Genomic DNA, 57,671 nt, shown 5'->3' on the forward strand with positions numbered 1-57,671 from the left:
GGGGGGGGGGGGGCCCCCCGGCCCCCCCCCGGGGGGCGGGGGCCGCCGCGGTTTTTTGCGGCCCACCCCCCCGGGGGGGGGGGGGGGGCGGGGGGCGGGGGGGGGCGGCCCCCCCCGCACGACGGTCAGGTCAGCCGGTCACCGTGAAGGTGTAGCTGCCCGACCCGAGCGAATAACTGCCGGCCCCCTGCGGCACAGCCTCCGGCGGTGCGCTGATGGCCGACTCCGGGGACGACGGCACCCGCACCAGCGCCGTGGCGTTCGGGGGCACGACGACCTTCAGGGTCAACGTGCTGCCGCTTCGGGTCCAGGACGAGGCTGTCACCCCGTACGGGGAACGCAGCGACGACGATGCGGCCGTGAGGGAACCGTCGGGTTGAGGCGCGATCAGCGCCTGGCGATAGCCGGGGGACGCGGGCGCGACGCCGCCGACCGAGCGGTAGAGCCAGTCGCCGACCGAGCCCAGACCGTAGTGGTTGAAGGAGTTCATGCCGGGGTCCTGCAGCGAACCGTCGACGCGGATGCCGTCCCAGCGCTCCCAGATCGTGGTGGCGCCGCGGGAGTTCATGTAGCCCCAGCCGGGATAGCCGGGCTGCTGCAGGATCCGGTACGCGGTGTCGGCGTGCCCGTGGTCGGCCAGCGCGGGCAGCAGGTTCTCCACGCCCATGAAGCCGACGGACAGGTGGCCGTCGCGCGCGTCAACCTTGGCGGCGAGTTTGTCCGCCACGGACTGGGCGCGGTCGGCGGGCACCAAGCCGAAGGCCAGCGCGAGCACGTAGCCGGTCTGGCTGTTGTTGCCCACGGTGCCGTCGGCGGCGACGAAACGGCTCGTGAAGGCGGCGGCGATCCGGTCGGCCAGGGCGCCGTACGAGGTCGCCTCGGCGGTGCGGCCGGTGGCCGCGGCCATCCTCGAGACCAGGCGGGCCGACCAGCCGAAGAACGCCGTACTGGAAACGTCGTTGGGGGTGTTGTCGTCGACGTTGAGCCAGTCGCCGAACGTCTCGTGGTCGCGGATCAGGTCGGCGCCGGCGGTGGAGCGCAGGTAGTCGACGTATTTCGCCATCGCCGCGAAGTGCCGGTCGGCCGGAGCCAGGTCGCCGTAGCGTTGCCAGATCGTGTAAGGCACGATCACGCCCGCGTCGGCCCAGCCGGCCTTGCCCGCGCCGTCGATCACCGCGGGGGCCACGTCGGTGAATGCTCCGTCGGCGCGCTGCGCGTCCACCATGTCGCCGGCGAACTTGGTGAGCAGCCCGTGCGTGTCGAAGCCGAACGTCGAGGTGGCCGCGAACGAGGCGATGTCCCCGGTCCAGCCGAGCCGCTCGTCGCGTTGCGGGCAGTCGGTCGGGATGGACAGCAGGTTCGAGCGTGCACCCCACAGGATGTTGTGCTGCACCTGGTTCACCATCGCGTCGCTGGTCGTGAAGGTGCCGGTCTCGTCGCCGTCGGTCCACGCGGCCCGCCCGGTCAGGTTGTCCGCGGTCAACGTGCCGGGATATCCGGTGACCTCGACGTACCGGTAACCGTGGACCGTGAAGTGCGGCTCGAAGACCTCCGCCGCGCCCGTGCCGGCCAGCGTGAACGTGTCCGTGGCCTGGGCTGCCCGCAAGTTCGTGGTGTAGAGGGTGCCGTCGGCGTTCAGGATCTCGCCGTGCCGCAGCGTCACCCGGGTGCCGGCCGGTCCGGTCGCGCTCAGCCGGTTCCACCCCGCGAAGTTCTGACCCAGGTCGACGATCCAGGTTCCGGGCCGGGGCTGGGTGATCGCCCGGGGCCGGAACTCCTGCTGCACGGTGACGCCCGGGTCCACCTGGGCGACGAGGTTGGGGAGGGCGCCCGGACGAACCGTCACCGGGGTGCCGCCCGAGCCGGTGATCCGCGCGTCCTGGTCCTCGCCGTGGTACAGGTCGTCCGCCACGATCGTGCTGGCCGCGGCCGTCCAGGAACCGTCGGTGCGGACATCGGAGCGTGTCCCGTCGGCGTATTCGATGCTCAGCCGGGCCGAATACCAGGGCTGCGTGCCGTACCGCTGACTGCCCGCGAACCCGAGACTGCCCGAGTACCACCCGTTGCCGACCAGGGCCCCGAGCGTGTTGCCGCCCGGACGCAGTTTGGCGGTCACGTCGTAGACCCGGTACTGCAGGCGCTTGCCGTAGTCGGTCCACCCCGGCGCCAGCCGTTCGTCGGTGACCCGCTGACCGTTGAGGATGGTCTCGTGCAGGCCGAGCGCGGTGGCGAACAGCCGGGCCCGGGCTACCGGTTTGCCCAGGTCAAAACCCTTGCTGACGTACGGGGTGAAGTTCGTGACCGAGACCTGCGAGCCCCACGGTCCACCTCCGAGCGCGGCACTGACCCGCGCGGCAACCCAGGACCCGTCGTCGAATCCGGGCTGCTCCCAGCCGGACGGCCCGCTCTGGCTCGTTCTCCACGTGCCGTCGGTGACGAGTGTGCCGAGTTTGGCGATGACGCTCGCCGGGCTCGCGGTGGTGTTGGTGGCGGCGACGGCGATCGTGTTGCTCCCGGCCCGCAGCTGCGCGGTCACGTCCACCGTAGTGGCGCGTTTCCACGAGTCGGCGACCCGGCGCGAGGAGCTGACCCGGGCGCCGTTGACCCAGACGTCGGCGGTGTCGTCACCGGTCACGACCAGCGTCGCCGGTGTGCCGGCCGCGCCGCGGTCGAACGTACGGCGGAAGTAACGCGTGCCCGCGGGCGCCGAGCTGACGGGATCGCCCTCGGGGTACCAGATCCAGCTCGCACCGGTGAGGTTGGCGGTGGCCGGGGCCCCGACGAATTCGGCCTGCCATTCGGCCGCCGGGTCGAACAGCCCGGTGTCGAAACGGGCCGGCGCGCTCCACGGGCTGGGCCGTCCCTGGGTGTCCCAGACACGCACCCGCCAGTGATAGGTGCGGTCACTGACCAGGTCCGGGCCCCCGTACGTCACGTCGACGCTCTGCTGCGAGGCCACCTGTCCCGAGTCCCAGACGTCGGCCGCGTTCGCCGAGGTGCCGACAGTGACCTGGTAGCGGCCCTGGATCTGGCCGTTCGCGCCGGAGACCAGCCGCCAGCCGAAGCGCGGCCGCCGGTCGATGCCGATCGGGCCGGTCTGCCGTTGCGTGGTCAGCCCGGCCACGGTGACCGGCGAGGCGGCGTCGGCCGGCGGGGCGACCTTGCGAGTCCACGGCCCGATCCCGTACGCGCCCAGGTCCTTGGCCTGCACCCAGGTCTCGGGCACGGAGCTGGCGGCCTGCCAGGCGGCGTCGGTGACCAGGTCGACGGTGCCCGCCGCGGAGGCGACCCGCAGGTGACCGAGCAGACCGGCCGGCCCGGCGCTGCTGTTGCGTACGGCGATCCGCAGGGTGTTGGAACCGGGTCGCAGGGCGGCGGCGAGGTCGAGGTATCGGGCCTGCCGCCACGCGTCGGTGGTGCGCGGGGAGCCGGCCAGGTAGGTGTCGTTGAGCCAGACGTCGGTGGTGTCGTCGCCGGTCAGCACGAGCTGGGCGTCGGTGTAGGGGGCGGCTGGGGCGGTGAAGGCGCGGCGCAGGTAGCGGGTGGCGGCGGGGGCGCTCTGGGCGGGGTTGCCCTCGGGGAACCAGATCCAGCGGGCCGAGTCGAGGCCGGCCGCCGCAGCAGCCGGCCGGGGAGCGAGGGCGGCGGCGGGCGGGGCCGTGCGGGCAGCCTCGGTCAGTGCCGCGCCGGTGGTGAACCGGGCCGGGCGAGCGGTGCCGATGGGGGCGGCGCCGGCGGGGATGGCGGGGACGGTGGTGAGGGCGACAGCGACAGCGCTGATCAGCACTAACGCATGCCGGGGACGGATTCGGGTCATCGGGTCTCCTCGGGTAGGGGAGTGCTCCGCAAGGGGATCGACACATTTGAACGTTTCAATGTGTGCTGCGTTTTACGTTATGGTCAAAACGGTGATCCACACAAGACACCGGAGCCGAAGTTGCCCGGACGTCACCGCGAACGCCTGACCGCGGCTGGGTGGGTGCGCCACACCCTGAACGGCGAGCGCGAGCGAACCTAGCTTGGGGGCATGCGCAAATTTCTGATCACGTCGATGCTGCTCGTGGCGACCGGCGTGCTGGCCGCCTGCAAGACCGCACCCGCCGGGGAGTCCGGTGCGAGCGGCGACCCCCACCCGTACGTGGGAATGTGGGTCACCGCCGACAGCCACATCCGGCAGGAGCTGCTGGCCGGCAACCGATACGACGAGGCCCGGGGCACGCGATCCAGCGCGTACACCGGGCGCTACGAGGTCAAGGGCAACCACATCGACTACTGGGACGACAGCGGCTTCACTGCCGACGGCCGGTTCGAGGGCGACGTCCTCCACCACGGCGGCTACCTGTTCTATCGCGAGGGAAGCGAAGCCCACCGGCAGGCCGTCGCCGCTCGCTGAGGTCAGCGGGCCGGGCGGAAGTCCAGATACGGCGCCAGCAGCGTCATCGTGGTCGCCGCGTTGCGGGCGGCCCGCTCATGGTGATCATGGCCCTTGTGACGGTCGGCGGTGTCGGAGATGCCGCGGATGGCCAGCCAGCCGGTCGGCCGGACGGCGCGGGCGGTCGTCTCGTGGAAGGCCTGCGCCACGCCGGCGGCCTCGGTCTCGACGGCCATGACCTTCTCGTTGACGTCCCGCAACCAGTGCCGGATCTCGGACTGCGCGTCGGTCACCACCGCGTTGCCGGAACCGATCGGGCCGCGGTGGATGCCGAAGGGCCGGTCGGCCGGGAACGTCGCGGTGCCGAAGAACTCGTTGACCCGGAACTGCAGCGCCGCGGGGATCACCTGGGTCTGTCCGCGACGCCGGGTTCCCTCCGGCGTTTCCCGGCGGGCGTCATAGAAGATGATGCTGTCGCCCAGAACCACATCGCCCAGGCCGACCTTGGGATTGACTCCGCCGGCGATGCCGACCAGCAGCACGGTGGCGGGCCGGTACGCCTCGATCAGCCCGTGGCAGGCCAGCGCGGCCGAGTCGGTTCCCCGGGTCAGCGTCTGCACCGCGGCGATGCGCAGCGGACGGCCGTCCCCGCCCGCGAGCACCGCCTCGTGGGCGCTTGGGCCGTGGTCCAGGCGCCGGGTGCGGTAGTCGTCCAGGCTCTTCAGGACGTCCACCACCGCGCGGATCTCCTCGTCGATGACGGTCAGGACGCCGATATCGGCGCCCGAGGGCGTGGCCGGGCCGGGGAGGGCGGTGCCGGTGACCGGGCCGTGGAAGACGTTCTGGCCGCCGAAGTTGTTGACGCCGCCGCTGATTCTGATCATGAGCGACCGGCCGGCGCGGTCGTCTGACTGCCGTTGACCTGACCGTGGTAGGTGTTGGTGCCGCCGAAGTTGTTGACGCCCCCGCTGATGTTGAGGATCGACGCCGCCCGGGCCCGATACTCGGCGGTGTCGACCCCGCTGTCCTCCAGGAAGTCGAGCACGGCCGCGAGCACCCGGCGTTCGATGAGCCGGCGATACCGGTCGACATCCTGCAGCTGGGTGAAGTTGCGCACGCGGTCGGCCAGATAGTCGCCGCTGGGGAAGACCGGCTCGGCGCCCAGTTCCCGTACGGAGTACTGCGCGCCGTAGTCGTATCCCCGCGACAGCGCGGCCCCGGCGGCGTTACCCGAGCCGATGATCAGGTCGATCAGGCCACGGCCGACGGTGAGCGGCGCCCGCCCGACGATCCTCGGCGTCTCGAGCAGGCTGTGCCCGAGGGCCCTCAGCCAGGCCGGCGGCTCGGTGCCCTCGGCCGTGTCCATGATCCGGTAACGCTCCGCGCACGGCGGGAGGGCCGTGGTCGTCATCTCCAGATAAAGCGACCTTCCCTGTACGGCGAGGTGGACGTACACGGTGGTGACGAGCTGACCGCCCCACCCGAACACCTGGCAGGTCAGGTAGTGCCGGGCCGGGGTCGTCGGGTGTTGCACCACCGCCGCCATGATCTGTGGCTCCGTGTGCGGGCTGATCTCGGTGACCTCGGTGCCGGCCAGGCAGACCCGGTCCTCGACGCTCAGCCCGGCGATCTCCTCCTCGGCGCGGTGGCCCGGCAGCACGTCGGTCAGGTGACTCCGCACGTACGAAATGATCTCGTGGGCCTGGAACGGCGGCTCGGCGAATTCGCGCTCCTGCTCGGTCAGCTCGGCGTCGGCCAGGCCGGGGATCGAGGCCTCGGGACGCACCAGCCGCAGCGCGATTCCCTCGGTGCCGACGACCTGGCCCGACCCGACGAACGGGCGGAAGTCGCTGTAGACGGTGGTGTTTCCGCGCTGCTGGCGCCCGATCTCGTCGAGGCGCTCGTTGCGGCGCGGTGATCGCACGGGCGCACCCGGAACGAGCCGGGAAAGCTCGTTCTGCCGCCAGATCGCGTGCGCGACGGGCGCCAGGAACACCAGCAGAACCAGGACGGCCGCGCCGGCCAGCATGCCGGAGTCGTCGGTGGGGGCGCCGTAGGGATCGTCGTAGTAGCCGGTCGGAGACCCGTTTCCCTGGTTCAGGGAGGCCATGGCGGCGAGGCCGGCGAACGTGGAGACCGTCCAGCCGATGACCAGCAGGATCGCCCGCGGGAGGAAGGAGCCCTGGTTGATCGGCGCCCCGGCCCGCAGGTCGCGCACGATGTCGCGGACAAGGCGGCCGGTCGAGATCGTGATCTGCAGGCTGACCAGCGCCGACAGGGCAAAGATCAGGGCGGGCCACGAGACGAGGGCGGCCGTCACCAGGGTCAGCACGAGAACCAGGTCACGGGCGAGCGCGCCGTTGCGGGCGTGCAGGCAGTGCGAGAGCACCGGCACCACGTCGAAGCCGAACGACGGCGCGACCAGGCGTTTGGCCCGGTAGTAGACGCCGCGCAGGCTCGTGGTGCGGAACGAGTCGTCGAGATAGGCGGCGGCGCACAAGTGCCGCGTGGCAGTGGTGGGATCCTGTGGATAGGGATTGGGCAGATCGTATGGCCGGCGCGAACGGGATCGCTGAGTGGGCATGGTCATGGCGGAACTCCGATGGGAATGGACGGAGGAGGGAGGTCAGGCGGGCCGCAGCCGCCGGGCGGTGCACTGATTGGTCAGCGCGTCGCCCGACAATTCGGGAAAGTGAAGTGAGCACCAGCGGGTGACGTCGCTTCCGGACCGGAAACCGGCGAGCGCGAAGGTGACGTAAAGAGGCGCGCCGTTGTACAGCTGCCGCTTTCCGTAGTCGGTGCTCTTGAGAAGAATGATTTGCGCGTCGGCGAACCGGGGGTCGGCGCGCAACTGGCGGTGCTCGGCCAGGATGTCCGTGGCCCGGAAGGTGTGCGTGCCGTCGGCCGCGACCTGAAGAGGATCGGTGATGCCCGGCGTCTTCGAGGCGAGCTGGGCGGCGTGCTGGCCGCTGAGGCTCAGTCCGGCAAGGTCACGCCGGCTTGTGCGGCCGAGCTCGTAGAGCGCCACCTGGTCGGCGTCCGGCTCGGGATAAGCGCGCTCGGAACTCGGCGCGAGCGGTGACTCCACCTCGGGCGCCGACGCGGTCCCGCTCGACGGCGCGGTTTGAAACGAGGGCGGGGAAGGCTCGTTGCGCGACGCGTAGGCGACGGCACTGACACCGGCCACCGCGGTCACGGCCACCATGGCGACGGCGACGAGAACGGTTCGCCGCCCCGGCGCCGCTCGAACACGCGGCGGCGGCGTCTCGGACACGATCCACGGCGGCGGATCGGAGGGTTGGCGGAATTCATCAACCGGATCAGATTCGATCATTTCTGCGGTTCCGATCCACAAAGAAAGGACGCTGTGTCCGGAAAGCCTAAAGCGGCAATTCGCGGAGCACAGCGTCCGTTTCGGAGAAACCGTTACAGATGATCGTTGCGGGAGTGACAGCCGAAAAGCGCGGCATTCCGGCTGTCACCGCGAGCGGTCAGCCGGTCGGTGGCGCGGTGGTGTGGACGGCCGGGTCGCCCTGCTTGAGCCAGATCTGCGGGTTGTCGATCGGGGTGAAGGCGCGGTCGCCGCCCGGTTCCCGGGTGGTGGGGACGGCGTCGCCGCTGGGCAGGTGCATGATGAAGTTGATCGGCTTGGTGTCGTCGGCCAGCGGGATCTCGTACGTGGCCCAGCCGCCCTCGACGCGGGTCGCGGGCCACGGCTTGTCCCAGGCGATCTGGGTCAGCACCGCCGGGTCGACGGCGTCGCCCCACAGGTGCAGGCCCCAGCCGGTGTAGTCGCCGGCCGGCCGGTAGTAGTGCACGGTGGCCGTGGTCAGCGGCGGGCCGGCGTAGCGAACCGTGCGGATCGGGCTCACCACGTGCGGGTCGCTGAGCACGGCCCGATAGCGGATCTGGGTGCCGGCGGCCAGGTTGAGCGTGCTCAGGTCGTCGAAGACGGTGTACGCCGGGGACGAGTCGTCGCGGCCCACCGTCGTCCAGGCGCCCCCGGCGATGCTGCGCTCGAACCGCACCACGTGGGTGGCGCGCTCCGGATCGGCGACCGCCCGCACCTCGAGCTTGCCGCGCACGTTGGCGTTCTCGGCCGGGGCTTCGATGGTCAGCGCGGGCGCCGGCACCCGGGCCGAGCGGGCCCGGGTGGCCGAGGTGTGCCCGGCGTTGTCGAGGACCACGGCCCGGTATTCCACCGGCGTTCCCGCGCGCAGGCCGGACACGTCGTGGAACACCCGGTAGGGCGCGTTGTCGTCGGTGCCGATCGGCGTCCAGCCGCCACGGCCCGTACGGGCATAGAAGGTGACCTCGACCGGCGAGGAACCGGACACCGAGGCGGACACCTGCATGCGCCCGCGGGACTCCGACGACGGGGCGGGCGCGGCCGGCGAGATCGCCGGGGCCGCCTTGGACGCGGGGATCCGGCCGGTGGAGGCGTACACGACCGTCGACAACGGCGGCACGGTCACCGCGAGCGTGCGGTCGGCGGCCGACGTGGCCGTGGCCGGGCCGGTGCCGTACACCCGCTCGAACCGGCCCCCGGACAAGTAGGTCGGGATGGCCGCCGTCTGCGCGGACGTGCTGTTGTTCAGCGCCACCACGTACTCGCGCTGCTGAGTGCGCGAGGTGCGGGAGAACGCGTAGATGCCGGCCCCGGAGGACGCGTACCGGTGCTGGTGCACGCCGTCCCGCAACGCCGGATGCCGGGCGGTCAGCGCGGCCAGCCCGGCGATCCCCGCGTACAGGGGATGGGTCGTGACGAAGTTGTCCTGGGCGTGTGTGGCCGGGGTGCCGAGCAGGTCGTCGTCGAGGTATTCGGGCACCCGGCTGGCGAACATGGTCTGCCGGGCGTCCTGGTCGCCGCCGGGCCCGGTGAAGCCCTGCTCGTCGCCGTAGTAGATGACCGGGTTGCCGCGCGAGAAGTACATCAGCTCGTGCGCGAGCCGGTCCCGGGCCAGCCACACGGCGTCGCCGGCGCCCGGGTTGTCGGCCTGCACGAAGCTGCCGATCCGGCCCATGTCGTGGTTACCGAGGAACGTGGGCAGCTGGTAGACGTTGGAGTCGGCGTCGGTGTACCAGTCGTCGCCGGCGAAGAACTGCTCGAGGGCGGCGGCCGGCTGCCCGCGTGAGGCGTAGTTGCGGGCCGCGTCCTGGAACGGGAAGTCGAGCACCGCCTGCATGCGGTCGCGGGTGGTGAACTGCGAGGTGAAACTCTTCGAGGTGTCGAAGACCTCGCCGAACATGAAGAACTCGGACTTGCCGTGCTTGCGGGCGTACGACAGCACCTCGGGCCCGAACTTCTGCCAGAACTCGTCGTTGACGTGCTTCATGGTGTCGATCCGGAAGCCGTCGACGCCGAAGTCGCCGATCCACTTCTCGTAGACGTCGATCATGCCGTTGACCACGCGCGGGTGCTCGGTGAAGAGGTCGTCGAGGCCGAAGAAATCGCCGTACAGCGAGTTCTCGCCGGCGAAGGTCGTGTCGCCCCGGTTGTGATAAAGCGTGGTGTCGTTGAGCCAGGCCGGAACCTTGAGATCCCGCTCGGCCGGATCGAGCACCGGCTTGTACGGGAACGACACCGCCGGGTCGAGCTTCGGGAAGTTCGGCTTGCCGGCGTAGTCGCGGTCGTCGAACGGGCGTCCGGCGGCGGTCTTGTACGGCGCGACGTCCTTGGAGACGTACGGCTGCCGGGCGCCCGACTCGTAGCCGATCACGTCGGCGGTGTGGTTGGTGATGATGTCGAAGTAGACCTTCATGCCGCGCCGGTGTGCCGCGTCGATCAAGGACTTGAGCTCGGCGTTGGTGCCCAGGTGAGGGTCGATCTGGGTGAAGTCGGTGATCCAGTAGCCGTGGTAGCCGGCCGACGGCCCGTCCTCCAGCTGCACGGCCTTGTTCTTGAAGCTGGGCGTCAGCCAGATCGAGGTGGTGCCCAGCCCCTTGATGTAGTCGATGCGGCGCAGCAGCCCGGCCAGATCGCCGCCGTTGTAGAAGCCCTTCTTGGCCGGGTCGAACCCCGACACCAGCGGGTCGGCGCCGAGGCCGCCCTGGTCGTTGGCCGTGCTGCCGTTGTCGAACCGGTCGGCCATGACGAAGTAGAAGTTCTCGTCCGTGACCGGGGCGCGCAGCGAGTGACGGCCGGGCAGGCCGTCCCCCGAGGCGGCGGCCGGGGCGCTCATCACCCCGCCGGCCAGCACCGCGGACAGGACCACGGCGAGTCTTCGGCGTACAGAAAACATCAGATCTCCTGCGCTAGAAGGATTTCCCCGATGGCGGTTTGCAGGCTGTCGTCCAGGTTGAAGGACTGCAGAACCGTCAGCGGCCGGGCCGACTCGACAGCCTCGAGCACCCGGGTTTTCAGCGAGATGGCGATCTGCGCCCGGTCGAGCAGCGCGAAGATCAATCCGGTCACGTCGTTACGGCGCAGGCGGGGATGGGCGCCGACGCCGATCCGTAACGTGGCCGTGACAGGCACGTCTCGGACTGTAATGGATGTTCGAGTTTCACCACGGTGAATCTCCGCCGGGACTGGCAGGTCGTCCACCGTTGCCACCGGATCGACGCCGGTGAGTGCCGGAAAGGTGGTTGTCCAGGTGCGGGCGATCGGCCCGGGGCCGGCCACGAACTCGCCGGAGTCCTGGCGCCAGCGCAGCGGCGTCCGGCCCGAGTCCTCGACCAGGTCGAACGAGCCGTCGGCGCCCGCCACCACGAGCACCTCCAGATGCGAGGGCTCGACCGGATCGTTGCCGGGCACGGCCCGGCCGTCCAGGGGGACGATCGCGCCCGCGGCGGCCAGGACCGGGATGGTGGTCAGGTCCCGGTGCAGGTAGAGCGTGCGGCCGCCGTCGTAGACCAGGTCGGTGAGCACGTCGACCCAGGTGCCCTCGGGCAGCCAGGCCTTGACCCGCCCCAGGCCCGTACGGGGGTCGGCCTTCGACGTGATCGCGGCGACCAGCAGCTCCGAGCCGAACTGGTACTGGTCCGGCACCTCGTACGCCGCGTCGGAAGCGGGGGAGCGGTAGTACATCGGCAGCACCAGGGGCAGCCGGCCGCGCGAGTTCATGGTGTGCAGGTACGGCACGAGCCGGTGCCGCAACCGCAGGAACGCCGTCATCACCTCGCGGGCCGGGGACGGGAACGACCACGGCTCCTTGTGGATGAACGGGTTCTTGGCCGAGTGCAGCCGCAGGATCGGCGAGAAGCAGCCGAACTGCACCCACCTGGTGGCCAGCTCGTCGTCGCGTACGCCGAAGAAGTGCCCGCCGATGTCGTGGCTCCACCAGCCGTACCCGATGTTGGCCGCGGTCGCCGTGAAGTAGGGCTGGAACGCCAGCGAGGCCCACGAGATGACGGTGTCGCCGGAGAACCCCACGGGGTAGCGGTGGCTGCCCGGCCCGGCGTACCGGGAGAAGGTGAGGGAACCGTTGTCGACGAAGTGGAAGTGGTTGAGCATCCACAACGGGTCGATGCCGGCCACCCGGGAGTGCGGGCCGGACTGCCAGTCGAGCCACCAGAAGTCGACCCCGCCGGCCTCGAGACCGCGGTGCAGCACCTCGAAGTAGGCGGTGAGGAACCGGCGGTCGGTGACGTCGAAGGCGATCGGTTCCCCGGCCGACGGGTCCCGGCCGAGCGCGGCCGCCATCGCCGGATAGGCGTCCTCGTACGCCCGGACACCGTCGGCCGGGTGGACGTTGAGCGTGACCCGCAGCCCGTTGTCGTGCACCCGCCGCACGAAACCGGCCGGGTCGGGGAAGAGCTCGCGGTTCCAGGTGTAGCCCGTCCAGCCGCTGCCGTGCCGGGGGTCGACGTCGGTCAGGTGCCAGTCCATGTCGATCACGCCGACCGAGAACGGCAGTCCCTCCTCGCGGAACCGGTCGAGCAGCGCCAGGTAGGACTCGTCGGTGTACGCGTGGTAGCGGCTCCACCAGTTGCCCAGCGCGAACCGGGGCACCACCGGCTGGGGCCCGGAGACGGCGTAGAGCGCCTCGAGCGCTTCGGCGTAGTCGTGGCCGTACGCGAACACGTACAGGTCGACGCGGTTGACGTTGTCGGCGCTGACCCAGCCCTCGTCGTCGAACAGGAACGAGTGCGAGTCGTCGATGACGGCATAGCCGGTACGCGAGACGACCCCCGGTTCGAGCGGGACCGGCCCGTCGGCGTTGTCGAGGGTGCGAGCGGTTCCGCCGAGGTCCTGCGGCGCCTGCCCGTAGCGCCAGACCGAGTGGTAGGTGCTGATTCCGCCGCCCACCGCGAGGCTCAGGCCGCTGGTGGTGAACGGCCCCCGGTCGTACGTGAGCCGGAAGCGGGACGTGACCACCTCGAGCTCGTGCTCGCCCTCGAGCACCCGGAACTCGGGCACGGGCAGGTGGCGGTGGACGGCGAAGGTGGACGCGCGGTCCTCGAAGACGCCGTCCGCGGCATACTCCAGCCGGACCAGGCCGTCGGTGAGCACCGTGATGCGGTAGTGCTCGCCGGCGACCACGGCCGCGGGATCGGCCACCGGGCCCATCAGTCCTTCACCGACCCGGCCGTGAGCCCGCCGACGATGTAGCGCTGCAGATATTGGAAGAGCAGCACCACCGGCAGGGCCGTCATCAGCGCCCCGGCCGCGAACACGCCCAGGTTGTTCGACCGGTCCGACTCGATGATCCCGTACAGGCCGACCGCCAGGGTCTTGGAGCGGGTGTCGGTGAGGAAGATCGAGGCGAGCAGGAACTCGCCGATCACCCCGACGAACGCGAGCAGGCCGGTGACCGCCAGGATCGGCCGGGCCAGCGGCAGCAGGATGCGGAAGAACACGGTGGCGTGGCTCGCGCCGTCCACCACGGCCGCCTCGTCGAGCTGGCGCGGGATGGTGTCGAAGTAGCCCTTGATCAGCCACACCTGGGCCAGCGCGCCGCCCATCAGCACCAGGCTGTAGCCGGCGATCGTGTTGAGCCCCAGCGCGGGCACCGCCTGGCCCAGCCCGGTGATCATGGTGAACAGCGCGATCACGGCCAGGAACTGCGGGAACATCTGGATCAGGAGCAGGGTCAGCAGGCCGCCGCGACGGCCCCGGAACCTCAGGCGGGAGAACGCGTACGCGGCCAGGGCGCTGCAGAGGACCTGCACGACGGTCACCGCGGCGCAGACGATCACGGTGTTGAGCAGCCAGCGCGGGAACGGCCGGGCCGGATCCTCGAACAGCGACCGGAAGTGCACGAGGCTGAACCGGGTGGGGATCACCTCGGTCGAGACGACGGTGCCCAGCGGGTTGAACGCCGCCGAGACGACGTAGAGCACCGGGACGACGGCGAAGACCACGGCCACGAGACCGCCGGCATGACGCCAACCGACCTCGCGCCACCAACGGATTGTCACGTCAGTGCACCTCCTCGAGACCGCGGGTGGCCCGGAACTGCGCCGCCGCCAGCACGCCGGTGATGACGAACAGCAGGGTGGCGATGGCGGCGGCGAACCCGAACTGGGCGCCGCCGGCACCGAACGCGAGCCGCACGGTGTAGCTGATCAGGATGTCGGTCGCGCCCGCCTCCGGGTTGTCCGGTGTGAACGGGCCGCCGTGGGTGAGCAGCTCGATCACGTTGAAGTTGTTGAAGTTGAACGCGAACGATGCCACCAGGATCGGCGCTACGGCGACCAGCAGCAACGGGAAGGTGATTCTGCGGAAGGCGGTGAACCCGCCGGCGCCGTCGATGGTGGCGGCCTCCTTGAGCTCGCCCGGGATGGCTTGCAGGGCCCCGGTGGCAACCAGGAACATGTACGGGAAACCGAGCCAGAGGTTGAGCAGCAGCAGGGCGGCCTTGGCCCACAGCGGGTCGCCCAGCCAGTCGACGTTCAGCCCGGTCAGGTCGTTGATCAGCCCGAACTCCTGGTTGAAGAAGCCGGACCAGACCAGGATGCTGATGAAACCGGGGATCGCGTACGGGAGCAGCAGCACCGAGCGGTACACCTTCTGCCCCCGGACGCGGGGATCGTTGAGCATCACGGCCAGGCCCAGCCCCACGACGAAGGTGAGGGCGACCGAGCCCGCCGCGAACGCCACCGTCCAGCCGAAGATGCGCAGGAAACCGCCGAGGATGCGCTGATCGGTGAACGCGCGCCGGTAGTTGTCGAGGCCTACCCCGGCCCGCCACGACTGCTCCGACAGCCGTACGCCCGAGCTGTCTGCGAAGTACTCGCGGTCGCCCTGCCGCTGGACCGTGTACCGCACGCCGGAGTCCGTGTCGGTGATGGCGCCGCTCGCTTCGTCGTAGCGCAGCCGTGCCCGCCCCTCGTAAGCCTCGCGCAGCCCGCGCTGCCGGATCGCGCCGCCCTCGGTGGGCACGGCGAACTCCCTCAACTGGGCCGCCGCGTCGTTGACCTGTTTCGGCGTCAGGACGGTGTAGCCGGGGGCGGCGGTGACGAACCCGTCGGTGACGGTCGGGCTCAAAGCCTTCAGCCCGTCGCGGTTTCCGGCGTACGCCCGCCCGGTCGCCCGGTCGACCAGCAGGAACGCGAACTCGCCGGCGTCGGTGGTGGCCACGGTGAGGTTGAACTGCGGCGAGCCGGGCGCCGGCGCCACCGAGTTGGCCAGGATCCGCTCGACCGTCTGCTCCCTGGTCGTACGGGTGCCGTCGCCGTAGTTGGTGGTGGACATCTGCACGGTCGCCATCGCCGGCGCGACGGTGAACACGACGAGCAGAAGCGTGCCGGGCACCAGATATTTGGCCGGCAGCGCCCGTCCGGTGGCATAGATGGCCAGCAGCACCGCGACGACGGCCCAGGCGACGGCGAGCACGACGTGGTGGCCGCCGCCCGCCAGGCTGGGAGTGAGGGCCGCCGCGGTGCCGGCCGCGATCCCCAGGCAGAGGATCCGGATCACTTGGCGCGGACCGCACTCTCGATCGTCTTGCCGGTCTTGCGCATCGTGTCCGCCGGGTCGGCGCCGCCCACGATGGTGGCGTAGGCCTGGCCCAGCGGCGGCCACACGCCCGCCATGAACGGGAAGTCCGGCAGCAGCGTCGCGTTCTTCGCCCCGGCGGCCAGCTTGCCCATGTCGGCGTCCCGGGCCGAGACCGCGGCCAGCACGTCGGTGCGCACGGGCGGGCGCGGATCCTGCTCGTACATGGCCGTCATGGCCTCGGGCGTGTTCATGGTCCGGGTGACGAACTCCTCGGCGAAGGCCGGGTTCTTGGCGTTGGACATCATCCAGAAGGCCTGGACGCCCAGGAACGGCGCGGCCGGCTTGCCGCCCTGGAACGGCGGGATCGGCGTGATGTCGTACGGGACCTTGGATTCGCGGATGTCGGCCAGCGCCCACGGTCCGGAGATCAGGTAGGCGGCGTTGCCCGCGGTGAACTGGGCGATTGCGTTCGAGCCGTCGATCGAGCGGGACAGCACCTTCGACCCCTTCTCGCCCAGCGCCGCGATCTTGCCGGCCGCCGCGATCGAGGCCGGGGTGCCGATGCCGATCTTCGTGGTGTCGTACTGGCCGTTCGCGTCCATGGCGAACAGCGAGCCACCGGCCGAGGTGAAGAACGGGTGCATGTGGTACGCGTCGCCCTCCTGACCGACCGGCAGCGAGAGCGCGCGTTTGACCGTGCCCTTCTTGACCGCCGCCTGCCCGGTGCTGACCAGCTCCTCGACGGTCGCGGGCGCCCCGGGAGCCGCCTTGGTGTTGCGATAGAGGACGAGATTCTCCATCCCGTACGGCAACGCCCAGACCTGCCCGTTGCGGCTCACCGAGGCCACGGCGCTTTTCTCGTACGCGGTCAGATCGCCGGCGCCCAGCGAGAGCGGCTTGATCGTGCCGTTCTGCAGCGCGCCGCCGAGGAAGTCGTTGGGCAGGGTCAGGACGTCGGGGCCGTTGCCGGCCTCGTTGGCCGTGATCGCGTTGGCGGCCAGGTCGGCCGCGATCACCTGCACGGCGACCGTGATGCCGTTCTCCTGGCCGAACTTGCGGGCGATCGGGGTGACCGCGCGGCTCGCCGCCTCGGAAGTCCAGATCACCAGGTCGGCGTCCTCGCGGGCCGGGCCGCCGGCCGACGCGCTCGGGGCCGGGGCCGGGGCCGCGGTCTTTTTCGTGCCACCGTCCCCGCCGTCGCTGCAGGCGGCCGCCGGCAACAGGGCGGTCGCGGCTATGAGGACCAGCAAGCGGGATCTCATCGGGACTCCTCTGGGGGTGTGGTCACCGGCGTGCCGCTACGTAAGCGTTTACGAAATGAGAGTGAAACAAGTCACCTCTTCTGTCAACCATCAATGTCTACGGCCCATTTTCGTGGGACTTTCGCGCGACGTGGCCGGACGTAAACGCTTACGTCATCTAGGGTGATGGCCGTGGCGAAGCGTGCGGTGGCGTTGAACATGGCGGATCTGGCCGAGCGCGCCGGTGTCTCCATCGCGACGGTGTCGCGAGCCCTGAGCGGCGCACCCGGCGTCTCCGACGAGACCCGGCGCAAGATCAGGATGCTGGCCGACGACCTCTCGTACGCGGTCTCGCCCGACGCCGCCCGCCTGGCCCGCGGCTCCAGCGGCCGGGTCGCGGTGGTGACGCCGGACGTGTCGCACTGGTTCTACGCGTCCATGCTCGACGGCATCGTCACCGGCCTGCGCGGCACCGACCTCGACGTGCTGCTCTACGAGGTCAAGGAGGAGCGCGAACGCCGGCGCTTCTTCGAGGAGCTGCCGGCCCGCCGCCAGGTCGACGCCCTGATCCTGGTCGCCCTGCCGATCAGCGACGACGAGCGGCGGCGTCTCGACCTGATGGGCGTCACCGTGGTCATGGCCGGCGGCACCCTCGGCGACCACCCGCACGTGCGCATCGACGACGTCGAGGCCGGGCGCCAGGCCACCGCCCAGCTCGTCCGGGCCGGCCACACCCGGATCGCCATGATCAATTCAACCGGCACGTGGAGCCTCGAGTACGCCGCCCCCAGCGCCCGCCTGCGCGGCTTCACCACGGTGCTCGAAGAGGCCGGCCTCGACGCGTCGATGGTGGTGAACCGCCACTGGGGCAGTCACGGCGGCGTCGAGGGCATGAGCGAGCTGCTGAGCCGGTCCGGCCCGCCGACCGGGGTGGTCGCCTTCTCCGACGAGGTGGCCTTCGGCGCCCTGCGAACCTTGCGCCGGGCCGGGGTCGCGGTCCCGTACACGATTTCGGTCGTCGGCATCGACGACCACCACCTGTCCGACATGTTCGACCTCACCACGGTCCGCCAGCCCGTCACCGAGCAGGGACTGGTCGCCGGGCAGCTGGTCCACCAGATCCTGCAGGAGGGCGAGCCGGCCGCCGCCCACGTCACCCTGCCGACCCAGTTGATCGCGCGGGGCACCACCGCGCCGCCGGCCGAAGCGCGATAAAGGATCTCGTTCGCAAATACAGATCATCCGGAATGCGGGGCCCGTTCGGCTGATCGGTCCGACGTATCAGGCGATCCGGTGCGTCCTTTCATGCCATTACCCGACGGTCAATCATGGCGGAAGTTTGTTGTGGGAAAACGACTGTCGTCCTATCGTCCGACCAGTGAGCTTTTCGGACGATGAGGCGCGGCGACGTCGTCGGTAAGGTCAATCCTATTCGGATCTCGAAATCTCGATGATCGTAATTCGGCAAGATTCAGAAACTCTTCTTGATCCTTTCTCGCCTTGACGAATGGACGCGATTTCGATGATCACCATGAATCGGCGTGGCCGGCGTCCCCGGCCGGCGATCACCGCGCTGATCGCGATGGCCGGGGCGGCGCTGGTCACGGGAGCCCTTCCCGCTCAGGCCCGTGAGGACACCGAGACCTTGCCGTCCATGCAGGTCGTCGTGCTGGTCGACGAGTCCGGCAGCCTCGGCGACCCCGATGTGGTCCGCGAGCGGGAGGCCGCGCGCACGATCATCTTCAGCGTCCTGGGGCCGAAGTCGGAAGTGTCCGTGGTCGGCTTCGGCAGCTCCAACGGCTCCGGCCAGAGCGCCGTCGACGTGGTCTGCAAACCCACCGTTCTCGATGGCGAGCAGGACCGCGACTCGCTGGCCACCTGCATCTCGGGCCTGCATCGGCGCCCGCCCGCCGAGGGCGCCGACACCGACCACGCCGCCGCGCTCCAGCAGGCCCTGTCGTTCGTCCAGGCCGGTAAGCCGGAGCAGAAAAAGGTTGTCTTCTTGTTGACAGACGGCGTGCTGGACGTCGCGAAGAGCCCGTCGTACGGCGACACGCCCGAGCGCCGCAACGCGGCCGCCCGGGCCACCGCGACCCGCACGCTCGATCAGCTCGACGCGGCCAAGGCTCAGGTGTGGCCGCTCGGCTTCGGGTCCGTCGACCAGGCCGCGCTGAGCGGTTTCGCCCGCGGGCAGAGTTGCACCCCGGCCGCCGGTGACCCGCGTGAACGCGTCGTCTCCGATTCGTCGAAGCTGACCAAAGCGGTGGCCGAGGCGTTCAGTTCGGCCGGATGCATGAAATACAACGAGAGCGATGTCGGCGATGTCAGCAAGGGCGGCCGCACGGATCTGCACGGCACGATCCCGGCCATCGCCAGCGAGGCATCGATCATTGTCTACAAGCGCAACAAGAGTGTGCAGGTGGAATACATCGCGCCCGGAGCGGTCAAGCCGGCGCCGGATGCGGGCGGATCGAAATTCGAGTTCGCCGGTCAGTCCACCGACATGGAGACCGTCAAGATTTCCGATCCGCAGCCGGGTGAGTGGACCATTCGGCTGTCGTCGGCCGATGTGGCGGCCAAGAACGTCATGGCCACCGTCGTCTATCAGGCGGCCGTGCGCGCCTCCGTCACCGTGAACCCGCCCCAGCCCAAGCCCGGCCAGCAGGTCGACGTCGAGATGCAGGTGATGGCCCGCAACCGGGCCATCACCGACACCAAGGCGCTGAGCGGACTGAGTTTCGCCGCGGCGATGACCGGGGCCGGCGTGCCCGCCCAGAACATCGCGCTGGCCGACCCGGACAAGGACGGCACCTACAGCGGCAAGGTGACGGTGCCGTCCTCCGCGACCGGCGCGCTGGCCTTCACCGGCCAGGTCAGCGGCATCGGCATCGGCGGTGACACCCGGACCCGCGACACCCGCATCCAGAAAGCGGGCGAGATGGTCCAGGGCTCGATCCTGTTCGACGTCAACCGGTCCGCGGCCAACCCGGGTTCGGTCATCCCCGGCCGGTTCACCGTCCGCAACGACTCCGGCCGGCCGGCGCAGCTGCGGCTGCTCGTCGCCGACCCGTCACCGGGCACGGTCCTCACCGCCGAGCCGTCGGCGATCGAGGTCGCCGCCGGGTCGAGCACCACACCGTTCACCCTCAAGGTCGGCGACGACAACGCCGAGGGCGTCAGCCGCGCCACCCTGCGGCTGGTCAGCGCGGCGGACCCGTCGGTCGTGGTGGCCGAGCGTCTGATCAGCGCCGACATCAGCCCGGTGCCGTCGATCTGGTACCGCTACCGGTGGCTGCTGCTCGCCGCGGCCGTGCTGCTGGCCGGCGCCCTGGCCGTGGTGCTGATCCGGCTGCGCGCGCTCAACGAGGCCAGGAAGGTTCGCGGGCTGACCGTACGGCTGTACTCGGCCGGAACGCTGAGCGACGAACTCCCGGCCCCCGACCCGAACAGCAAGGTTCTGCGCTTCACGGTCAACCAGGACCACAGCGGCCTGCACCTGCAGCCGGCCGGGCCGCGGGAGCCGGAGGTCTACGAGGTGCGGCGGGCGGGCGCGGGTCTGGCCCTCACCGCGCCGGACACCGCGCGCACGCAACTGGGCATCGGCGTGCAGCGGCGGATCGGCAAGGACCGCGCCATCGCGGTCTTCGACGCCGGCCCGGGCGCGACGTCCGACCCGGAACCGTTCGGCGCGACCTCCTACGACCCGTTCGGCGGGGCGCCGCCGACCCGGTCCGAGCCGTACGCGACGGTGCCGGGCCAGCGATCCGACCCGGACACCTATTCCTATCCGCCGCCCCAGGATCCGTATCTCAGCGCCCCGTCCGACCCCTTCGGATCGGGCCCCCAGTTCGGCGATCCCTTCGACGAACCGGACCGGACCCGCCCGTCGCCGCCCAAGCCCGCGCCCGGTTCCGGACCCGGGTCCGGGTCCGGGTCCGGCGGCAGCTTCGACCCCAACAACCCTTTCTAGCCGGCCGGGAGCACTCTCATGAAGAAGATCCACCAGCCGATGCTGTTCCTGGGCCTCGGGGGCACCGGCTGCAAGGTCGGCGCCGAACTCGAGAAGAGGCTGCGGGAAGGGCTGTGCGGCCCCGACGGCACCGCCTTGCAGCAGGCGATGCCCGACCGGAACCTGCTGCCCTATCAGCTGCCCGCCTTCACCCAGTTCGTCTACGCCGACCTGAGCACGGCCGAGCTGCAGCGGGTACGCAACGAGGTGGTGCCCGGCCGCGAGCACGACCAGGCCGCCCAGAAGACGATGCGCCTGATCACCGACCTGGTGCCGGCCGGGCTGGGCAACTCGGCCGAGGTGGCGCAGAGCCTGCGCATCAACCTCGACGAGGAGACCATCGGGTGGCTGCCGTCGCGTGAGACCGACCCGCGCGTGGGCCCGCTGATCCGGGGCGCGGGTCAGCTTCCGACGGTCGGCCGGGCCGTGCTGTTCGAGACGCTGCGCCGCAACCGGGACACCGCCCTGGCCGGGCTGCGTGACGCGCTCACCGACATCAACAAGGCGGGCGGCGACCTGAGGGCGCTCAGCGAGGGGAACCGTCAGCTCAACACCGTGCTGGTGTTCGTCGTGTTCTCCGTCGCGGGCGGCACCGGCAGCGGCCTGTTCCTCGACTACCTGCACCTGCTGGGCGACATGATGGTGAGGGGCAAGAAGCGGGCCGAGATTTTCCCGCTGGTGCTCATGCCGTCGGCGTTCGACGGCGTGCAGGGCGGGGGCCGGGCGGCCGAGCTGAACGCCGGCTCCGCGCTCATCGAGCTGTTCCGGCTGATCGACGATCAGAACGCCCAGGGCTCGGAAGACCTTTACACGGCCAGCAGCACCCACCGTACGGTCTCCGTGCGCTACCCCGGCGCCGGCGCGCGCGCCGAGGTCGTGCAGCTGCCGCCCAGCATGATTCAGACGGCTTTCCTGTTCGGCCGTCCGATCGGCGGCGTGCACCGCGACGACCTGCACCGGTCGATGGTGTCGCTGATGGACTCGCTGCTCAGCACCGAGCCACCGGAGCAGGAAGTACAAGCGGGCACGAACGCCAACTACCCCACCTTCGCCGACGACTTCATCAACCGCACTGTCGAGCGCAACCCGATGTCCGACACCGGGGTCGGCCGGCGCGGCGTGACCACGAGCGCGGTCGCGGCGCTGACCACGCCGCTGGGCGAGATCACCGACATCGTGTCGAGCCACCTGCTGGCCCGCGCGGTCGACGAGCTGATGGAGCCGCCGGGCGCGGCCGAGACGAACAAGCCGTTCATCCGTAACTTCATCTCGGCCGCCGGCCTCGACACGATGCTCGAGGCCAAGCCGACCAAGCTGCCCCCGCATCAGAACCCGTCCGGCTTCCAGGCCGTGCTCAACGCGCTGACCGAGCGGGCCAACGCGATGACGGCCAACGTGGAGCGCAGCCAGGAGCGGCTGCCCGGGCGGATCGCGGCCGAGGCCCAGGACATCCAGCCGGTGACGGCCACCCAGACCCTGTTGCGGGAGCTCGACCTGTTCCGGGCCCGCCGCGTGGTCTTCGGCGACCCCAAGCTGGCCGACCCGACCGACCGCGGCGGCTTCCGGGCACTGCTCGAGGGGTGGACCCAGCCCCCGTCGGCGCCCGACGGCCTCAACGCGGCGGCGCCGCCGATGCCGGAGAACCTGCGCCGCCGGCTCATGCAGAAACTGCACGTCACCGATCCGGCCGTGCAGCAGGTGATCCGCAAGCAGGACGTCTGGTACGCCTGGCAGAACCGCCGGCTCTACAACGCGGCCTGGAACGACAGCCGCCGCCTGTGGGACCGGCCCTGGCAGGGATACGTCGACGAGCTGAACGCGGTGCACGAACAGTTCCTCACCCATGCCCGCGAGGACCGGCAGCTGTTCGACGCCCGTTCCAAGGACCTCTACAAGCCCCGGGTCGGGGTGTCCTATCTGCTGCCCCGCAACGACGGCGGGCTGACGGGCTTCTACACCACGGTGCTCGACCGGATGAAGCTGCAGCTGGCCGACCGGCTGCCGCCCAACCCGCACGAGGGTCATCTGCTCAACGTGCTGCTCGGCCCGGACGGCTGGCTCGCCGCGTACGAGGCCGGCCGCCGGGACCCGCTGGCCGCCGTCGGACTCGTGCGCCAGCGCATCAAGCAGGCCGTCAAGGAGCAACTGCAGCCGTCGGGCGGCGAGCGCCCCGCCCTGATCCCGCGAATGGAGGACCTGCTGGCCAGCGCCGCCACCGGACGCTCGCGCTCGGTCACCGACGAGGACCTCAACCGGTTCCGCCAGAAGCTGGCCGAACTGGTGCCGGGCGGATTTGCCCCGGACGGCTCGGCCCCGATCAAGACGCTGTTCACCTATCCCGCCCAGCACGAGAATAAGGACATCGAACGGTTCCTGACCCAGGAGGTGGCGCTGCCGGACGACATGCAGGCGACGCCGGAGTTCCGCGCCGTCCCGGGCGAGTCCATGATGGTCGTTCTGCTGCGCAGCGCGATGGGCGTCACCGAGGTGCGCGAGGTGCGCGGGGTCATCAAACTCTGGTCCGACGCCCAGCGTGAACCGCATCCGCACGACTACCTGACCTGGCGGCGGCGCCAGAAGCCGGACCCGGGATACCGGCTGCTGAGCCGGGAGGACCGCCGTTTCGTCCTGCACCACCTGCTGTGTGCCGCCTGGGACGGGCGCGTCAAGGCCCGGGGCGACGACATCAGCAGCCCGGATCGTCTCGTGCTGCACGTCGGAGCCACGGACGCGGCCCAGATGGCCCTGGACCTGTCGGCCCTGGGCGCGCTCTCCTCCTGGGCGAGCATGCTGCAGGCGTACGAGCAATGGGTGCTCGGCGACGACGACCAGGGCCGCCGTGACCTGGCCGCCCGGCTGATGTCGCTCAGCCCGCAGAACGTGGACCGCGCGGTGCGGCGGCCCGCGCCGGAGTTCGCGGCGATCGTCGACCTGGCCAAGCACGAGATCAAGAAGTTGCAGGAGGCGGCGCAGCACCGGGTGCTCAGCCGGGACCCGCAGCTCGCCGTGATCCGCGAGTTCTGGGAGGAGTCCCTGCCGGCGGCGCTGGACTTCCCGGTCGGCACGACCAACCGGAGCCTGGCCGACCTGCGGGAGCAGGTCGAGGCCGCGCACGGGCTGGGGCAGCCATGACCGTCCAGGTGATCGACCTGCGCCGGCGGGACGCCGAGCCGCCGGCACGACCGGACGGCAAGGTCCTCGTCCTCGACGACGCCGACACGCTCATCAAACACGGTGACGTCTATCAGGAACTGATCGGCCAGCCGACCGTGGCCGGGTTGATCTGCATCGCCGTCGGCGACGCCGGGCCGGAGGCGCTGGTCGACGGGGTGGCCCTCACCGTTCCGGGCGCCCTGCGGCCGGACGGCGAGCGTCGCAGCGCCGTCCTCTGGGCCGGTGACTCGCAGGGCCTTCGCTGGGCGCCGCATTCCGCGCCCAGCTTCCCGGAGGCCGGCGAAGCAGCCCTCGACGATCTGATCGTCGCGCTGCGCGACGACGAGGTCTTCCAGGCGGTGCTTCTCGCGGCGGCCGGGATGCCGGGCGCCGTGGCCGGCCCCGCCGTCCGGCTCGCCCACGGCCCGGCCGGCGCGACGGCGATCGCCGAGGCGGCCACGGCTGCCGCGCGATCCCTCTGCGCGACCGGTGACGGCGTGTCCCGGACCTTCCCCGCGGCCGTCCGGCAGCTGGACGCCGGCCACGATCCGGCCGGACCCGTTCTCGGGCCGCCGATCGAGGCGCGGGCCGGCGAGGCCAAGCGGCACCTTGCCCGGGCCGCCGGCCAGGTGGGCCGGCTCAGTTCCGGCTGGGACCTGTTCGGACCGGATCGGGCCACGCTCCTGGTGGGCGGCACGATGCAGGCCGCGGTCCGGTCCGCCGCGGCGTACGGGTCGGACCTCGATCAGCTGCTCAACGACATGGACGGCCACCTCGAGGAGGGCCGGCCGCCGATGGCCGAGGTGGCCGCCCGGGGCGTTTCCGAACCGCGGCCGGCGCGGAGCCGGGAAATTGTCGAGGAACTGCGACGGCTGGTCGGCGAGCGGCTGAGCGGCGGCGCCACCCTGCCCGACCTGGCCCACGAACTGAGGGCGGCCTCGGCGTTCAGCGCCCCGCAAGGCGTCAGCGCCCTGCACGAACGGGTACGCCGGCTCCGCGTGCCCGCGGGCGAGCTGCCGCCGTTCCCCCTCCGTCCGCTCGGCCTCTGGACGCTTCCGGTAATCGCGCTCAGCTGCCTCGCAACCGTGCTGCTGGCCGGTCCCGGCTCCGACGGGCCGGCGATGGGCCTGCTGCTCGGGCTGGTCTGGACCCTCGCGGGCTGGCTGCTGCTGGCCCGCCGGCCCACGTCGCACGGCGAGACCGGCTTCGGGCGCTCCGCCGCGGCGGCCCTGGGCCTGTACGCGACGTCCTCGCTGGCCGGCGCCGCGGCGGGTTACGCCCTGCGCCGGGGCCTCGACGACCCGCCCGAGATCGCGTACCCGATGGTCCTGTTCGGCGCCTTCGTCGTGCTCGCGCTGGTGCTCGCCCTCGCCGGCTGGCGGGCCGCGGCCCGCGAATGGAGCCGCACGCTGCCGCTCGCCGAGGTGAACACCGCCGTCACCACGCTCGACAGCAGCCTGGCCGAGGCCTGCGTCACGGAGTGGCAGCCGATGCGCCGCCGCCGGGTGATCGCCGGGGTCGCGGGCGCGGCCGCCGGTGGTCTGGACGTCATCCGGCAGACGCTGGAGGACGCGGGCGCCGGCCTGCTCCCCCCGGATCGTCGCCGGCCGGCCGAAAGCGCGGGAGCGGGACCGGCGGTCGCCGTGCCGGAACTGCTCGACGTCGTCCGCGGCGACCTGGTCGGCCTGTGCCGCACCGCGCTGGGCCCGGTGTGGTCGACGGCCGAGACACCGCACGGATCCACCGAGGTCGACGTCGCCCGGGAATTCGGCCGGGTGCTCGCCGAATACCGCCTCCACCTCGCCCGCAACGGCCTGATGAGCCCGTTCACCGCCGACGCCGGCCCCTCGGCCCGCGACGCGCTGCTGACCCGGGTCTGGACCGGATCGTCCTCGGCGCGCGAGGTGCTGCTGACCCGGCCCGGCGACCACATGATCCAGCTGTGCGACGCGCGTCAGCTCAGATTCTTCAGCGGCGCCGCCGATCCCGTCCTGATCCGGATCGCCCCGCAGGGACTCGCGCAGGTGCTGCGGCACGACCCGACCGATCAGCGGATCGCCGACGACCCGCAGATCTCCTGGATCCACCGGGGCGAACTGGTCGCCGCCATCCGGCTGCAGCCGCTGCGGGCCGAGTCGATCAGGTCGGGCTGGGACGGCGGGTTGTCGTGACCGGCGACGAGGAGGTGATGTGCCGCGACCTGTCCGGTCGGCTGCACCGGGTGCGCCTGACCGACCGCGGCGCCTTCGGCTCACCCGGCTCGACGCTGAACCAGCGGCTGGTCACCGGCCCGCACGAGGCCCCGTTCGTGCACAAGTCGGTGCCCGCCGAGGCCGGCCGGCGCGATCCGCGGCTGTACGACCGGCTGGACAACGAGATCCGGGTCGTCGCCCACCTGATGCGGGTGCTCGGCGGCCGGGTCGGCGAGGTGCCGGTCCTGGTGGGCTACAACGTCGACGTTGAGCAGCCGTTCGTGCTGCTCCGCCCGTACGTGGGGGAGCCGCTGGCCGACGTCGCGCGCACCTTCGACGACAACCGCCGCCGGCAGGTCCAGATCGGGCTGCTGCGGGCGCTCGACCTCATCGGCGAGGTCGGCGTCGTGCACGGCGCGCTGAGCCCGGAAGTGTTGCGCTGGAACGGATCGATCGTCCAGCTGGTCGACTTCGAGCAGGCGCAGTACGCCGGGGAGCCACGCCGGCGCGGCGCCGGCCCCTACCAATCGCCGGAACGGCTGCACGGTGTGGGCCCGGCCGACCCCCGCGACGATGTGTGGTCGGCGGGCGTGCTGATCCGCGAACTGGTGCTGGGCCCGCAGGCGATCGCCGCGCCGACCGACCAGACCGGCGACCCGGAACGACTGCGGCAGCGGCTGCACGACGTCTTCGTCCCCGTCGAGGTCCGGCCCCCGGCGGCGGAGCTGCTGCGCCGGACGATGCGAGCGGCCGTGCCGCAGGTGGCGCTGACCGATCCCTATGCCGGTCTGGCCGAGGGCTACCGGATGTTCGAGGACGCGTGCCGTCGCAAGGGCGGGGGCCCGCCGCCGCAGCCTCCGGTCGCAGCCGAGCCGCCGCCGAACGGCCGCCGCCGTGGCCTGATGCGCTTGTTCTCCGCCAAGGCCGACCCCCGATGACGGCCGACCTGCAGGGGACCACCCGGCTCGTACGCTGCCCGGCGTGCGCCGACGAGTTCCTGTGGCCGGACACCACCACGGTGCTGGTCTTCGACGAGGGCTCGGCCAAGTACGAGAAGCTCGACGTCGCCCGGCTCTCCGAGGCCAAGCGGGCCGGGGCACGGCGGGGCGGCTACATCAAGTGCCCCAACCCCGCGGGCGACATGGCGCCTCACTACCTGCCGGCCACCTACGCCCAATACGACAACCCGCTGATCGTGGGGCTGGTCGGGCCGCCCATGGCGGGCAAGACCCACCTGCTCACCGCGATGATCCGCGAGGCGTACCGGGGTGGCCTGGACCGGTACGGCATCAGCACGTCGGCCCTCGACTTCCGGCGGCACAACAACTTCCACCAGGAGTTCGTCCAGCCCTTCGAACGGGGGACCGCCCTGGCCGGCACCAACCCCGGCGTGATCGAGGCGGCCGACATCCTGCTGCTCCGCGGCCCGGCCGGGGGCCGCCCGGTGACCTTCTTCGACGTGGCGGGGGAAGACCTGCAGAGCACCGAGACCATGAACCGGTCCACCCGCTTCCTGCTCGGGGCCAACGCCGTCATCTTCGTGCACGCGCTGGAGGACGCGGACGATGAGCAGGCGACGGGCGCGGTCGACCCGGCGTGGTCGTTCGAGCTGGCGGTCGAGCGCCTGCTCGGCGTGCCCGGCAACGCGGCCCGGATCCCGGCGGCGATCGCGGTCACCAAGGCCGACCGGATGCGCTACGTGCCGCCGGTGGACCGGTGGCTCCGCGGCCCCGGAGCGGGTGTGAACGCGGCCCGCGTCCGCGCCGAGAGCCGCGACGTCTACGCCTTCCTCCACCGGCAGGGCGCGGTCGGCTCACTGCGCCCGTTCGAGGCTTTCCGCCGGTGCACCCTGCATTTCGTCTCGGCCAGCGGGGGCGACGCCGAACCGGCCGGCTCCGACGGCCACCCGGGCCCGCCGCGGTTCGTCCGTGGCGTCCGGCCCGCCAACGTCCTGGCCCCGCTGGTGGCGATCCTGGCGATGAGCGGCGTCATTCCCGGTCCGGAAGCAGGAAGGGTGGGTCTGCCGTGACTGCACCGAACAACGGACGACTCGACCAGATCTTCTTCGGCTGGTCGCAGCACCACGGCAAACAGTGGGTGCTGGACGATTCCTTCGACGGGCCGGACGAACACAGCCGCTGGCAGCACCGGCTCCAGTCGCACATCCGGCTGCTGCCGCTGGCCGACGCGGAGCTGCCGGGCCACGCGCTGTCCTACTTCACCTTTCCGGAGGGCAAGGCGGTCGTGCTGCGCCGGGCCGGCGCCGGGGTGGGCCCCGGGCGCAACAACTCGCACGCGCTCGTCGGCCCGGCCGACCTGCTCAGCCCGCGTGTCGCGCTGGGGCTGGCGTACTGGCCGAACTGGCTCGACGAACGGCCTTCGACGCCGCTGACCGCGGTTCCGGGCGCGCGGCTGGCCGCGGACGCCATGCGGGTGGCCGACCACCGCCTGTTCCCGGTGGCGGCGGAGGCTCCGGCCACGCTCGTGCCGATCCTGGCCGGGATGCTGGACGACCCGGACGCCCCGATCAGCGTCGTCGGCTGCCCGGAGGAGCAGAAGCTGGCGATGATCTGGGCGCTGACCGAGATCGCCGAGCGGACCGGGACGGTGCCGCCCGACCGCAGCTTCTCGACGTACGAGAACCAGCACGATGCGGGGGTGGAACGGCCGGCGCACATCATGTTCCTGCCCGCGCGGCCGTACGAACGGGCCGAGGTCCAGCGCACCATCGTCGATCTGGCCCGGCCGGTCGCCGCGGGGGCCGGGGTCGAGGCGGCCCGGAAGCTGTGCCGGCAGTTGACTGAGGGCGAGATCGTGCCCTCCGAGGCGCCTTCGCCCCCGCCTCCGCCCCCGCCTTCGCCCCCGATCGAGGCGCCGCCGGTCCTGGTTGCGCCTACCCCTCGCCGGGTGCCGGCTTCGGTCCCGACGTCGGCGTCGGCGTCGGCTTCGGCTGAGGATGACCTCGTGGCCGCGCTGTGTGACTCGCCGACCATGCAGGAGTTCGACCGGGTGCTTCACGACCTGCGGCGGCGCCATCCCGAGGACCGCCGGCTGGTGCGGTCGGCGCTCGGCGCCGCGGCCATGGACAACGCCGCGCTGCGCGTCGAGGTCACCTATCGCGAGCAGATGCTGCGGCGGCTGCTGGAAACGGCGTACGGGCCCGATTGCCAGGATCTCGCCGGTCCCGAGGCGCAGAAGCACGCCGTCGAGGTGATCCGAGGTGGCGGCTCCGAACAACTCGCCATGATGATCGGAACCGCGGACGCCGCGGCCCGCAGCTCCGTCCCCTCGGCCGCCTACCGGCGCTGGAGCGCGGAGGCTCGCGGCTCCCGTTCCGAGCCGGGCCCCCGGTTCCTGCGACGCCTCCGGGCCGGCCGACGCGCCCGCTATCTGCCGGTGGCGCTGGCCGTCGCGGTGCTCGCCGTGCTGGCCACGACGTTCCTCGGCGGCCTCCTGCTGGGCCGCGGCGGGGACGACCCGGCCGCGGCCGCACCGCCGGTTCCGGACGCGTCGGCCTCCACCCAAGCGGTCCCGGCCCGGGTCGAGGGTGGCTTGACCTCCGTCCCGGCGGCGAACCCGGCCCAGGCCACGGTGGTGGCCTTCGTCCGGTCCGGCGACTCGGTGCTGCGGCCGCAGGGTCCCTGCCTGCCCGTCTCGGGTGGCCTGTGGTTCTGCCCGGCCCGCGGCGCTCTGCCCGCGGCCCCGGACGCCGGTCTGGTGGCGTACGCCGTGCCCAGGCAACAGGTGGAGCAGGTGCTGAGACAGGAAATCGTCACCGCGACCCCCGACTGGGGTGAGGGACACGAGGTCCGGTGATCAGCGGGCGCGGACCAGCCAGCAGGCGGCGGTGAAGCGGACGTCGGGGCCGTCGATGTAGGGGGCGAAAGCGGGGAGGACGGCGTCGATGACCTCGGCCCGTGTCTCGTCGCCGACGGCCGGCAGGGCCAAGCCGACCGGGCCCAGGCGCGTGAAGTAACCGACCAGCTCGGACTCGGGGAAAGTGCACGGGACGTCGACGGGCTCGACGGTGACGCCGTCCCAGCCGGCCTCGGCCAGGATGCGGCGGACCTTGCCGGCGTCGGCGAAGGCGAACTGGCCGGGAGCGTCGGGCCGGCGGGGCGGCAGGTCGGGCAGCAAGGGCGCGGCGGCCCGCTCGGCCGTGGTCATGAACGGGTTCTCGGCGATGTCTCGCCACGCCACGAAGTGCAGGGTGGCGTCGTCGGTCGCGGCCCGTCGGAGGTTGCCGAAGGCGCGAACGGGATCGTCGAAGAACATGACGCCGAACCGCGACATGACGGCGTCGAACGTGCCGGGCGCCCACTCGTGGTCCTGGGCGTCGGCGCGGAGGAACGTCGCCGCTCCGCCCCGGGCGCGTGCCGCCTCGATCATCGGCTCGGAGATGTCGACACCGAGGCATCGGGCGGCGGAACCCAGGCGTGACGCCACGGCCACGGTGGTGCCGCCCGTGCCGCAGCCGACGTCCAGCACGCTCCGGGGCTGCCGCGCGCTCACGGCGTCGACGAGCAGGTCCTCGAGTGGCCGGTACATGCCGTCCATCAGCGCTTGGGTCTGCACCCAGGCCTGCCCGGACGGCCCGTTCCAGCGTGCGGCGCCGCCGTAGCCGGGCGCTTTGGTGCCGCTCATGTTTGTGCCCCCTGCGATCGTCCGGTGATCGGCTCACTCTCGCACTTCGAGTGACCTTCCGGCTCGCCGGACGGGCGTGGGGCTCAGGTCGTGCGACGCCGCGCGGTAGTCAGGGCGTCTGGCTCAGGCTGTGACGCCGCGCGGCGGCAGGGGCGGCCGGCTCAGGCTGTGACGCCGCGCGGCGTCACGGGCGGGTGGCTCAGGCTGTCTGACGCTCGCGGTGGCCCGGGCGGTGCGTTTCCGCGGTGACGGCGAACGGGTCACGCAGCTGCTGCATGGCGGTTTCGCCACGGTCGGCGGCGTGCGGGGCGGGCTGGTCCTCGGCGGCGACGGGCGGCGCGAGGAACTGGGCCGGAACAACGGTCATGTGGTGCCTTTCTCGAACGGTGCGTCGCGGCAGGCGAGGCTCGCGGGTCGCGGAAAACGCGCATACCCGAACCAAAGCGGTTGAATCGCCTCTGCGTGTGCTGGCGCGGCACAAAAGAATGGGTGGTTGTGTCGTCGTGAGTCGGAACGACATGCACGCTGATCCATCAGCTCGTCGTTTCCTGAACTCGACATCTTTCAACCGTCGGAGAATCCACGGGAAGAAAGAGGCAACCGCAGGAAACGTAGCACAGAATCCGTCGCCGGCCCTCGGGCGAACGGCCGCAGTGCACAGGGTCACTCGGCCCGGGGGAGCCGAGGTCGGCGAAGCTGGCGGGGCCCGCGTAGGCTTACGTCGATCGGTCCGCCCTCAGCGGCGGCGGACCACCTGCCCACCGGGCATGCTGCGCAGGATTCGGCAGTCTTACCGGACCACCCCCCGACCGGCCTCCCCCGATTCCGCCTGCGCTCGGCCGTCACTTCGTCGGCCGCGAAACCCGTTGTTCCCTGATGGGGCTGTCAGCGCCGGCCTCACCGAGCACCAGCGAACCCCCAGGAGAACCACATGACCTCCATGTCCACCACGTCCAAGGTTGCCCCCCGAGTGATGCGTGAACCCGTCAAGACGCTTCGCGAGAAGAGTGCCGACAACTTTCACGCCGCGCTCGCGGCCATCCTGTTCGCGGGGCTGGAGGACGCCCTCGAGGCGGGCGACCACGCCAAGGCGGTCGCTTTCATCAACCGTGGGTTCGCCGAGGGCCGCCCCGAACTGGGCCGCGACCTTCTGTGCCGGGCCATGGCCGTGGTCGGCGGGGCCCGGACGTGGACCGTCCAGCTGGCCCCCGAGACTCGCCGCTGAGCCTCGGAGCGTTCAGCCGAGCAGCTCCCACTCGGCCATCTGGGTCGCCGTCGCGCCGTGGTTGGCCGTGATCTGCAGGCGGTAACGCGAGAAGGCCGCGGGGCCGGAAACGACGAAGGCCCGGGTCTGGCGGCGGTCGGCGAAGTCGAGATTCGTTCGCGTGTCCACCGTCGTCCAGGTCGTGCCGTCGTTGGAGCCCTGCAGGGTCCAGCTGCGCGGGTCGCGTTCGGGGGCGTCCTCGGCCGACGTCAGGGTGTACTGCCTGACGGCCTGAGCGGCGGGCAGGCGGTATTCCAGGGTGGCCGTGTTCGCGAAGGTCAGCCACTTCGTCAGGGACGTGTCGTCGACCAGCTTGGCCGCGGACTCGTTGGGGGCGTTCTCGCCGCTGACCGTGAGCGTGCCGCCGGTGGCCCGGTCGGCCAGCGGGCGCGGGGCGGCGCTGCCGGTGGTGATCGAGGGTGCGATGTCGCCCGCGCCCGTGCCCCACGCCGAGGGCGTGGAGCCCATCGTGAAGCTGAGCGTGCCCCCGGCCAGCAGGTCGGCGTGGGTCAGATAGTTCTTCGTGTACGGGACCCCGTTCAGCGTGGCGCTCTGGATGTAGCGGTTCGTGTCGCTGACGCCGGGCGCCGAGACGGTGAAGGTGCGGCCGTTCTCCAGCGAGATCGTGGCCGACGGGTGCAGGGGAGCGCCGATCGTATAGTCGGTGCTGCCCATCCGTGCCGGATAGAAGCCGAGGGCGCTGAAGACGTACCAGGCCGACATCTGACCGTTGTCCTCATCGCCGAGGTAGCCGCCGCCGTTGCCCGCGCCGGACCCGTACAACTTGGTCAGCACATCGCGCACCCGGGTCTGCGTCTTCGCCGGGGTGCCGGCGTAGTTGTACATGTAGAGCATGTGGTGGATCGGTTCGTTGGGATGCGCGTACTGACCCATGTTGGTGTCGTAGGCCTCGCGCATCTCGTGAATGACACCCCCGTACGAGCCGGGCAGATAATCGCGGGACGCGGCGAACACCGAGTCGATTTTCGCCGCCAGTTGCGCGCGTCCGCCGTACAGGTTGGCCATGCCCTGCGGATCCTGCGGCGCGGGCGTGGCGTAATGCCAGGGCGCGCCCTCGGTGAATTCGTATCCCCACTCGTTGGGCTTGAAGGCCGAATCCGCCGTACGCCAGGCGCCGTTGGCCTGCTTGCCCCGGAAGAACCCGGTCGAGGCCGAATACAGGTTCGCGTAGTCGAGCGCGCGGTTCTCGAAGTAGGCGGCGTCCTCGGTGAATCCGAGCGCCCGTCCCAGCTGCGCGATCCCGAAATTGTTGTTCGCATCCTCGAGGGTCCAAGAAGCCGCTTCCCCCCGTACGTCGGTGGGCACGTACCGCTTGAACGTGGACACCTCGATTCCCTTGCGGCCGCGTGAACCCGACGCCGAGTAGACCGCCGCGTTCTTCACCATCGACGCGTACGCGGCCCGGTAGTCGAAGTTGCGGACCCCCTTCATGTACGCGTCGGCGAAGGCCAGATCCTGGTTGGTGCCGACCATGATGTCGATGTAGCCGGGTCCGGACCAGCGCGGCGTCCAGCCCCCGTTCTTGTAGGCGTTGACGAAACCGTCGAGCATTTCGCCCGTACGGGTGGGGGAAAGCAACGTGTAGAGCGGCCAGACCGCCCGTGCCGTGTCCCAGAAGCCGTTGTTCACGTACATCTGCCCGTCGTGCACCTGGTTGTCGTACGGGCTGAAGTATTTGCGCACCCCGTCCACCATCTCGGACATGTTGTTGGGGTACATGAACGCCCGGTACATGTTCGAGTAGAACGTCACCAGGCGGTCGGTCGAGGCGCCCTCGAGCCGCACCTTGCCCAGCGTGCTGTCCCATTGGGCCGCGGCCTCCTCGCGTACGGTGTCGAAGCTCTTGGCCCCCACCTCCTGCGACAGATTGGCGGTGGCCTGCGCGACGCTGATGTACGAGGTCGCCATCTTGAGCGTGACCTGCTCGTTCGCGGTGGTGGCGAAACGGATCCAGCTCGTCACGCCCTGCCCGCTGACGTTCCCGGTCGCGGCGATGGCCTTGTCGACCGTGGCCGAGAAATACAGGCGCGGGCCTTTGTGGTCGAGGTAGCCGGTGATCGTACGGGCCGACGCATTGACGCTGATCGAGCCGCCGACCTTGTCGATGGTGTCGAACACGATGACCGACTCGGACGCCGCGGGATATTGGAAACGCATTACGCCGGCATGGTCGGACGGGCTCATCTCGGCGGTGATCCCGTACGTGTCGAGCCTGGTCTTGTAGTAATGCGCCCGGGCCACCTCGTTGCCGTGACCGAACGTCGACTTGCGCGCGTCCGGGGTCGTCTTGACGGCGCCGGTCATGGGCATGACCTGAAGCTGGCCGTAGTCGCCGATCCACGGACTGGGCTCGTGGCTGACGGCGAATCCCTGCACGGTCGTCGCGTTGTACTGATAAAGCCAGCCGTCGCTGTTGCCGTTGGTGACGGGCGTCCAGAAATTGAAGCCGTTGGGCACGGTCGCCCCCGGAAACGTGTTCCCGCGCGAATAGCTGACATCGGAATTCGAGCCGCGCCGCGTGTCGATCAGATCGGACAGGCGCGTGGCCGGGGCATCGGCGGTGACGGCCACATCGTCCAGATAGCCGCGGAACGTGCCGGTGTTCGCGGGCTGGTCATAGCCGATGAGGATCCGGTCGACCGTCCGGCCCGCGACCCATTGCCCGATCGACGAGGTCACGTAGTTCCACCGGTCGAAACCGAGAACAGACCCGTTTCCCTGGTACGACGGGTGGAGCCGGACGCCGTTCTGATCGAGCGCCCCCGAATCGCGCAGCCGGCCGCCGTCGGTGAAGACCAGATCCACGGCGACGTCGAGATGGCCGCCCGACTGCGGATAGAGCCAGTAGGAAAGCGTGGTCGCCGCGGTCACCGGGATGTCGACGTCGAAGAGCCGGTTGTACGAGTACGAACTGGTGGCGCTGAGGTCGTTACCCGAATACATCAGCGCGGCCGTGCCGGCGTGCGCGGTCTCGTTGCGGGGGGCGCTCTCCATGCCGGTCAGCGCGCAGCAGTAGCCGCCGACGCCGGTGCCGGTTTCGACGCTGTTCTGCCATGTGATTGCCGGGTCGCCACTTTCGAAGCCGGTCACGAAGTCGCCCGGGGCGGCCGCTCTGGCAGCCGCGGCAGCTTTGGGGGCGGTGGCTTTGGCAGCGCTGGGGGCGGTGGCTTTGGCAGCGCTGGGGGCGGTGGCTTTGGCAGCGCTGGGGGCGGTGGCTTTGGCGGCGCTGGGCGTGGTGGGTCTGGTCGCTCCGGGCCTGACGCTCTGGGCGGTGGCCGCGGGCTCGGCGGCTCCGGGCGTCGCGGTCGTGGCGTCCGGTGCGGCAACGGCCGGGGTGGTGACCGTGAGGCCGAGGCCCGTGGCCAGCAGCAAGGTGGCGAGCCAGATGGTCTTCGTGGTGGCCTTCGTGCGCATGGGCGACCTGCCGTTCGGTGACCGGGCCGTGACAACGTTGTCAACGTTTCGCGATAGTAAACACGGCCATGGACGAACGTCAATGACTAGGGATCGACGGTCTCCGATCGTCCACTTTCGTCTGCGAGACCTTTACTTTCATCGATGTGAGTCATAAGTTTCTCCCATCAGACCGAAGTTTTGATCCTTCTGAGAAAAGTCCGTAACACGCGCACGGCGGTGGGTGGCGGCCCCACGCCGGGCGTGGCGCCGCCGTGGGCTGGAGCTGCGGCGTCGCCGGCGTAGGCCGTCTCGACCGGCCGCGGTGGTTTGCGTGCCGGCCGCGGACGACCCCCGATTCGTCTGCGAGTGGTCTCGATCCGCCCCCGCGGCGGAAGGCGGTCCTCGACGGTGGGCCCGCCGGGACGGCACTCAGCGGACACCTCTTCCGACACGTGGGCGTCCCGGTTCCGGCCGGCGACGCGGGAGGACGCGCATGAAAGATGACAACGTTGTCAGCCGAGCTTGGCGGTGGCGGGGCCGAAAGGCCACGCCCACCGGCGATGCCGCAGCCGGCTCTGAAGCGGCGGGTAGCGGCCAGGCCTTGGGCGACGCCGCGGCCGAGTCCCGGGCGGCGGTTCGTGGCCAGACGAACGGTGACGCTTTGACCGGCTCCGAAGCGGCGGGTCGCGAGCAAGTCATAGGCAGCGCAGCGGCCGGGTCTGAACCGGCGGGTCGCGGACAAGCGATCGGCGGCGCTGCGGCCGGGTCTGAAGCGGCGAGCCGCGGTCAGGTCTTTGGCGGCGCTGCGGCCGGGTCTGAAGCGGCGAGCCGCGGTCAGGTCTTTGGCGGCGCTGCGGCCGGGTCTGAAGCGGTGGGTCGTGGTCAGGTCTTTGGCGGCGCTGCGGGCGGATCTGAAGCGGTGGGTCGTGGTCAGGTCTTTGGCGGTGCAGCGGCCGGATCCGGGGCGGCAAGTCGCGGGCAGGCGATCGGCGGCGCTGCGGCCGAGTTCGAGACGGCGGGTCGTGGGCGGGCTTCGGGTGGTGCTGCGACCAGATCTGAGGTGGCCGGGCACGTGACCAGCGGCGCTGTGGCCGTAGGCGGTGGCTCGGCGGTGAACGGGGAGCAAGGAGACCAGCAGTTGCGACGGCGGTCCTTGCTGGCCGCCGCCGGTGTGCTCGGGCTGACCGGGGCCGCGGTCACGGTGGCCACGACGACCCGCAGCGTGCCCGCCATCGCGGCCGAGGGCGTCACCAAGCGGATCACCATCTATGCCGTGGCCCTGCCCGGGAACCAGTTCGGCTACGGGCTGACGCCGGAGACCGCGACGATCCCCGGGCCCATCCTCGAGATGTACGAGGGCGACACGCTCGAAATCACCCTCGTCAACACGACCAACCAGCGGCTGTCCATCCACCCGCACGGGGTCGACTACAGCACCGAGTCGGACGGGGCGCCGTTCAACAACTCGTTCAACGCGCCGGGGGAGACCCGCAAATACGTGTGGCGGTCGCACGAGATGACCGCGACCAGCGGGCGGCGGTTCATGCCGGGCAGCGCCGGCTACTGGCACTACCACGACCACGCGATGGGCACCGATCACGGCACCGCGGGACTCATCAAGGGCCTGTACGGCGCGCTGATCGTACGGCGGCGCGGGGACATCCTGCCCGACAAGCAGGTCACCGTCGTGTTCAACGACCTGCAGATCAACAACAAGGTCGCCCCCAACACGCCGATGTTCGAGGCCAACCTGGGCCAGCGCGTGGAGTGGGTCGCGATCGGCCACGGCAACTTCTTCCACACGTTCCACCTGCACGCGCACCGCTGGGCGGACAACCGGACCGGGATGCTCGAGGGCCCGTCCGACCCCAGCCAGGTGATCGACAACAAGGACCTCAACCCGGGCAGCTCGTTCGGCTTTCAGGTCCTCGCCGGTGAGGCCGTGGGCCCTGGCGCGTGGATGTACCACTGCCACGTCCAGTCGCACTCGGACACCGGCATGGCCGGGATCTTCCTCGTACGCAACGCCGACGGCACGATGCCGCCGGGCGCGCAGGAGGCGATCGACCGGTTCAACGGCCACCAGCACGCGGCGGCGGCCAAGGCGGCGGCATCGGCCAAGTCGCAGACGGCCGCAGGCGCGGATCAAACGCACGTCCACGGAGGCACTGGCTCATGAGGTTCAGACGGTACCGTGATCCATCCGACCGCCCCACACTTATCCACAGTCGAGGGTTATCCACAGGCCACCCCGCAAAGATCACCACTTCCGACGATAATGGTCTGAGGGGGCGCCCCCTTGGGAGGGTGGGCCCTGGTCGGCGATCGTTGATCTTGGGGCTGGGTTCGATCTTGGCGCTGGGAGTGGCGTCGCCGCAGGCTTTTGCTGCTCCCGGTGCCGGCGCGGCGCCGGCCCCAACCAGTGCGGCGGCCACCGACCCGGCCAAGCCCGCCGGCGCCGCCACTGACAGGGCCAAGCTCGCCGCGGCCGCGGCCGAGCCCGGCGTCCTAGTCTTCTCGGGCGCCGCCGCCGGCCAGCAGGACCCCGTAGCCAGGGCCGCCCAAACCATCAAGGACCTCGGCGAGGCGCAGGGCTTGACCGTAACGACCAGCACCGACCCGGCAGTGTTCAGCGCGACCGGCCTGGCCCCGTACCGGGCGGTAGTGTTCCTTTCGGCCGACGGTGTGACGCTGACCGGCGTACAGGAAACCGCGCTGAAAAGCTTCGTCAACGCGGGCGGCGGGTTCCTCGGCATCGGCGACGCGGCGCGGGCCCAGCTCGATTCGACGTGGTTCACCGGTCTGATCGGCACGCGGCCGGCGGGGGCGATCCCGGTGGCGTATCCGGTGGCGGCGGTGACCGCGAGCGGCGAGAACCCGCCGAATGAGATCGCGGTCAAGCTCAACGACGGTGACTCCGCCACCAAGTGGCTGGTGCGGACGCCGGCCGCGTGGGTGCGTTACGAGCTGGCGGCGCCGGCGCGAGTGACCGGGTACGCGTTGACGTCGGCCAACGACTCGGAGGGGCGCGACCCGAAGGACTGGAAGCTGCAGGGCTCGGCGGACGGGCAGAGCTGGACGGACGTGGACGGGCGCGCAGGGCAGACGTTCCCGGACCGTTTCCAGACCCGCCGCTTCGACGTGACGACCCCGGGCTCCTACAAGTTCTACCGGCTCGACATCACGGCCAACAGCGGGGAGCCGCTGACCCAGCTGGCCGATCTGCGGCTGTTCACCGGTACGACCGAGACCCCGGCGCCGCCCGCGGTGAACCGGTCGGTGGTCGACATCCTGGACCGGCAGCACCCGGCGACCAAGGGGCTGCCGCTGACGGTCACGCGCGAGGACCGCTGGCACAACTGGGACCCGAACCCGATCGGCCAGGTGCACACGCTGGCTCAGGTCGAGGAGCGGCACTACAACCCGGGTCTGGGCTCGAACGGCCCGTTCCATCCGATCTCGTGGTGCCGCGACTATGACGGCGGCCGTTCCTTCTACACCGGCATGGGGCACACCGAGGGCTCGTACTCCGAGGACGCCTTCCGGAAGCATCTGGCCGGCGCGCTCGGCTGGACCAGCGGCATCGTCCGCGGTGACTGCCAGGCCACGATCGCCGCCAACTACAAGGTGGAGCGGCTGACCGCGGTCAACAAGACCGGCGAGCTCGACCAGATCGGTGAGCCGCACGGCCTGACCATCACGCCCGGCGGCACGGTGTTCTACGTCGGCAAGGCGGCCTGCCCGAGCGGGCCGGTCGTCCCGTGGACCGATCCCAAGGTGGGGCTGGGCTGCGGCACCATCCACTCCTACGACCCGGCCACCAAGCAGGTGAAGCTGCTGACCACGCTGCCGGTGATGGGCAACCGGGGCAGCGGCGACGAGCTGGTCAAGAACGAGGAGGGTCTGCTCGGCATCGTGCCGGACCCGAAGTTCACCGAGAACGGCTGGCTCTACGTGTACTGGATGCCGCACGCCTCCATCGATCGGGAGAAGCGCATCGGGCAGCGGACCGTTTCCCGTTTCACGTACGACAAGACGGCGCAGACGATCGACCAGGGCACTCGCAAGGACCTGCTGAACTGGCCGGTGCAGATCCACAGCTGCTGTCACGCGGGCGGCGGCATGACGTTCGACGACAAGGGCAACCTGTACGTCGGGTCGGGTGACAGCAACTCGTCGCAGGGCTCGAGCGGTTACTCCGGCAACAACTGGACGGCCGAGTACGAGGGCACCTCGTTCCAGGACGCCCGCCGTACGGCCGGAAACACCAACGACCTCAACGGCAAGATCATCCGCATTCACCCGGAGGCGGACGGCACCTACACGATCCCGCCGGGCAACCTGTTCGCGCCGGGCACCGAGAAGGCCCGCCCGGAGATCTACGTGATGGGCGTGCGCAACATCGCGCGGCTGCAGATCGACCCCAAGAAGCAGTGGCTGACCGCCGGCTGGGTCGGGCCGGACGCCGCGTCGCCGAGCCCGGAGCTGGGACCGGCCAAGTACGAGACCGCGACGATCATCACCGAGGCGGGCAACCACGGCTGGCCCTACTGCATGGGCAACCGGCAGCCGTACCGGGATCGCAGCAACACCAACGCGGCCACGCTGACCGGCTGGTACGACTGCGACCACCCGAAGAACGAGTCGCCCCGCAACACCGGTCTGGTCGACCTGCCGCCGATCAAGGACAACATGGTCTGGTACTCGCCGGACGGTGGCGGCCCGGTCTTCCCGAAGCGGGCCGGCAGCGACATCCCGACCTACAACGCCGCGGATGCGACCTACACCCAGCCGTACCTGCGGGGTGGCGGGCAGGCCATCATGTCGGGCCCGACCTATCACCGCGATCTGGCCGACGCCGCGAGCAAGGTGGCGTGGCCGTCGTACTGGAACGACAAGTGGCTCATCGGTGACCAGTCGAACGCGGCCAACCGGGTCGCGGTCACGGTCGACGGTCCGGGCAAGCCGCCGGCGTTCGGTGAGTCGCTGCGGTCGATCATCCCGGCCGGTGGCGGGACCAACCAGCTGCAGTCGTGGATGGACGCCAAGTTCGGGCCGGACGGCGCGCTCTACATGCTTGACTACGCCGGCGGTTTCTTCAGCCTGCACCCCAACCAGAAACTGATCCGCATCACCTATCAGGGTGGGGTGCCCACTCCGGTTCCGGCCGCGGGCGCGGTGGCGGTGCAGAACAAGCCGCTCACGGTGGCGTTCAACGGTTCCCGCTCGGGCGGGCTGTCCTACAAGTGGACGTTCGGCGACGGCGGCACCTCGACCGAGGCCAACCCCGTGCACACGTACGCCAAGGTCGGCAAGTACACCGCCACGCTGACGGTGACCTACGCCGGCGGGGTGACCTCGACCGTGACCACCGCGGTCACCGCGGGCTGTGTGGTGGCGGATCCTTCCACGACCGTACGGCTGGACGGGGTCGACACTCAGGTGCCCAACCGCGTCGTCGGCGAAGGCTGCACCATCGACGACCTGATCGACGACGAGAGCACCTGGTCCACCCATGACGCGTTCGTCCGGCACGTCAACGCGGTCGCCGCGCGCCTGAAGGCCGACGGCAAGCTGAACGACCGGGAGGCCGGCGCGCTGACCCGCTTCGCGGCGTCCTCGAAGATCGGCACCGCCGGGCACACCGGCTACGTCTCGATCTACAACGGCACGCCGGAATCCCTGCAGGACTGGGCGCAGGCCCCGACCGGGCAGTTCACGATCCAGCCGGACGGGTCGCTGCGGCCCAGCGGCGGGCTCGGGATGCTGTATTACACCAAGCCGTTCAAGGACTTCTCGCTGACACTGCAGTTCCGTGACGTCGCACCCGGCGACGCCCGCGGCAACAGCGGAGTCTTCACCCGGTTCCCCGATCCGCGGATCCCGCTCGACCAGCGGCCCGCGGGCAGTTGCGGAACCGTGGGCTCGGCCCGCACCTCCCAGGCCTGGGTGGCCATCTACTGCGGTCACGAGGTGCAGATCTACGACGGCGAGACCGGCGAGACGCAGAAGACCGGCTCGATCTACAACTTCGACCCGAACCCGCTTTCGGCCGCCCGGCCCACGGCCAAGAACGTCTGGAACTCGTACGAGATCCGGGTCGTCGGGCAGCACTACACGATCATCCGGAACGGGGTCGTCATCAACGAGTTCGACAACACGCCGGGCAAGCAGTCCTCGCGGGCCGGGGACCCGCCGACCGACCTGCGGCAGTTCGCCGAGGGGCTGATCGGGTTGCAGAACCACAGCGACACCGACCTGGTCGACTTCCGGGACATCCGGGTGCGTGCGCTGTGAGGAAGCTGCTGATCCTCCTGGCCGCGCTGCTGCTTCTCGTTCCGGCCGCCCCGGCGTCGGCGGCGCAGACCATCACCTGGACGGCCGACGACAACATCACGGCCTACAAGTCGGCGCCGACCACGGCGTCGGCCGGTCAGACCACCATCGTGTTCGAGAACAGCGCGGCCACCGGCAACACGACCGGGATGCCGCACACGCTGACCTTCGACACCTCGACCGAGGGCTACAACCACGACGTCACGCTGAACATCCTGGCCAACCCGTTCGACGCCAACAACGGGCGGCACGAGGCCACGGTGACCCTCACTCCCGGGCGGTACCGGTACTTCTGCTCGATCCCGGGGCACAGCACGATGGTCGGCGAGTTCGTGGTCACCGACGGGCCCGGCGACCCGGACACGACGCCGCCCACGGTGACCGCGACCGCGGCCGGCACGCGGGACGCGAACGGCAACTACGTCGGTACGGCCACTGTCACGGTGGCCGCCACCGACAGCGGCTCGGGCGTCGACACCGTCGAGTACTCGCTCGACGGCGCCGCGTTCCAGCCGTACACGGCGCCGGTGGCGGTGCCGGCGGCCGGGGCGCACACCGTCCGGTACAGGGCCACCGACAAGGACGGCAATGCCTCGGCGGAGGGGTCGCTGGCTTTCACGGTCGTCGAGCCGTCGCCCGAGGAGGACACCACGCCTCCGGTGGTCAACCATGCGCTGGCCGGTGAGCAGGACGCCGACGGCAACTACGTCGGCACGGTCACGGCCACGCTGACCGCCACGGACGCCGATTCCGGGGTGGACCGGGTCGAGTATTCGCTCGACGGGGCGGCCTTCACGGCGTACGGGAACCCGGTTGTGGTTTCGGCCGTGGGCATGCACATGCTGCACTACCGGGCCACCGACAAGGCGGGGAACACCTCGGCCGAGAAGATGGCGCACTTCACGGTGGTGGCCGCGGAAGAACCGGACACCACGCCGCCGACGGTCGTGGCCGAGGTCGACGGCGAGCAGGACGACAGCGGCGCGTACGTCGGGCGGGCGACCGTCACCGTGACGGCCAACGACACCGACTCGGACGTGGCGTCGATCCAGTACGCCCTCGACTCGGGCGCCTGGATCGCCTACACCACCCCGGTCGTGGTGAGCGGGCTCGGGGCGCACACCGTACGGGCCCGCGCGACCGACTCGGCCGGCAACACGTCGGCCGACAAGACCGTCACCTTCACCGTCGTCGGATCGGGCTCGGAGGCCTGCGAGGTTCCCGACCCCCGGCCCACCGTGGTGATCGACGGCGACGACACCCGCGTGCCCAACAAGGTCACCGGCGACGGGTGCACGGTCAACGACCTGATCGACGAGTACGCCGCCTATCCGAATCACGCCGCGTTCGTGCGGCACGTCGAGACCGTCACCGCCGCGCTGGTCACCGGCGGCACCCTCACCAAACGGCAGCAGGGCACGATCGTGCGCGCGGCCGCCCGATCGGACATCGGATCTTGAGAGGCCTCATCATGCGTAAACGTTTCCCGTCCTTCGTCGCCGCCGGGCTGCTGGCCGGCCTGATCCCCGCCGTCCCGGCAAATGCCGCGCTCGTCACCTACTGCATCGGCACCGGTGGCGCGGTGACCGTCCCCAACGACCTGTACGTGCCGGCCGGCGAGTCGTGCGCGCTCACCGGCACGATCATCACCGGCAACGTCAGCGTGGCCGCGGGCGGCAACCTGGTCATCGCCGGGGGCCGGCTGTCGGGCGACGTGCGGGTGGCCGGCAACGGCTATCTCGACGCGTCGGACACCTCGATCGCCGGGCCGGTGGTGCTGGCCGCGGGCGGCTACGGGGTGTTCCTCAAGGACGCGTCGAGCGGCACGGTGACCGTACGGGCCAAGGGAACCACGACAATCGACAGCTTCCTGTACGTCGAGGGCAGCACGATCGCCGGCAACGTGTCGGCCCAGGCCGGCGAGGTCCGCATCGACCGGGGCAGCGAGGTCGAGGGCAACGTGAGCAGCACCGGTTCGTACTACACGGACGTGCACGACTCGTTCGTCGACGGCACGCTCTCGGTGCTCAACAGCGCCACCGGCAGCGTCGTCTGCGGCAACTCGGTGCGCGGCAAGACGACCTTCGCCGGCAACCTGGGCGGGGTGCAGCTCGGCCCGAACGGGCCGCTCGACAGCTGCGCCTCCGGCGGCTTCTTCGGCAAGGACGTCAGCGTCACCAGCACCACCGGCGGCGTCACGGTCGACGACAACATCATCGACGGCGCGCTGACGGCCACCGGCAACAACCCGGCCGCCCAGATCGCCGCCAACAACCGCATCCGCAAGGGCGTCGTCACCGACGGCGCGGCCCGCTCGGCTGCCCGCTCCGCCACCGCGGCCCGCCCGGCCGCCCCGCGGACGGACGACACGGCCAAGGCCGACGAGCGCCGCACCGACGCCGTCCAGGAGGCGAAGGCCGCCGGCCCCGCCGACCTCTGACATCCCTTCCACCAGCCGGCCCCGGACCCGCCCCGGTCCGGGGCCGGCCTATGTTCGCCGGGTCAGCGGCGCTGGGCGCGCCAGGCGGCGATGGCCAGGCCGGTGGCGATGGTGGCGTCGATAAGGGCTATCCGGCGCCAGCGGGGGGACGTGGCGGCCAGGGCCACGCCGGTGCTCGCGTGCAGGGCGTCCAGGGCCGCGCTGAGCCGGGCGACGCGGGCGGTCGGCGTGGCGGTGGTGACGGCGGCCTGCACGATCTGCCTGGTGCCGAGCACACGGGCCACGGCGGTCGCGGCGGCGGGGACCGGCCGTCCGCCCGCGGTGCGCAGCAGGAGTTCCGGCGCGAGCAGCAGGGCGGCGGCCCAGCCGGAACGGGCCACGGCCGCGGCCCGCATCGGATGCCGGTCGGGTTGGCCGCCGGCCGCGTGCAGGCGGCGTACGGCGGCCGTCGCCACCTCGCCGGGCCGGCGGCGGCGACCGAGCAGCGTGGTGAACGGGCTGTGCCGCAGCACCCGGCCGGAGTGGGCGCCGTGGACGCGGCCGGGCTCGTCGATCGGGCCGTCGACGTTGTCGGTCCCGTTGTCCGGGCGATCGGTGAGCTGCGTGCCCCGGCCGACGCGGCGGATCGAGAACAGCGCCTCGGCCAGGGCCGGGGAGAGGCGCTGGGTCAGGAAGAACGCGGCCGCCGCGCCGCCGACGGGGATCTCGCGCCGCGGGTGCCGGGCCGCGTGGACGATGGCGTCGGCGACGATCTCCGGCGCGTACACCGGCGGTGGCGGCTTGACCATGGCGCCCAGCTTGCTGCGGGCGTGCTCGAAGAACGGCGTGTCGATCGAGGCGGGCAGGATGGTGGTCACCGCGATCGGCGCCCCCTCCTGGGCGAGTTCGACGCGCAGGGTGTCGTAGAACGCCCGCACGGCGAACTTGCTGGCCGTGTACGGGGCGTGCAGGGGCACCGACCGTACGCCCTCGACCGAGGCGACCCCGATCAGCACGCCGCCGCCGGCTCGGCGCAGGGCGGGCAGTGCGGCGTGGACACCGTGCACCTGGCCGAGGAAGTTGACCCGCATGACGCGTTCGAACTCGTCGCCGGAGATGGCCTCGACCGTGCCCCACACGCCCACGGCGGCGTTGTTCACCCAGGTGTCGATGCGCCCGAACTCCCGTTCGGCGGCGTCGGCGAGCGCGTTCACCGCGGCGGGGTCGGTGACGTCGGTGGGCACGGCGATCGCGGTGCCGCCGTCGGCCGTGATCCGGGCCACGAGCGTGTCCAGCGCCTGCGTGCCGCGCGCCGCGCAGACGACCTTGGCCCCGCGGGCGGCGAAGGTCAGCGCGGTGGCCCGGCCGATGCCGCTGGACGCCCCGGCGATGACCACGACCTGATCGGATACCGGCTTCGGCATGCTGTTCCGCCCCTCCTGGGATCGACCTGCTGCGGTTGCGACTACCCGTTCCGGAGCCGGATACGCTCGCGCCGGCCGGGGACGGAAAGTGTCGTACCGCCCGGTTAGGGTGCCCGCCATGGGTGCTTCCGGATGGGACTACTACGTCCCCTATCAGCCTGACCTGGGCCTTGCCTTCGACGAGCTGCGCACAAAGGTCTTCCTCGAAGGCGACTACTGGTGGGCGGTGCCCTACGAGTTCGAGAAATCGGCCGCCGACTTCCCCGACCGGCCCCGCACCGAGGAGGAGTTGTGGTCGGCCGAGGCGGTGCAGGAGTCCGGCACCCACTCGATCCTCGACATGCGCGCGGTCGGCCGTTCGCGCGAGTTGGGCAACGTCGTGCCGGTGACCGACGACGAGGCCCGGGCCGCCGCCGGCACCACGGTCCTGACCCGCGAGCATGTCGACCGGCTCCAAGACCTGGCCGACGAGCGGTGGATCGGCCGCTGCGCGGTCCTGCACGACGACGGCGGCAAGCCCGCCGAAATCTACTTCTGGGGTGCCAGCGGCGACTGAACCAGGCTCCGGAGCGGAAAGCGAGCGGCCACGCGCGTACGTGTGGCCGCTCTTTTTTGTCGTACCCCTCTGCTCTGCTGGACCCCAGCCGATAGTCGACCATGCGAAAGGGCGATGGTCGGGCCGGTGATGATCGCCCATCGTGGGTGGGGCGGTTGCTGTGAGCGAGGGGAGTGCCCGTGGAGTCGGTGGCGGAGATCCTGGCGGCCGAGCAGAAATACTTCGACCACGTGTCGGATCACCGCGAGCGGATGCGCCGGAGCCTGCTCGACGCGCCCGCCGCCGCGGCCAACGCGGGCGCCGCGGTCCGGATCCGCAAGGACGCCGAGGCCCGCCTGCAGCACATCGGCGAGCCCGACGACGCGGTGGCCGTCGGCCGCATGGACGACGAGGACGGCGACGTCCTCTACGTCGGCTATCAGACGATCTTCGACGACGACTCCGAGGTGCTGGTCGTCAACTGGCAGGCGCCGGCCGCCTCGCGCTACTTCGCGGCCACCCACGCCGACGCGCTCGGGCTGGCGATGAAGCGCAGCTTCGACACCACCGGCAACGTCATCGACGCGTACGCGGACACGGTGTTCCGCCAGCTCGCGGAGGCGGTGGCCGAGCTCGAGGAGCCGGGCGACGCCCTCCTCGACGATCTCAACCGCGACCGTACGGGTCAGATGCAGGACATCGTCCGCACGATCCAGGCCGCCCAGTTCGACCTCATCCGCGCCCCGCTCGACGAGATGCTGATCATCCAGGGCGGTCCGGGCACGGGGAAGACGGCCGTGGCTCTGCACCGGGTGTCCTGGCTGCTCTTCAACTACCGGGGCGCGCTCGCGCCGGAAGACGTGCTGATCGTCGGGCCCACGCCGACGTTCACCCGCTACACCCGTACGGTGCTGCCCAGCCTCGGCGATGTCAGCGTCGCCCAGCGCGACATCGGCCAGTTCCACCCGCCGGTCCGGCGCGGCCGCCCCGAGGACGCCGACGTGGCCCGGCTCAAGGGCGACGGGCGGATGGCCGGGCTGCTGCGGCGGGCGCTCTACGATCGCGTCGGCGTCCCGCCCGGCCAGCGCCCGATCGAGGTGCAGCTCGACGGCCGGCCGGTCGTGTTCACGGCCGAAGAGATCAACCTGTTCGTCGCGCGCAGCCGTCAGACGCCCGGCACGTTCAGCCAGCAGCGCCAGATCTTCCGCAGCCTGATGGTCAACTCGGCCACGGAACGCGCCCGCGAGCGCCGGCTCGGTGTCCGGACGGGTCTCGACCAGCTCATCGAACGCGTCTGGCCGTCGTTCACGGCGCCGGCGTTCCTGCGTGAGCTGTTCGGCTCCCGCGACCGCCTGATCGCCGCCGCGGGCGAGGAACTGACCGCCCGCGACATCGCGCTGCTGCACCGCCGCGGCAGCGAACGCATCTCCGACGAGGTGTGGGGCGAGGCCGATCTGCCGCTGCTCGACTATCTGGAGGCGCTGATCCACGGCGTCGAGGAACGGTACGGCCACATCGTCGTCGACGAGGCGCAAGACCTGTCCCCGATGCAGCTGCGTTCGATCGCGATGCGTTCCTCGTCCGGCTCGATGACCGTGGTCGGCGACATCGCCCAGTCCACCGGCCTGTGGGCCCGCGACGACTGGGACGACGTGCTCGAACATCTGCCCGCCCAGCTGCCGCAACGCCTGGCCGAGCTGAAATACGGCTACCGCGTGCCCCGCCAGGTCTTCGCGATCGCCGAGAGGCTTCTGCCGTACGCGGCCCCCGCCGTCACCGCACCGCAGGTCGTGCGGGACGGCCCCGGCGACCCCGTGTTCCGCCTGGTCGACGACGACAACCGGGCCTCGATCGCCGTCGAGGCGGCCATGGCCCACGCCTCCCACGGCCGTTCCGTGGCGATCATCTGCCCGGCCGTGCACCGCTGGGCCGTCGAGTCCGAGCTGGCCTCGCGCGACGTGGCCTGGCGGGCCGCCTCCCGCAACGAGCTGGGCCAGGGCGTCAACCTGGTGAGCCCGCAGGAGGCCAAGGGCCTGGAATTCGACGCCACGATCGTGGTCGAGCCGCAAGACATCGTGGCCGAGGACGAACACGGTTACCGCCTGCTGTACGTGGCCCTGACCCGGACCACCCGCTACCTGGCCGTGATCGGCGTCCTCCCGCCGGTGGGAGCGCCCGCCCCGCTCGAGCTCGAGCCGCTCGACCGATTCGAGCTGACCCGCACGATCACCCTGCCCGCCGCGATCGGCACCGCCACGGTCCCGGCTCTCGCGCCCACGGAACAGCCCCCGCTCGCCCCGGTGGTGGAGCGGGCCGCCGAGGCCGTCCCGACCGCGTCGCCGGTGTTCGGGGCGTTCGCGGTGCCGGCGGTGCCCGCCTTCGAGCAGACGTCACCCATGTCGGCGCTGCCGCCGGCCGCCGTCGACCCCCGGGCCGCAGCCCCGGTGTCAGCGGTCCCGGTGTCAGCCGTCCCCGTATCAGCGGTCCCGGTGTCAGCGACTCCGATGTCAGCGGCCCCGATCCAAGCCCCGACTCAGATCCCGATCCAAGCGCCGGTTCAGGCTCCGGCCCAAGCGCCGGTTCAGGTTCCGGCCCAAGCGCCGGTTCAGGCCCCGATCCAAGCCCCGGTTCAGGCGCCGGTCCATGTCCCGGTTCAGGTTCCGGCCCAAGCCCCGGTTGCGGCGATGCCGGCTCGTGGTGGCAGCCTCTCGGCGCAGATCATCGAGCTGGCGGCGACCGAGTTGGCCGGCCAGATCCGCGAGAATCTGCAGCCGTCCCAGTGGCAGGCGGTTCTTGACCGCGTCCGGGAGATCCTGACGAACGAGTAGGTGTCCCGGCCCGGATGACGATCGTCCGGGCCGTGACGGAACATTGCTCCCCGGCCCGGACGATCGTCCGGGCCGGGAAGGACGTTGCTCGGCGGCCGGATGACGATCAGCCGGGCCGGGACGAAATGGTGCTAGGCGCTCGTGCAGACGTTGCCGTTGAGGGTGAAGACCTCGGGCAGCACGTTGGGTCCGCTGTAGTTCCCGACGAAGCCGATGTTGGTGGTGGCGCCCGCGGCCAGGGCGTTCTCGCTCGTCACCCGGACAGTGCGGCCGTCCGGGGTCCACGTTGCGTTCCAGCCGCTGCCCAGGCTCTGCCACGTGGTGGGCCAGGCGAAGGTCAGCGTCCAGCTCGCGATCGGGTTCGCCGTGTTGTTGGTGATGTCGATCGAACCCACGTAGCCGTTGCCCCAGTCGTTGGTGTCGCGGAGCTTCACCGTGCAGGGCGCGCCGGCGGGGGTTCCGGTCACGAACGTCAGCGGCGGTGAGGCGGCCGAGGTGCGGCCGGAAGCGTCACGCGCCACCACGTTGACGGTGTAGCGCTTGCCCGGCTCGAGGTTGCGTACGGTCAAGGAAGTCGACGTGGTTTCGCCCAGCTGCTCGGCCACCCCGTTGTTCTGGCGGAACACCTCGTACTTGAGGCCCGGCCCGGCGGACGGCCACGAGATCGTCGCGGTGCGGTCGGTGGTCGTGGCGGTGGGCCGGCCCGGCGCCTTGATCGCGGGGGCCGCGTTCGCCGAGTGCAGGGTGACCAGCGAGATCGAGTACGGGGGCAGGGTCTGCGCCGACGCGGTGCCGGTCGGGGCCGTGGTCAGCCCGTCGGCGCCGTTGGTATAGGTGGTGACGGCCGGCGTTCCCGCCGCGGGGGTGAAGCCGTGGTAGTTCAGCGACACGGTCCGCGCGGCGTCCGGGTCCTTGTTGATCAGCAGGACGGCCAGGTCGCCGTTGGGCCGGCGGACGGCGTGCGAGCTGACCAGCGCGTCGCCGGTGCCGGAGCCGACGAAGCGGTCGCCCGGGTGCGCGAACGAGCCCATCAGCTTGAGGGCGTAATAGGGCGCGAAAGGCGTGTTCAACGGCGGCTGGCACACGGTGTTGTCGGCGTTGCAGTTGCCGCTGGAGAGCAGCCCGAAGTCGTTGTAGTCGGTCTGCCCGGCCACGGTCGAGACGGTGCCGAGGCCGTTGTGGACGTTCCACCAGTGCACGGTGAACACACCCTGGGCGAGCAGGCCGCTGTAGACGTCGGCCAGGAACAGCGCGCCCGGCTGGGTGTTGCGGCCGACGTCGACGTTCGTCTCGGTCATGCTGATGCCGATGTCGCCGGCGTTCGCACCGGCGTACCGGTCGATCTGCTGCCGCAGCAGCTGGACGGCGTCGTTGATGTGGGCCGTCTTGGTCAGCGTCTCCGCGGCGCTGCTGCCACCGGGATACCAGTGCACGTCGGCGAAGTCGATGACCGATCCGGCCCGGGTCAGCACCTCCTGGTTCCAGCTGCCCTGGTCGCCGGAGCCGACGATGCCGTCCGGCCAGTTGCCGGGCATGGTGAGCACGGCGCCGATCTTGATGGTGGGGTCGACGGCCTTCATGGCCTGCGCGTACGCCACGACGTTGGCCGCATACTCCTTCGGGCTCTTGTCGGCGTGGTCGTCGGCCTCCCATGCCGAGCCGTAGTGACCGTTGCCGTAGTTCTCGTTGCCGATCGTCCAGTATTTGGCGTCGTAGCCCTTGGTGATGTTGGCGTACCGCACCCAGTCGGCGGCCTCCTGCGCCGTGCCCGTGCCGTAGTTGGCGATGATCATCGGCTCGGCCCCGGTGCGCCGCGCCCCGGCCATGAACGTGTCGAAGTCAGTGTCCGGGGCGACGTAGCCGCCGGGGGCGGTGTGGTCGCGCCAGTGGTAGATGTCGGCGTACGAGCCGCCGGGGTAGCGCAGCATCTGCACGCCGGCGTCCTTGAGCAGCCCGGAGACGGCGGGGGTGCCGAGCTGGGAGTCCCAGATGGCGTGGTTGACGCCGAGGGCGCCGGTCGGGACGGTGGCCAGCCCGGCGCGGACGTCGACGTCGACGCGGGTGTCGGTGGGGGGAGCGGCGGCATGGGCGACTTGCGGTGCGACGGCGATCGACGCGAGCAGGACGGTGCTCGCGAGGCCGCGCCGCAGGAGGGAACTGTTCACTGGACTCTCCGCAGAGGTGAACGAATGGGAGCGCTCCCATCGTCGGCTTACGGAGTGACACCTGTCAATGAGCCTCGAGAAGCCGTACGCGGATGACGCCGACCGCCCGCCGCAGCGGCTGATGGCAGCGCGGATCCCAGTCCCACAGCCAGTCGATCATGCGATCGGCCGCGGAAACGTCGGCGGCGCCGTCGAGCTCGGCGGCGAATCGGGCGGCCGCGCCGGCGTCGTCGAGCTTGATGAAGAACATCCGGGCCTGCTCGGTGATCATCGCGGCCGCCGACGCCGCCGCGGCCGCGACCCTCGGCGCCGAGACTTCCCGCCCGGTGGTCCGCAGGATCTCCTCGTACATCGACGGCATCAGGATCGGGATGTCGCGCGCCACCACCCGCGAGTTGACCATGGCCAGGTCGACCGTCTGCACGAACCGGTCGGCCTCGTCGAGCGTCTCGAACGCCGGCTGCAGTCCCGCCCCCGAGATGATCGCCAGGAACCGCCCGGACCCGCGCCGGCCGAGCTTGGCCTCCCGGACCCGGTTGCGGTCGACACGCCGGTCCAGCTTCCCCTGTCGTACGGTGAAAATCCGCTCGTTGGTCACCACGACCACCCCGGCCCAGCCGCTGCGGTCCACGCCGATCACCAGCAGCAGCTCCCCGGCGCGCAGCTCCCGCAGGATGGCGAGCTGCGCCCGGGCCAGCTCCTTGCGGGCGCGTGATTCCCGGTTGACCAGCTTCGACGCGACCGCGGCCTCGAGCGCGGGCGCCGAGTCGAACAGTCCCACCTGCGGCCCTCCCGTCAGGATCCGTGCACGACGAAGCCGGCCCAGAAATACGGATCTGTAAACCCTCTTCCCGTACGCAACCAGCGCTGGCTCCGCTGCAGGGCGAGCGCGACGTCCTCCGGCTCCCCCTGCCGGCGCATGTCGGCCAGCTCCCGATAGAACCGTCCGGCCATCAGCGCGGTGACTCGGTCGCTCACCGGCCACAGCGTGCTCACGACGGCCGCCGCGCCCCCCGACAGCAGCGCGAACGGCAACCCGATCATGTCGTCGGACAGCCCGCGCAGGTCGGCGTGCCCGATCTGGCACGCGCTCAGGAACACCAGGCGCGAGCCCAGCGGGGGCAGCGCCCGCAGGTCGTCCAGGGTGACGTCGCCGCCGGTCAGCAGCAGCCGCATCGACGCGAACTCGGTCCAGTCGTTGTAGCCGTGACAGGCCAGGTGCGCGTACCGGCATCCCGGCAGTTCCCGCAGCAGCGCGTCCTTCGTGGCCTCGGCGGCCAGCAGCACCGTCGCCGTGCCCCCGAACGAGCCCTCCACCTCGGCCGCCTCGGCCCGGGTGCCGGGCAGCGCGGGGGCGTCCGACCGGACCGGGTCGGCGAAGATCACGGCCGGGCCCGGACCGGCCTCGGTGGCGCGCCGCCGGCACAGCCCGGCCATCGCGGCCGACGGCGCCTGCGCCAGCACGATCACCTCGCCCAGCGGGGCCGGCTCGCCGGTCGCGGGATCGGTGACCTCGGCCGCGGCCCAGGGAAACAGGGTGGCCGGCCCGGTCGGCACGATGGTCAGCCGGTCCTGGCCGGCGCGGTGCAGGGCGTCCACGACCGGTTGCAGCAGGTGTCCGAGCGGTCCGGCGATCCGGCGTACGGCATCGGTCGGCACCAGACCCTCCGACTGCGCCGACACCAGGCCCTGGCCCGGATCGGTCAGGTGGTGGAACATCGCGAAGAACGCGGTCGACGTGGGGTCGTCCTCGTAGACGTCCACCCGGTCGCCGCGCACCAGCAACACCGCCGAACCGGCCGGCACCGACACCACGTACGCGATGGGGAAGCCGGTCTCCCCCGCGACCGGACCACCACCACTGCTGCGCATGCGGGTGCGCTCCAGCAGGTCCACCGCCGCCCGGGCCTCACCGCAGCGGACCACGCTGTACGCCGCGTGCCGGGCCAGCGTCGGTCTCGCCGCGAGCAGCCGCCGCCGCTCGTCCTGTCCGGCGGCGTCGCCCAGCATCTCCTCCTGGATCGTCAGGGCGTCCTCGTACGCGCGCCGCGCCTGCGGCCACCGGCCCAGGTCGGCGTATCCCGCGGCCGTCAGCTGGGCGATCTCCAGGGCGGGTTCGGGCGTGAGCCGGGGATCGATCAGCCCGCGAAGCCGTTCCAGCGTGCGGGCCGTCCGCTCGGAACTGCCGTAGAGCAGGTCGGTGGCCCGCGCGGCGATCTTCGCGAGCGACCCCCGCCGTACGGGATCCGGGGTGGCCAGCCCCTCCTCGGCCACCCCGACCGCCTCGAGCAGCAGCGACGCCTCCTCGTCGGACGGCGGCCCGCGGAAGATCTCCCGCAGTTCCGCCTCCGGCTCGTCGAGCCCGACGGCCCCCGGGTTGACGTCCATCAGCCGCAGCACATCCACGTCGGGCCGGTCGCCGAAATGCTCGGCCAGCACCCGCTCCTGGCGTTCCGTCCGCATGGCCGCCGCAAGATCGCGCAGCGCGCGGCAGTAGTCCTCGCGCGCCGATTCCAGCAAGGGCAGCACCAGCCGGTACGTGGCCACGGCGTCGCCCAGCCGCTCCCGGCGCGCCGCCGGATCGCCGTCGAGCCGGCTCAACGCCAGCGCCAGGTTGGCCGCCGTGAACGCCCAGCCCGCCGGATCCTGCTCGATCGGCCGCAGCGGCAGCGCCTCCCGGCACAGTTCGACGGCCCGTTCCGGCTCACCCAGCCGCAGCAGGACGACGGCCAGGTTGGTGGCGCTCTGCGCCTGCAGGCTCGCGTCCCCCGACCGCCGGTGATGCTCCAGCGCCTCGGCGATCAGTTCCTCGGACTCGGCCAGCCCGTCCGGCGTGGCCGGCAGCGCGATGGCCAGGTTCTCGCTCGCGGCCAGTTGCCCCTCGCGGTCGCCGAGCTCGATCCACAGCCGCCGGCTGAGCCGCAGGCACTCGACGGCCCACGCCGCGTCCCCGGGCCGCCCCGGCGCCCGCCGATGCACCACCGACCCGATGTTGAACAGCGCGGCCGCGCGGGCCGCGGTCAGCCCGCCCTCGGCCAGCAGGCCGAGCGCCTCCCGGGCCACCGGATCCCACCGGTGCGGCGGAGCGTCGAGATTTTCGCTGAGCCATCGAACCTGTCGCAGGCCCTCTTCCCCGGCGACCAACCGCTCGCGTCCACCCACCCGGCGCCACCCCTTCCCTCACCGTCTCTCTGACGGACAGGGAAGTGGCGGCTAGAACTTGCGGGTGTACGCGGCCAGGTTTTGGAAGCGGGTCACGTCGAGCCAGTCGGTGCCGGTGGTGTCGACCGCGCAGCCCGCGCTGCGCAGGCGGCCGGCGATCTTGTTGAGGCTTTCCGGGGTGCCGTTGAAGTGGACGACGTTGAGCCCGGCCATGTCCGAGGCGGGGCGCAGCCGGCCGATCTCGATGATGACCGTGCGCTCGGGCTGCAGGGCCAGCGCCATCCCGGCCTCGATCAGCACGTTGGGCCGCGGCTGCCCGGTCACCGACGTCTCGTAGGCGGGCTCGTCGGAACCCTGCAGCGCCGGGTGCAGATAGGCCCCGTCGTCCGGCGTCATCAACACCACGGCGGCCTGGTTGGTGGCGAAGCCCTCGCGCAGGATCTCGCCCATGTACGGCGTCGGTTTCCCGGTGCGGTTGCGCACCTCTTCCCAGTCGAGCGGCCGCAGGTCGAGCGACTGCAGAAACGCCCAGAGCGCCTTCCTCGCCTGCTCGTCCCGGCCGTGGACCACAAAGACGTCGCGCGCATCAGGCATGCGACAGATCGTAGTGGTCCACGGCCATCGGCCCCGTCGTCAGTATCCGGACGGCAGCCGGGGCGTGTAGTGCTCCTCGAGCGTGCCGAGCTCGTCGTCGGTGAGCTCGAGGTCGAGGGCGGCCACGGCGTCGGTCAGGTGATGCGGCTTGGTCGGGCCGACGATCGGCGCGTCGACCACCGGGTTGTGCAGCACCCAGGCCAGGGCGATCTGGGCCATCGGCACGCCCCGGGCCTCGGCGACCCGGCGGACGGCGTCGACGATCGGGCGGTTCTCGTCGCCCTCGTAGCGGGCGTGCAGCGGGTCGACCCGGGCTCGCTGCGAGCCCTGCTCGTCCCACGGCCGGGCCAGCCGCCCCTTGGCCAGTGGGCTCCACGGCATCGACCCGACGCCCTGATCGGCGAGCAGGCCGAACATCTCGCGCTCCTCCTCGCGCTGCACGAGGTTGTACTGGTTTTGCATCGACACGAACCTGGTCCAGCCGCCGAGGTCGGCCGCGTGCTGCAGCTTCGCGAACTGCCAGGCCCACATCGAGGACGCGCCGAGGTAGCGCACCTTGCCGGCCCGGACGACGTCGTGCAGGGCCTCCATGGTCTCCTCGACCGGCGTGTCGGGGTCGAACCGGTGGATCTGATAGAGGTCGACGTAGTCGGTGCCCAGCCGGGCCAGCGAGTTGTCGATCTGCTCGAGGATCGCCCGGCGGGACAGCCCGCGGCCGCCCGGCCCCTCGCTCATCGGGAAGAACACCTTGGTCGCGAGCACGATCGACTCGCGGTCGGTGTATTTGCGGATGGCCCGGCCGACGACCTCCTCCGAGGTGCCGTCGCTGTAGGTGTTGGCGGTGTCCCAGAAATTGATGCCCAGCTCGAGGGCCTGCCGGAAGACCGGCTCGGCGGCGTTGTCGTCGAGCGTCCACTGATTGCTGCCGCGATCGGGCTCCCCGAAGCTCATGCATCCCAGCGCGATGCGGCTGACCTTCAGACCCGAAATCCCCAGACGCGTGTACTCCATGCCGCCCAACCTATGCCGGTCGGCCGGGCGCTGCATGGGCATGCCGTACCGGGGGTAGACCGGGGTCATGAGCGAAGAAACCGGCGTCTGGCGAGACGAGAGCAAACTGCCGTTGTCCGAGCTGACCAAGGCGATGGCCAGCAACTCGCAGGACGGGCAGGTCGACGATCTGACCGGCGAGGATGCGGGTGCCGAGGAGACTTACGGGCACGGCACCTCGACTGATGAGGATCGGGCACTCCGTCCCTCACCCGACGGAACCACACCTTTCGGACGAACCGGGCCGAACTGACCGGACGCCACCCTTCCGGCCGTGGCGGCGGCCCTGAAGGAGTGGTCTGCGCCTCGGTGGTGATGATTCGCTGTAGAACTGGGTAAACGCGGCTTCCCACATCAGCGAGAGAGACGAGTCGCCACCCATGAAGATCTGGCCTGGATCGCCCTACCCGCTGGGCGCGTCCTACGACGGCGGCGGCACCAACTTCGCCTTGTTCTCGGAGGTTGCCGAGCGGGTCGAGCTGTGCCTGTTCGACGACGACGGCACCGAGACCCGCATCGACCTGCCCGAGCGTGAGGCGATGGTGTGGCATGGATACCTGCCCCGGATCGTGCCCGGGCAGCGCTACGGCTATCGCGTGCACGGCCCCCACGACCCGGCCAACGGGCTGCGCTGCAACCCGAGCAAGCTGCTGCTCGACCCGTACGCGAAGGCCATCGACGGCCACTACGAGTGGAACGAGGCCCTGTTCTCGTACCGCTTCGACGACCACGGCGCCTACAACGACGACGACTCGGCCCCGTACTCGATGAAGTCGGTCGTCATCAACCCGTTCTTCGACTGGGCCAACGACCGGCCGCTGCGCATCCCGTTCCACCAGACGGTCATCTACGAGGCCCACGTCAAGGGCATGACGGCCCGGAACCCCAGAATTCCCGAGGACGTACGCGGTACGTACTCCGGCCTGGCCCACCCCGCGATGATCAAGCACTTCAAGGACCTCGGGGTGACCGCCGTCGAGCTCATGCCGGTGCACCAGTTCGTGCACGACAGCAACCTGGTCGAGCGCGGCCTGCGCAACTACTGGGGTTACAACACCATCGGCTTCTTCGCCCCGCACAACGACTACGCCTCCTTCGGCGGTCACGGCGCGCAGGTGCAGGAGTTCAAGTCGATGGTCAAGGCGCTGCACCAGGCCGGCATCGAAGTGATCCTCGACGTCGTCTACAACCACACCGCGGAGGGCAACCACCTCGGGCCGACGCTGTCGTTCCGCGGCATCGACAACCCCGCCTACTACCGGCTGGTCGATGACGACAAGCAGTACTACTACGACACGACCGGCACCGGAAACAGCCTCAACGTACGTCACCACGAGTCGTTGCGGCTCATCATGGACTCGCTGCGTTACTGGGTCACCGAGATGCACGTCGACGGCTTCCGGTTCGACCTCGCCGCGTCCCTGGCCCGCGACTTCCACGAGGTGAACCGGCTCGCGGCCTTCTTCGACCTGGTCAACCAGGACCCGATCGTGTCGCAGGTCAAGCTGATCGCCGAGCCGTGGGACGTCGGCGACGGCGGCTACCAGGTCGGCGGGTTCCCGCCTCTGTGGACCGAGTGGAACGGCAAGTACCGCGACAGCGTGCGCGACTTCTGGCGCGGCGAGCCGTCCGGCCTGGGCGAGTTCGCCTCACGGTTCGCGGGCAGCTCGGACCTGTACGAGATCGACGGCCGCCGCCCGATCGCCTCGATCAACTTCGTCACGGCGCACGACGGCTTCACGCTGGAGGATCTGGTCTCCTACAACGAGAAGCACAACGACGCCAACGGCGAGGACAACCGCGACGGCGAGAGCCACAACCGGTCGTGGAACAGCGGCGCCGAGGGCCCGACCGAGGACACGGCGGTCATCGCGCTGCGCGAGCGGCAGAAGCGCAACTTCCTGGCCACGCTGCTGCTGTCGCAGGGCGTGCCGATGATCGCGCACGGCGACGAGCTGGGCCGCACCCAGGGCGGCAACAA

General features: G+C 70.9%; 35 protein-coding genes (1 of these 35 running past the window's edge). 17 read left to right on the top strand and 18 right to left on the bottom strand.

What is annotated here, in order from left to right:
• Positions 1–130 precede the first annotated feature (130 nt).
• Positions 131–3,817: a family 78 glycoside hydrolase catalytic domain gene (locus ACZ3I4_RS21840; RefSeq protein ID WP_465383817.1), complete on the bottom strand. Its 3,687-nt coding sequence runs from the start codon at positions 3,815–3,817 to the stop codon at positions 131–133.
• Between the two features lie 210 nt (positions 3,818–4,027).
• Between ACZ3I4_RS21840 and ACZ3I4_RS21845 the strand changes: the two genes are divergently transcribed.
• Positions 4,028–4,393 carry an Atu4866 domain-containing protein gene (locus ACZ3I4_RS21845; protein ID WP_465383818.1) on the top strand — a complete coding sequence of 122 codons (366 nt, stop codon included), beginning with the start codon at positions 4,028–4,030 and terminating at the stop codon, positions 4,391–4,393.
• Positions 4,394–4,395: 2 nt separating this feature from the next.
• Here ACZ3I4_RS21845 and ACZ3I4_RS21850 read toward each other — a convergent pair whose 3' ends face one another.
• The 8 genes from ACZ3I4_RS21850 to ACZ3I4_RS21885 form a co-directional block, all read right to left on the bottom strand.
• On the bottom strand, positions 4,396–5,256 hold the full coding sequence (locus ACZ3I4_RS21850; protein ID WP_465383819.1) for a 5'-methylthioadenosine/S-adenosylhomocysteine nucleosidase family protein: 861 nt from the start codon (positions 5,254–5,256) through the stop codon (positions 4,396–4,398).
• Positions 5,253–6,962, bottom strand: coding sequence for a hypothetical protein (locus ACZ3I4_RS21855; protein WP_465383820.1), 1,710 nt, complete (start codon positions 6,960–6,962; stop codon positions 5,253–5,255). The genes ACZ3I4_RS21850 and ACZ3I4_RS21855 overlap by 4 nt, the downstream gene beginning before the upstream one ends.
• Positions 6,963–6,998: 36 nt before the next feature.
• On the bottom strand, positions 6,999–7,577 hold the full coding sequence (locus tag ACZ3I4_RS21860) for a hypothetical protein (RefSeq protein WP_465383821.1): 579 nt from the start codon (positions 7,575–7,577) through the stop codon (positions 6,999–7,001).
• Between the two features lie 286 nt (positions 7,578–7,863).
• The gene (locus ACZ3I4_RS21865) at positions 7,864–10,614 is read right to left on the bottom strand and encodes an alpha-amylase family glycosyl hydrolase (RefSeq protein WP_465383822.1); all 2,751 of its coding nucleotides are present in this window, start codon (positions 10,612–10,614) and stop codon (positions 7,864–7,866) included.
• Positions 10,614–12,875 (bottom strand): glycoside hydrolase family 31 protein, encoded by a 2,262-nt coding sequence (locus tag ACZ3I4_RS21870; RefSeq protein WP_465383823.1) that lies wholly within the window; start codon positions 12,873–12,875, stop codon positions 10,614–10,616. Before ACZ3I4_RS21870 ends, ACZ3I4_RS21865 begins: the two co-directional genes overlap by 1 nt.
• Positions 12,876–12,883: 8 nt before the next feature.
• Positions 12,884–13,735, bottom strand: a complete 852-nt coding sequence (locus ACZ3I4_RS21875) for a sugar ABC transporter permease (protein ID WP_465383824.1) — start codon at positions 13,733–13,735, stop codon at positions 12,884–12,886.
• 1 nt (position 13,736) lies between these two features.
• Complete coding sequence (locus ACZ3I4_RS21880; protein WP_465383825.1) at positions 13,737–15,236, bottom strand: ABC transporter permease subunit; 1,500 nt, start codon at positions 15,234–15,236, stop codon at positions 13,737–13,739.
• Positions 15,233–16,519: a sugar ABC transporter substrate-binding protein gene (locus ACZ3I4_RS21885; RefSeq protein WP_465383826.1), complete on the bottom strand. Its 1,287-nt coding sequence runs from the start codon at positions 16,517–16,519 to the stop codon at positions 15,233–15,235. The genes ACZ3I4_RS21880 and ACZ3I4_RS21885 overlap by 4 nt, the downstream gene beginning before the upstream one ends.
• Positions 16,520–16,690: 171 nt before the next feature.
• On the opposite strand from ACZ3I4_RS21885, the gene ACZ3I4_RS21890 reads away from it, so the two are divergent.
• The 7 genes from ACZ3I4_RS21890 (at position 16,691) to ACZ3I4_RS21920 (ending at position 29,668) form a co-directional block, all read left to right on the top strand.
• Entirely contained in the window at positions 16,691–17,713 is a 1,023-nt protein-coding gene (locus ACZ3I4_RS21890; RefSeq protein WP_465383827.1) for a LacI family DNA-binding transcriptional regulator, read from the top strand.
• 292 nt (positions 17,714–18,005) lie between these two features.
• The gene (locus ACZ3I4_RS21895; RefSeq protein ID WP_465383828.1) at positions 18,006–20,468 is read left to right on the top strand and encodes a vWA domain-containing protein; all 2,463 of its coding nucleotides are present in this window, start codon (positions 18,006–18,008) and stop codon (positions 20,466–20,468) included.
• Positions 20,469–20,486: 18 nt separating this feature from the next.
• The gene (locus tag ACZ3I4_RS21900; protein WP_465383829.1) at positions 20,487–23,639 is read left to right on the top strand and encodes a tubulin-like doman-containing protein; all 3,153 of its coding nucleotides are present in this window, start codon (positions 20,487–20,489) and stop codon (positions 23,637–23,639) included.
• Positions 23,636–25,831: a hypothetical protein gene (locus ACZ3I4_RS21905; protein ID WP_465383830.1), complete on the top strand. Its 2,196-nt coding sequence runs from the start codon at positions 23,636–23,638 to the stop codon at positions 25,829–25,831. Before ACZ3I4_RS21900 ends, ACZ3I4_RS21905 begins: the two co-directional genes overlap by 4 nt.
• Entirely contained in the window at positions 25,828–26,790 is a 963-nt protein-coding gene (locus ACZ3I4_RS21910) for a protein kinase family protein (RefSeq protein WP_465383831.1), read from the top strand. Before ACZ3I4_RS21905 ends, ACZ3I4_RS21910 begins: the two co-directional genes overlap by 4 nt.
• Positions 26,787–27,881 carry a hypothetical protein gene (locus ACZ3I4_RS21915; RefSeq protein WP_465383832.1) on the top strand — a complete coding sequence of 365 codons (1,095 nt, stop codon included), beginning with the start codon at positions 26,787–26,789 and terminating at the stop codon, positions 27,879–27,881. Before ACZ3I4_RS21910 ends, ACZ3I4_RS21915 begins: the two co-directional genes overlap by 4 nt.
• On the top strand, positions 27,878–29,668 hold the full coding sequence (locus ACZ3I4_RS21920; RefSeq protein ID WP_465383833.1) for a hypothetical protein: 1,791 nt from the start codon (positions 27,878–27,880) through the stop codon (positions 29,666–29,668). Before ACZ3I4_RS21915 ends, ACZ3I4_RS21920 begins: the two co-directional genes overlap by 4 nt.
• On the opposite strand, the gene ACZ3I4_RS21925 is transcribed toward ACZ3I4_RS21920, so the two are convergent.
• Entirely contained in the window at positions 29,669–30,496 is an 828-nt protein-coding gene (locus tag ACZ3I4_RS21925; RefSeq protein WP_465383834.1) for a class I SAM-dependent methyltransferase, read from the bottom strand.
• Positions 30,497–30,695: 199 nt separating this feature from the next.
• A complete protein-coding gene (locus ACZ3I4_RS21930; protein ID WP_465383835.1) occupies positions 30,696–30,863 on the bottom strand; it encodes a hypothetical protein in 168 nt (55 codons plus the stop codon).
• A gap of 564 nt (positions 30,864–31,427) precedes the next feature.
• Here ACZ3I4_RS21930 and ACZ3I4_RS21935 point away from each other — a divergent pair.
• Positions 31,428–31,721 (top strand): hypothetical protein, encoded by a 294-nt coding sequence (locus ACZ3I4_RS21935; protein WP_465383836.1) that lies wholly within the window; start codon positions 31,428–31,430, stop codon positions 31,719–31,721.
• Between the two features lie 12 nt (positions 31,722–31,733).
• On the opposite strand, the gene ACZ3I4_RS21940 is transcribed toward ACZ3I4_RS21935, so the two are convergent.
• Complete coding sequence (locus ACZ3I4_RS21940) at positions 31,734–35,195, bottom strand: GH92 family glycosyl hydrolase (protein ID WP_465383837.1); 3,462 nt, start codon at positions 35,193–35,195, stop codon at positions 31,734–31,736.
• A 1,054-nt stretch (positions 35,196–36,249) separates the two neighbouring features.
• On the opposite strand from ACZ3I4_RS21940, the gene ACZ3I4_RS21945 reads away from it, so the two are divergent.
• From ACZ3I4_RS21945 to ACZ3I4_RS21960, 4 genes are all read left to right on the top strand, one after another.
• The gene (locus tag ACZ3I4_RS21945; protein ID WP_465383838.1) at positions 36,250–37,356 is read left to right on the top strand and encodes a multicopper oxidase domain-containing protein; all 1,107 of its coding nucleotides are present in this window, start codon (positions 36,250–36,252) and stop codon (positions 37,354–37,356) included.
• A 173-nt stretch (positions 37,357–37,529) separates the two neighbouring features.
• On the top strand, positions 37,530–41,474 hold the full coding sequence (locus tag ACZ3I4_RS21950; protein WP_465383839.1) for a ThuA domain-containing protein: 3,945 nt from the start codon (positions 37,530–37,532) through the stop codon (positions 41,472–41,474).
• 5 nt (positions 41,475–41,479) lie between these two features.
• A complete protein-coding gene (locus ACZ3I4_RS21955) occupies positions 41,480–42,973 on the top strand; it encodes a cupredoxin domain-containing protein (RefSeq protein WP_465384112.1) in 1,494 nt (497 codons plus the stop codon).
• An 11-nt stretch (positions 42,974–42,984) separates the two neighbouring features.
• On the top strand, positions 42,985–43,953 hold the full coding sequence (locus ACZ3I4_RS21960) for a hypothetical protein (protein ID WP_465383840.1): 969 nt from the start codon (positions 42,985–42,987) through the stop codon (positions 43,951–43,953).
• A 62-nt stretch (positions 43,954–44,015) separates the two neighbouring features.
• Here the strand turns inward: ACZ3I4_RS21960 and ACZ3I4_RS21965 are convergent, their stop codons facing one another.
• On the bottom strand, positions 44,016–45,356 hold the full coding sequence (locus ACZ3I4_RS21965) for an SDR family oxidoreductase (RefSeq protein WP_465383841.1): 1,341 nt from the start codon (positions 45,354–45,356) through the stop codon (positions 44,016–44,018).
• Between the two features lie 118 nt (positions 45,357–45,474).
• Here ACZ3I4_RS21965 and ACZ3I4_RS21970 point away from each other — a divergent pair, with 118 nt between their 5' ends.
• Together ACZ3I4_RS21970 and ACZ3I4_RS21975 are read left to right on the top strand one after the other, a co-directional pair.
• Complete coding sequence (locus ACZ3I4_RS21970; protein WP_465383842.1) at positions 45,475–45,912, top strand: hypothetical protein; 438 nt, start codon at positions 45,475–45,477, stop codon at positions 45,910–45,912.
• 179 nt (positions 45,913–46,091) lie between these two features.
• Positions 46,092–48,719, top strand: coding sequence for a HelD family protein (locus ACZ3I4_RS21975; RefSeq protein ID WP_465383843.1), 2,628 nt, complete (start codon positions 46,092–46,094; stop codon positions 48,717–48,719).
• 131 nt (positions 48,720–48,850) lie between these two features.
• On the opposite strand, the gene ACZ3I4_RS21980 is transcribed toward ACZ3I4_RS21975, so the two are convergent.
• From ACZ3I4_RS21980 to ACZ3I4_RS22000, 5 genes are all read right to left on the bottom strand, one after another.
• The gene (locus ACZ3I4_RS21980) at positions 48,851–50,884 is read right to left on the bottom strand and encodes a cellulose binding domain-containing protein (protein ID WP_465383844.1); all 2,034 of its coding nucleotides are present in this window, start codon (positions 50,882–50,884) and stop codon (positions 48,851–48,853) included.
• A gap of 64 nt (positions 50,885–50,948) precedes the next feature.
• Positions 50,949–51,665 carry a hypothetical protein gene (locus tag ACZ3I4_RS21985; protein ID WP_465383845.1) on the bottom strand — a complete coding sequence of 239 codons (717 nt, stop codon included), beginning with the start codon at positions 51,663–51,665 and terminating at the stop codon, positions 50,949–50,951.
• A gap of 14 nt (positions 51,666–51,679) precedes the next feature.
• Positions 51,680–54,046, bottom strand: a complete 2,367-nt coding sequence (locus tag ACZ3I4_RS21990; protein ID WP_465383846.1) for a CHAT domain-containing protein — start codon at positions 54,044–54,046, stop codon at positions 51,680–51,682.
• Between the two features lie 51 nt (positions 54,047–54,097).
• Entirely contained in the window at positions 54,098–54,640 is a 543-nt protein-coding gene (locus ACZ3I4_RS21995; protein WP_465383847.1) for a TIR domain-containing protein, read from the bottom strand.
• Between the two features lie 39 nt (positions 54,641–54,679).
• Positions 54,680–55,651, bottom strand: a complete 972-nt coding sequence (locus ACZ3I4_RS22000) for an aldo/keto reductase (RefSeq protein ID WP_465383848.1) — start codon at positions 55,649–55,651, stop codon at positions 54,680–54,682.
• Between the two features lie 67 nt (positions 55,652–55,718).
• Here ACZ3I4_RS22000 and ACZ3I4_RS22005 point away from each other — a divergent pair, with 67 nt between their 5' ends.
• A complete protein-coding gene (locus ACZ3I4_RS22005) occupies positions 55,719–55,943 on the top strand; it encodes a hypothetical protein (RefSeq protein ID WP_465383849.1) in 225 nt (74 codons plus the stop codon).
• A gap of 127 nt (positions 55,944–56,070) precedes the next feature.
• A protein-coding gene (gene glgX / locus ACZ3I4_RS22010; RefSeq protein ID WP_465383850.1) for a glycogen debranching protein GlgX crosses the window boundary here: on the top strand, positions 56,071–57,671 show its 5' portion. The gene runs 505 nt beyond the window's last position; 1,601 of the gene's 2,106 nt are visible here — the first part of the coding sequence; the start codon lies at positions 56,071–56,073; its stop codon lies beyond the right edge, outside the window.

The sequence above is a fragment of the Actinoplanes sp. NPDC021490 genome, assembly GCF_055562135.1.

Bases quoted from the DNA above. Each gene is read 5' to 3' on its own strand.
- ACZ3I4_RS21840 (WP_465383817.1), bottom strand. From the start codon at position 3,817: ATGACCCGAATCCGTCCCCGGCATGCGTTAGTGCTGATCAGCGCTGTC.
- ACZ3I4_RS21845 (WP_465383818.1), top strand. From the start codon at position 4,028: ATGCGCAAATTTCTGATCACGTCGATGCTGCTCGTGGCGACCGGCGTG.
- ACZ3I4_RS21850 (WP_465383819.1), bottom strand. From the start codon at position 5,256: ATGATCAGAATCAGCGGCGGCGTCAACAACTTCGGCGGCCAGAACGTC.
- ACZ3I4_RS21855 (WP_465383820.1), bottom strand. From the start codon at position 6,962: ATGACCATGCCCACTCAGCGATCCCGTTCGCGCCGGCCATACGATCTG.
- ACZ3I4_RS21860 (WP_465383821.1), bottom strand. From the start codon at position 7,577: ATGGTGGCCGTGACCGCGGTGGCCGGTGTCAGTGCCGTCGCCTACGCG.
- ACZ3I4_RS21865 (WP_465383822.1), bottom strand. From the start codon at position 10,614: ATGTTTTCTGTACGCCGAAGACTCGCCGTGGTCCTGTCCGCGGTGCTG.
- ACZ3I4_RS21885 (WP_465383826.1), bottom strand. From the start codon at position 16,519: ATGAGATCCCGCTTGCTGGTCCTCATAGCCGCGACCGCCCTGTTGCCG.
- ACZ3I4_RS21895 (WP_465383828.1), top strand. From the start codon at position 18,006: ATGGACGCGATTTCGATGATCACCATGAATCGGCGTGGCCGGCGTCCC.
- ACZ3I4_RS21900 (WP_465383829.1), top strand. From the start codon at position 20,487: ATGAAGAAGATCCACCAGCCGATGCTGTTCCTGGGCCTCGGGGGCACC.
- ACZ3I4_RS21905 (WP_465383830.1), top strand. From the start codon at position 23,636: ATGACCGTCCAGGTGATCGACCTGCGCCGGCGGGACGCCGAGCCGCCG.
- ACZ3I4_RS21915 (WP_465383832.1), top strand. From the start codon at position 26,787: ATGACGGCCGACCTGCAGGGGACCACCCGGCTCGTACGCTGCCCGGCG.
- ACZ3I4_RS21925 (WP_465383834.1), bottom strand. From the start codon at position 30,496: ATGAGCGGCACCAAAGCGCCCGGCTACGGCGGCGCCGCACGCTGGAAC.
- ACZ3I4_RS21930 (WP_465383835.1), bottom strand. From the start codon at position 30,863: ATGACCGTTGTTCCGGCCCAGTTCCTCGCGCCGCCCGTCGCCGCCGAG.
- ACZ3I4_RS21935 (WP_465383836.1), top strand. From the start codon at position 31,428: ATGACCTCCATGTCCACCACGTCCAAGGTTGCCCCCCGAGTGATGCGT.
- ACZ3I4_RS21940 (WP_465383837.1), bottom strand. From the start codon at position 35,195: ATGCGCACGAAGGCCACCACGAAGACCATCTGGCTCGCCACCTTGCTG.
- ACZ3I4_RS21960 (WP_465383840.1), top strand. From the start codon at position 42,985: ATGCGTAAACGTTTCCCGTCCTTCGTCGCCGCCGGGCTGCTGGCCGGC.
- ACZ3I4_RS21965 (WP_465383841.1), bottom strand. From the start codon at position 45,356: ATGCCGAAGCCGGTATCCGATCAGGTCGTGGTCATCGCCGGGGCGTCC.
- ACZ3I4_RS21970 (WP_465383842.1), top strand. From the start codon at position 45,475: ATGGGTGCTTCCGGATGGGACTACTACGTCCCCTATCAGCCTGACCTG.
- ACZ3I4_RS21995 (WP_465383847.1), bottom strand. From the start codon at position 54,640: ATGCCTGATGCGCGCGACGTCTTTGTGGTCCACGGCCGGGACGAGCAG.
- ACZ3I4_RS22000 (WP_465383848.1), bottom strand. From the start codon at position 55,651: ATGGAGTACACGCGTCTGGGGATTTCGGGTCTGAAGGTCAGCCGCATC.
- ACZ3I4_RS22005 (WP_465383849.1), top strand. From the start codon at position 55,719: ATGAGCGAAGAAACCGGCGTCTGGCGAGACGAGAGCAAACTGCCGTTG.